The following is a 57,390-nucleotide window of genomic DNA, read 5'->3' as shown; positions in this document are numbered from 1 at the left end:
ATTTCCTGGCGGACCCAGTTGCGCAGCTCCTTGCGCAGCTCGTCCGAGGGCTCCTGGCCAGACATCAGGGTCACGTAGCAATAGATGCCCTGGCCCTTCACGTCATGGGGATAGCCGACCACTGCGGCCTCGGCGACGGAATCGTGGCTGACCAGCGCCGATTCCACCTCGGCCGTGCCCATCCGGTGGCCCGAGACGTTGATCACGTCATCGACCCGGCCGGTGATCCAGTAATCGCCGTCCTCGTCCCGGCGGCAGCCATCGCCCGAGAAGTAATAGCCTTTGTATTGCTGGAAATAGGTGTTCTCGAACCGCTCGTGATCGCCCCAGACGGTGCGCATCTGGCCGGGCCAGCTATCGGCGATGGCCAGCACGCCCTCGGCGGGGTTGCCCTCGATCTCCTTTCCGCTTTCGGCCTCTAGAACGACCGGTTTGATCCCGAAGAACGGCTTCATCGCCGCGCCGGGTTTGGTTGCATGCGCGCCGGGCAGGGGGGTCATCAGGTGCCCGCCGGTTTCCGTCTGCCACCAGGTATCGACGATCGGGCAGCGCCCGCCACCGACCAGATCGTTATACCAGGTCCAGGCCTCGGGGTTGATCGGTTCGCCCACCGTTCCGAGGAGTCGCAGCGAGGATAGATCGCATTTCGTTACGAAATCGTTGCCCTGGCCCATCAATGCGCGAATCGCCGTGGGTGCGGTGTAGAATTGGGTGACCTTGTGCTTCTCGCAGACCTGCCAGAAGCGGCTGGCATCGGGGTAGGTGGGCACGCCCTCGAACATCAGCGTGGTGGCGCCATTGGCGAGCGGGCCATAGATGATGTAGGAGTGCCCGGTGACCCACCCAACATCTGCGGTGCACCAATAGATGTCGCCTTCATGGTAATCGAAGGTGACCTCATGGGTCAGGGCGGCGTAAACCAAATATCCACCACTTGAGTGCACAACCCCCTTGGGCTGGCCGGTCGAGCCGCTCGTATACAGGATGAAAAGGGGATCTTCGGCGTCCATGGGTTCGGGCGCGCATTCAGCGGAAGCCTCCGCCATGGCGGCTGTCACATCCACGTCGCGGGCCGCGTCCCAGGCAACGTCGCCGCCGGTGCGGCGCACGACAAGGCATTTGACGGACGCGTCGCATTGCGCCAGCGCCTTGTCCGCATTGGCCTTGAGCGCGGTCTTGCGCCCGCCGCGCGGGGCCTCGTCGGCGGTGATGACGCATTTGGCGTCCGAGCCGTTCACGCGCTGCGCCAGCGCATCGGGGGAAAAGCCCGCGAAGACGATGGAATGGATTGCGCCGATCCGCGCGCAGGCGAGCATGGCATAGGCCGCCTCGGGGATCATCGGCAGGTAGATCACCACGCGGTCACCTTTGGCCACGCCCTGGTCCTTCAGGATGTTGGCCATCTTGGAGACATTGGTCGCGAGGTCGCGATAGGTGATGTGCTGCGCGCCCTCCTGCGGGTCATCGGGCTCCCAGATGATCGCAGTCTGATCGCCGCGGGTCTCGAGATGGCGGTCGATGCAATTCGCCGCGACGTTGAGCTGGCCATCCTCGTACCACTTGATCGAGACATTGCCGTAGTCGAAGTTCACGTCCTTGATCTTCGTGGGCGCGCGCATCCAGTCGATGCGCTGACCCTGCTCGGCCCAGAACCCCTCCGGATCGGAAATCGAGCGGGCATACATCTCCTCGTAGCGCGCCGCATCCACATGCGCGCGCGATACCGTCTCCGCGCTCGGCGCAAACGTCTCATGCGGGTCGTGATGGCTCATGTTCTCACTCCTCCTGATCTGACCATTTGCAGGTTTCTGTATGTGACGAATCCGGTCAAGTGGTCGTGATATTTGTCACGGAGCATAGCGCAGCATTGAAAACGGATAAATAACCTACAGTTTTCAAGCCGTTTTTTTGTGAAATGATTTTCCAGAATATGCATTATCTGTAAATATGCTTCACCATGCTACTCTAAGCGTCCGTTTTCATGCGGTGTTAGCGCTGCCGTAGCGTAAAGACGCCTCCGCCCCCGCCTGTGGTTAGCCGGCGCATGCCCGACCAAGGGGGCCTCCGGGCCCGGATTGCCGCAAACCGCCCGTCTTTCCCTTGCGTCCGGCTTCGATCGCATTACCCTGCGCGCACAGCGGCGTGCCAAACGCCCGATCAAGGGAGAAGAACCAATGACATCACTCACGGTCAAACTGACCGCATCCGCGCTCGCGCTCAGCTTCGCAACCGAAGCCGCAGCCACCGAATGGAACGTCTCCGTCTGGGGCAAGCGCCGTGCCTTCACCGAGCACATCCACAAGCTGGCCGAGCTCGTGGAGCAGAAGTCCGATGGCGGCTTCACGATGAACATTTCCTATGGCGGTCTGTCCAACAACCGCGAGAACCTCGACGGCATCTCCATCGGCGCCTTCGAGATGGCGCAGTTCTGCGCAGGCTATCACCCCGACAAGAACCGCGCGATCACCGTGCTGGAATTGCCGTTCCTCGGCGTCTCCAACCTCGATGAGGAAGTCGCGGTCAGCCATGCCGTCTACGATCATCCCGCCGTGGCCGAAGAGATGGCGCAGTGGAATGCCAAAATGGTGATGACCTCGCCGATGCCGCAATACAACCTCGTGGGCACGGGCGAGGCGCGCGACGAGCTTGCGGAGTTCGACGGTATGCGCGTGCGCGCAACCGGCGGTCTGGGCGAAGCCTTCGCGGCCGTGGGCGGCGTTCCGACCTCTGTGACCTCGTCCGAGGCATACCAGGCGATGGAATCGGGTGTCGTCGACACCGTGGCCTTCGCCCAGCACGCGCACCTGTCGTTCGGCACGATCAACCAGGCCGATTGGTGGACCGCGAACCTCAACCCGGGCACCGTTAACTGCCCCGTCGTGGTCAATATCGATGCCTATGAGAGCCTGTCGGACGAGGAGCGCGAGATCTTCGACAGCTCCGTGCCCGAGGCCATCGATCATTACCTGGCCAATTACGGCGAACTTCTGGACCGCTGGAATGCCGTTCTGGAAGAGAAGGGCGTGACCGCGGTGCAGATTTCCGAAGACGAGCTTGCCAAGTTCGAGGAAGTCGCCGGTGGTCCGATCCAGCAGGCCTGGATCGAGGAAATGAACGCGCAGGGCATGCCCGGTCAGGAACTCTTCGACCTGGTCATGACCACGCTCGAGGAGCAACGCGCCTCCAACTGAGCGCAATGACCGCATGACGTCCGGCGGCGCCCTCGCGCGCCGCCGGTTTCGTCTTGTCACGACAGGACAGATCACGGGGAGGACAGGCCATGGCCGGAAGTGCCAAGGTTCTCGAAGATGACAGCCTGCTGAGCCGTCTCGACCGCAAACTTGCAAAGCTCGAATGGCTTTTCGCCCTGATCTCGGGGATTTTTGCCTTCGGGTTGATGGTTCTCGCGGTGGTGTCGGTGACCGGGCGGAACGGCTTCAACGAGCCCTTGCCGGGCTATGTCGACTGGATCGAGGCCTTCATGCCGTTGATCGCCATCCTCGGCATCTCCTACGTGCAGCGCGTGGGCGGGCATATCCGCATGGACATCGTGATTGGGCAGTTGCGCGGACGGCTGTTGTGGATCGCCGAGTTCATCACGACCTTCGGCATCCTGCTTTTGATGCTGGCCCTCGTCTGGGGCACCTGGGCGCATTTCGACCGGTCGTTCGATTTCAGCGCGCCGATGTGGAGCCGGGACAGCTCCATCGATATCGGGCTGCCGATCTGGCCTGCGAAACTTGTCGTGCCGGTGGCCTTCTCGGTCATGTCGGTGCGGCTTGTCCTGCAATTATGGGGATACGGCCGCGCGATCCTGTCGGGCACGGCCAATCCCGTCGCCGTGCCGCTGATCCAGTCCGCCGCTGAGATCGCCGCCGAAGAAGCCGAAATGCTGAGCCAGAGGGACTGACGCCATGGATCCTATCGATATCGGTCTCTGGGTCACGGGTGGCCTTCTTGTCATGGTCGTACTCGGCATGCGCGTCGCTTTCGCGGCAGCCTTGGCCGGGGTCATCGGCCTCATCTGGATTTTCTGGGAGAAGAAGGATTTTGCCGCGGACGAGTTCACCTGGGCGCTGACCGTCGCGGTGAAGACCGCAGGGCAGGTGCCGCATGGCAAGGTGGCAAGCCAGGCGCTGAGCCTTATCCCGACCTTCATCCTGATCGGCTATCTGGCCTATTACGCGGGCCTCACGCGCGCGCTCTTCGAGGCGGCCAAGCGCTGGATCGCCTGGGTGCCGGGCGGGCTGGCCGTTTCAACGGTCTTCGCGACGGCGGGCTTTGCGGCGGTGTCGGGCGCATCCGTCGCCACGGCGGCGGTCTTTGCGCGCATCGCCATCCCGGAAATGCTGAAAGTCGGCTATGACAAGCGCTTTGCCGCGGGCGTCGTGGCGGCAGGCGGCACGCTCGCCTCGCTGATCCCGCCCTCGGCGATCCTCGTGATCTACGCGATCATCGTTGAGCAGGATGTGGGCAAGCTGCTGCTCGCGGGCTTCATCCCGGGCATGTTCTCGGCTCTAATCTATGCGCTCCTGATCATCGGGCTTGCGCTGACGCTGAAGAATTTCGGCCCGCCCGTGACCGGGTTCACGTGGCGCCAGCGCTTTTCGGCGCTGCCGCCCGCGCTGCCCATTGTGGCCGTGGTCGTGATCATCATCTGCTTCGTCTACAACCCGTTTGGCGGCGATGCCTGGGGCACGCCCACCGAGGGCGGCGCAATCGGCGCCTTCATCGTCTTCCTGATGGCGGTCTATCGCGGCATGCGCTGGAGGGAGCTGAAGGATGCGCTGGTCGAGACGGCGAAGCTTTCGATCATGATCTTCTCGATCATCTGGGGCGTGCTGATCTACGTGCGCTTCCTGGGCTTTGCGGATCTGCCAAGCGCGTTTTCCGACTGGATCACGGCGCTGGAATATTCGCCAATGCTGATCCTGGTCTGCATCCTCCTGGCCTATGCGGTGCTTGGCATGTTCATGGACGCCATCGGGATGCTGCTGCTGACGCTGCCTGTCGTCTACCCGGCGGTCATGGCGCTGAATGGCGGCGAATTCGTGAGTGCCGCCGACAGCACCTTCGGCATGTCGGGGCCGATGTGCGCGGTCTGGTTCGGCATCCTTGTGGTGAAGATGGCCGAGTTCTGCCTGATCACACCGCCCATCGGGCTCAATTGCTTCGTGGTGGCGGGCGTGCGGCCCGACCTGTCGGTGCAGGACGTATTCCGCGGTGTGACGCCGTTCTTCATCGCCGACGGCATCACCATCGCGCTGCTGGTGGCCTTCCCGGCGATCGTGCTCTGGTTGCCATCGCTGGCAAGCTAGGGACGCGCCGAAGGCTTGAGCCAAAAAAAACGCCGGGGATTTCCCCGGCGTTTGTCGTTCTAACCTGCGGCATGGCGTCAGGCGCGCAGCGTCTCCGTCGAGGAGAAGAACATCGCCTGGCTGATCGCGGAGCGGACCTGCTCCTCGGAATAGGGCTTCGAAATCAGGAAGGCGGGCTCGGGCTTGTCGCCGGTCAGAAGCCGCTCGGGGAAGGCCGTGATGAAGATCACCGGACGTTCGCCCAGATCGCGCAGGAGGTCGTTGACCGCATCCACGCCCGACGAGTTATCCGCAAGCTGGATGTCGGCCAAGATCAGGTCGGGCGTTTCCTTCGCGCCAAGTGCGACCGCGCCATCACGTGTGCGCGCGACGCCGGTGACCCGGTGGCCAAGGTCTGCCACGATGCTTTCGAGATCCATGGCGATGATCGCCTCGTCCTCGATGATCAGCACCCGACCAGACATCGCATCCGCCATTTCCTGACGCGCGGTCTGTACGAGGATCTCGGCCTCTTCCGTCCCGACATTCATCACTTCACCCACTTCGGCGAGGGTGAATTCCTCGATCGTGTGGAGCAGGAGCGCCTCGCGGCTGTTCGTGGTCAGGCGCGACATGTGACGCTGCGCGGCGGCCAGGGGACCGGTATCCTCGTCCGTCACGGGCGCGCCCGTGGTGACCCAGATACCGTGGAATGTCTGGAACAATCCGACCTTGGGCCTGCTTGCGCCCACCGTGATGGAGCGATCGGCAAGAACTGCCTCGAGCGTTGCCGCCGCATATTGATCACCCGTTGACTGCGATCCCGTCAGCGCGCGCGCATATCGGCGAAGATACGGCAGGGCTTGGCCGATCTCGCTGCTCAGGTCGGTTTGGGACATGTCCTCGACATCCTTTTTTTTTCTAGGCTTCGGGAACTAAACCAGTTGGGCGCGGGTTGGTTCCGGAATTAGGGCCAAAAAAGAACATGTGCGCAAGGGAAAGTATGGCTCAGGAACACCAGAAGCGGCGGCAGGACAGCGTGATAGATGACAACCTGAAAAAGGTGTACCAGGACATGCTTGAGCAGGATGTCCCGGATCGATTTCTCGACCTTCTTTCTCAATTGAAAGCACAGGACGACAGTCCGAAGGGGTCTTCGGACGAGGTTGACGAATGAATGCAGATCCCCGTGACGAGATCGTGGAGCATTTGCCCGCGCTCCGGGCGTTTGCCCTCTCGCTGACCCGCAACGGATCGCTGGCCGATGACATGGTGCAAGATGCACTGGTCAAGGCCTGGACCAAGATCCACACGTTTGAGGCGGGCACGAACATGCGGGCTTGGTTGTTTACCATCCTGCGCAACACCTATTATTCCAACAGGCGCAAAGCGGGCCGCGAGGTCGGGGATGCGGACGGTCTTTTAACCGAAACTCTGTCCGAAAAGCCCGCCCATGACGGCCGCCTTCAGATGAAGGACTTCATGCGCGCATTCCAGACACTGAACGACGAACAGCGCGAAGCGCTTGTGCTTGTCGGTGCGTCGGGCTTTTCCTACGAGGAAGCGGCAGACATGTGCGGCGTCGCGGTCGGCACCATCAAGAGCCGGACAAACCGCGCCCGTGCGAGGCTGACGGAATTGCTGCATCTCAGCGACGAGGAAGCCTTCGAACTCACAGACCAGGCAACCCTCGCGGTTGTCTCCGGAAGCTCGTCGTCAACGGCGCGTTAAGTCATGATTGGTGCACCTGGACCCAGGCCCATCCCCAGCGGATTGGGCGCGCGGATTATCGGCTTTTTGTCGATCGCGTTGGTTCCCATCGGTCTGGTCGCCTATTTTCAGACAGCGCAACTTGATGACGAAACGCGCGCGCGCACTCAGCTGAGCCTGACCGACCGGACGGAGGCTGCGGTCGCCGCCGAGCGCTCCGTCATCACTTCGGTGATGGGCGCCGCGAACGCGCTTGGCACCATTTCGCAGGTCTCGGGCGGCTCGCGCGAACAGTGCAGTCAGGCGCTGATCGAATATGTCGCCGGCGAGCCTCAGGTCAGCTTTGCCGCGTTGGTCGGGATAGACGGCACTTATTTATGCGCAACAGCAGAGGTTCCCGAGAAGACGAGCTCGGAGCGCGCCCTTGAGCTGCTGGCCCAGCCTCAGCGAAGCATCTTCCGCATCAAACAACCTCCGATCAGCAACGAGCCGGTCGTCGTTTTGCTGGAGCCGGTGTTCCAGCAGGGCAGGCATATCGGCCATGTCGCCGTCTCGATCCCGGTTGCGACGATGCGGGACCTCCAGAGGAAAGACGAAAGCGCCGCCTCGAACTTCACGGATGTTGCGCTTTTCAACGCCGATGGCGAGCTTCTCAAATCCAACCTCGGAAACGAAGCGATCCGCCCGCTCTTGCCCGACACGATCGCGCTCGCGTCCTTGCCCGGACAGGACAAGTACAGTTTCCTCGCGCGCAGTGCAGATGGTCTGGAACGCATCTTCGTCGTCTCCGCCATCGTGCCCGACATACTTTACGCGATCAGCATCTGGCCCGAGGACAGCCCCGAACTGAACGCGCTGCGGGCGGGCAGTTTCGCCAAGGCGCTGCCGCTCGTGATGTGGGCGGCCAGCGTCATTGTCGCCTATCTCGCCGTGAACCGGCTGGTGATCCGTCACATTCGGACCCTGCGCTACCAGATGCGCAGCTTTGCGCGCGACAGACGGTTGCCCGCGCAGACCTCCGCCGCCGATATGGCGCTTGAATTGCGGGACATGGAGAACGATTTCCTGCTGATGTCCGACTCGATCCTGCAGGACGAGGCCCAGCTTGAAAACGCGCTGCGCGAGAAGACCATCCTGCTCAAGGAGGTGCATCACCGGGTCAAGAATAACCTGCAGCTGATCTCGTCGATCATGAACATGCAGATCCGGCAATCGGACACCGATGAGACGAAGCGCGTTCTGCGGCGCTTGCAGGAACGCATCCGCGGCCTCGCGGCCATCCACCGCCAGCTGTATCGCACGGCCGATCTGGGCCGGGTCGATGTGCGCGAATTGCTCGAAGAACTGACCCAGCATATCACGCTGATGTCCGAACAGGACGACCGCAAGATCGAGATCATCCGCGATCTCGACCATGTCGAGGTCTATCCCGATCAGGCGATGCCGCTGGCGCTTCTGACCGCAGAGGCTGTGGCCAATGCCGAGAAATACATCCAGCGCGACGCCGAGGGGCAGGCCCGGATCACCGTCAGTCTCAAGCGGACATCGGACAAGGATGTGGCCTTCGAGGTGACGAACACCTCCAATCCCGAGCACCTTCCCGTGGTGGACCGTATGGGCGGTCTTGGGCAGCGCTTGATCCAGGCCTTTTCGACGCAGCTCGGCGGCGAGCTGAGCCAGGGCCTTTCCGGTGACATCTACCGTGTGGCCGTCACCTTCCGGATTTCCGATTTCAAACCCGAAGTGGTGGATTACTGATGTCTGCATCTCGGAACACCGCCCCATCCTCGCCCGCGCCGCTGCCGGTTCGGGACAATGCCAATGGCGATCCGCGCCGCGTCGGTGTGGAGATCGAGTTCGGCGCGCTCGCGGAAGAGCAGGTGACGGGCGTCATCACCGAGCGTATGGGCGGCCAGGTCGAGCAGCGGGGCGAACGCGGCTACGTGGTCACCGACACGGAACTCGGCGACATCGAAGTCTACCTCGACACGCAGTACCTCAAGCGCGCGGAAAGCGGATTTCAGCAGCGCATCCATGACATTGCGCGCCAGGTGGTTCCGGTGGAAATCGTCACCGGCCCGATCCTGCCCGCGGAGATCACGAAGCTCGACGCGCTTTGCGCCGATCTGGCGAAGGCCGGGGCGACCGGCACGGCGGCGGGCGTCTTCCTGGGCTTCGGGGTGCATTTCAACCCGGAGGTCACGGGCGAGACATTGCCCGATATCCTGCCGACGCTGCGGGCATTCGCCTTCCTGGAGGATTCCATTCGAGATGCCGCGCGCATTGATCTCGCGCGGCGGGTCATGCCCTATGTGGATGCCTATCCGCGCCCCTTGCTGGACGGTCTGGCCGAGGAAATCGGATCGCTCGACGCGCTGATCGATCTTTATCTCGACCGCGCACCGTCGCGGAACCATGGGCTCGATATGCTGTGCCTCTTTGCGCATCTCGACGAGGCGCGTGTGGCGGGTGCCATGGACATGAACCTGATCTCGCCGCGCCCGACCTATCATTATCGTCTGCCGGATTGCCGTATTGACGAGCCCGACTGGTCGCTGAGCCTCGAATGGCAGCGATGGGTCCGGATCGAGGAGGTCGCGCAGGATGCGGGCCTCATCGGCGATCTATGCGCGGCATGGCGCGATCATCGCGCGCATCTGACCACGACCCGCAGCGATTGGGCCAAGTGCGCGGCCGACATCGTCGGGGGGATCTCATGAGCGATGGGCGTCCCGTCATCGGTGTGACCGTCTCGCGCCGCTCCGGCTGGCGGATCTTTCCGCTGATGGCGCTGAGCGTGTGGCTCGGCGGCGGGCGGGCGATCCGCTGGCAATCGGGCCGGGAGATTGCGCTCGACGCGGTCGACGGCGTGGTGATCGGGGGCGGCGATGATATCGCGCCTACGCTCTACGGGGGCGAGGTGCGCGTGGGTGTCAGGCTCGACCCCGACCGCGATGCGCTCGAGACGGAGGTGCTGCGCGGTGCGTTCGAGCGGGACTTGCCCATCTTGGGGATCTGCCGTGGGTCGCAGATGCTGAACGTCGTGCTGGGCGGCGATCTGCACCAGGACGCCTATGACGTCTACGATTCCAAGTATTACCGCACGATCCTGCCCAAAAAGCGCGTCGACCTTCTGGACGAGACGCTTCTTGCGCGGGTGACGGGTGAGGCCTGCCTGAACGTGAATGCGCTGCATTCGCAGGCGGTTCAAAGGCTGGGGGAGGGGCTTCAGATCGCGGCCCGCGACGATGGCGGCATGATCCAGGCCATCGAACGCAAAAGCGATCCCATGGCCATCGGTGTTCAATGGCACCCCGAACACCTGTTCTATCGACGTGCGCATCGCCGTCTATTCACCGCATTGGTCGAAGCCGCCCTGGCACGTCGCGCAAATCGCGGACAGGTCAAGGCCGCCCACAAGGAGGCGCGCGAGGCCGAAGAACGGCGCAACAAGCTGGCGCTCTGATCCACGAATTTTCGCCTTGTCAACGAAAAAACGCAGAATTTCGACGTAAGTCTCGATTTTCGGGAACCGATGCCTGTTTTGGCCGTTGGTATTGCGACAACAGGATCAAGGAAAGGTAGAACGATGACCGATATCTTCGTGATTGGGCTCGTCGGTCTTTCTTTGGTAACGGCGCTGATCTACGCGCTGACCGGACGAAAGGGCGACGACGACGCTCACTCAGACCGCGACTGACCTCCCTCAAAGGTCGCGGCGAGGCACGATAAATGAGCAAGACAACGCGAAAAGGGTGGTCCATCGGGCCACCCTTTTTGCCGTGGCCGGGTGCTGTTTTCCGCCGGGGTCAGCTTCGAGCGGGCGTGGCCGGATCAGCGGTCAGGTCTTCGCCCGTGTCCCAAGGCCGGTTCGCTGCCTTCGACGGGGCCGCATCTGCCAGATCTTCAAACCCGTCGACGAGCCGCGCGAGGTCGTCCGGACTGGTGATCGGTTTGGCACTGCGTGTCGTGACTGGATTTTTGGGCTGCGCGATCTGCGCACGGACGCGGGACCAGACGGTCTGATGCTCCGACACCACCGCATCGAAACGATGCTTTCCACTTCTGAAAAAAAACATGACTCACCCCCCGGAACTCACGTCGCGACATCGCAACGCGCGGGGAGGCGATAAGGTTCCCAGGTTTTTAATTTAGTTTTCCGTATTCGCCATCGACGGGGGTTTTGTTTCGTCTGCGCCGCGTTTTCCGCAAGGCAGCCTCCCCGTCGACTTATCCCGTGCCGCGCGTATCTGTTCCGTATCGGCAGAGGCCCTATCTGCCTTCGAAATCAGGAGGATATGAGAGAATGACCGCAAACGCGCTGATAGAACTCACCGATTTGGAAATCGACGCCGATATCGGCACATACGGACCGGAGGACGTGGTGCCCGAGGCGCATATCCTCGATCTGACGCTGCACATCGCACAGGAGAAGGTCCTGATCGCCAAGGACGGGATGGCGCATGTCTTCGATTACGATCCGCTTGTCGCGGAGTTGGAGGCTTTGGCCGCTGACGGCCATTACCACACGCAAGAACGTCTAATCAGTCGTATGGCTGCGGCCTGCGCGGCGTTTGAAGCGGTCGAGGCGTTGGAGATCGGCTTGCGCAAGAGGCCGGTGCGGTCGGGCAAGGGCGCGCTTGGCGTGCGCCTGATCCTCGATGCCGGCGATCTGGCTCGGCTGCGCAAGGGCACGGTCTAGAACGCGGACCCGAATACTGCGCCCATGTTTCGAACGTGGACGTAAAGGCAGAGAAAGATCGCCCGCTTTCGGCTTCACAATCCGGCTGCGATCCGGTTCTCTGCAGCGGATCACATGGGGCTTGCGCAAGCCCGACCGAAACTTTGGGAGACCGGCCATGAAATTCGTCCGTTACGGTGCAAAAGGTGCAGAAAAACCGGGGCTTGTGGACAGCAACGGCGTGATCCGCGACCTCTCCGGTCATATCGGCGATCTGGCGGGCGAGACGCTGGGCGCGCTGTCGGAGCTTGAAGCGCTTGACCCGGCAAGCCTGCCTGCGGTCGAGGGTTCGTCGCGGCTTGCGCCCTGTGTCGGCGGGACCGGCAAGTTCATCTGCATCGGGCTGAACTATGCCGATCACGCGGCCGAAGGTGGCTGGGACATCCCGACCGAGCCCGTGATGTTCATGAAGGCCACCTCTGCGATTTCCGGCGCGGAGGATCCGATTGTCATGCCGCGCGGCGCCTCCAAGGTGGATTGGGAGGTCGAGCTTGGCATCGTCATCGGGCGCGAGGCGAAATACGTCAGCGAAGCCGACGCGCCTGCGTATATCGCGGGCTATTGCGTGGCCAATGACGTCAGCGAACGCAGTTTCCAGATCGAACGCGGGGGCCAATGGACCAAGGGCAAGTCTTGCGACAGTTTCGGGCCGCTCGGCCCTTGGCTGGTCACGCCCGATGAGGTGGGCGATGTCCAGAACCTCGACATCTGGCTCGACGTGAACGGCACCCGCATGCAATCGGGCAGCACGTCGAAGATGATCTTCAACACGCATTTCATCGTCAGCTATCTCAGCCAGATTCTGACGCTCCATCCCGGCGACGTGATCGCGACGGGCACACCGCCGGGTGTGGGTCTTGGCATGTCGCCGCAGCACTTCCTGAAAGAAGGCGATCTCGTCGAAGCGGGTATCCAAGGGCTGGGCCTGCAACGCCAGAAAGTCGTGCAGGACGCCTGAGCGGGGCGGGCCCCGTCTCGCAAACATGCCGCGCCGCGCTTTGAAACCAGCGCGGCGCGTTTTTTTGGATCGGGCCTTGAGCTTCCAGTGACTGGAAGCCCTATATGCGTATCAAACGATACCACGAGGCCCTGTAATGTCCGACGCTCACACGCTCACCCTGTCCATCGAGGGCATGTCCTGCGCCTCCTGCGTCGGGCGGGTCGACCGGACCCTCTCCGCGCTTGAGGGCGTGTCGGAGGTATCGGTCAACCTCGCGTCCGAGACGGCCCGCCTGACGGTTGCGGACAGCGCGGCCCTTGAGGAGGCGGTGCAAGCGCTCGACGCGTTGGGCTACCCCGCGCGCCAGTCCCGCGTGGTGCTCAACGTGGCCTCGATGTCTTGCGCCTCCTGCGTGGGCCGGGTGGACAAGGCATTGGCAGCGGTGCCGGGCGTTCTGTCGGTGAATGTGAACCTCGCGGCCGAAAATGCGACGGTCGACTATCTGGACGGGGCCGTCACGCCGGACAAGATGAAAGCCGCAGCCACGGAGGCAGGATATCCGGCGGTGATCGCGGAGGCCGATGCGACCCGGTCGCGCGTTGCCCGGAAGGAAGACGAGGCCCGCGATCTGGCCCGGCGCGTGGTATTGGCCGCGGCGCTGACGCTGCCCGTTTTCATCCTCGAGATGGGCGCGCATGTGATCCCGGGCTTTCATGGCCTGATCGCCAACACTATCGGGATGCAAACCTCCTGGGTGATCCAGTTTCTCCTGACGAGCCTCGTGCTTTTCGGGCCGGGTCGGCACTTCTACGCCAAGGGTCTGCCTGCGCTCGCGCGTGGGGCGCCCGACATGAACAGCCTGGTGGCTGTCGGCACCGGCGCCGCCTGGGGCTATTCCGTTATTGCAACCTTTCTGCCTGCGTTGCTGCCTGAGGCCGTGCGCGCCGTCTATTTCGAGGCGGCGGCGGTCATCGTCGTCCTGATCCTCGTCGGGCGGTGGCTCGAGGCGCGGGCCAAGGGCCGCACAGGGGCCGCGATCGCCGCACTGATGGGGCTGCAGGTGCGCAATGCGCGGGTTCTGCGCGATGGCGAAGCCACGGAGGTGCCGATTGATGCGCTTCAGGTGGGCGATCTCATCCAGGTGCGCCCCGGAGAGCGTCTTCCCGTGGACGGCGAAGTGACTGAGGGCGCCAGCGATGTGGATGAGAGCATGATTACAGGCGAGCCGCTGGCCGTCGCGAAAGGGCCGGGCGACACGGTCACGGGCGGCACGGTCAACGCCACGGGCAGCCTGACCTTCCGCGCCGCGCGCGTGGGGGCGGATACGACGCTGGCGCAGATCATCCGAATGGTCGAAGAGGCGCAAGGCGCCAAGCTTCCGATCCAGGGCCTCGTCGATCGGGTGACGCTGTGGTTCGTGCCTGCTGTCATGGCCGCAGCGCTCTTGACCGTGGCGATCTGGTTGCTGATCGGGCCGGACCCCGCGCTGACCCTTGCACTGGTCGCGGGCGTGTCGGTCCTGATCATCGCCTGTCCCTGCGCGATGGGGCTGGCCACGCCCACCTCGATCATGGTGGGCACGGGCCGGGCCGCCGAGATGGGCGTCCTGTTCCGCAAGGGCGACGCGCTGCAGGCGCTGTCCGAGGTCGGGATCATCGCGCTCGACAAGACCGGCACAGTGACCGAGGGCAAGCCGCGCCTGACCGATCTGGTCGTGGCCGAGGGCTTCGCGCGCGACACGGTTCTGGCCCAGATCGCAGCTGTCGAGGCGCAATCCGAACATCCGGTCGCCGCGGCCATCGTCGCGGGCGCGCGGGCCGACCGGCTGACCCTGCCGGAGGCAACGGGTTTCCGGTCTGTCACGGGCTACGGCGTCGTGGCGCATGTGCAGGGGCGCGAGGTGCGGATCGGCGCGGACCGCTTCATGGCGCGCGAAGGCATCGACACGGGCGCCTTGGCCGAGACGGAGCGGGCGCTGGCCGAGCGTGGCCGCACCGCGCTTTTCGCGGCCATCGACGGCAAGCTGGCGGCCGTGATTGGGGTGGCCGATCCGGTCAAGCCGGGCAGCCAGGCGGCGATTGCAGCACTTCGGGCCCGCGGGCTCAAGGTCGCCATGATCACCGGCGACAAGCGCGAGACGGCGGAGGCCATCGCGCGCGAGACCGGCATCGACACGGTGATCGCAGGCGTGTTGCCCGGCGGAAAGGTGGATGCGCTGAACGAGTTGCGCGGGCAGGGCGGTCGCATTGCCTTTGTCGGGGACGGGATCAACGACGCCCCGGCGCTCGCCCATGCGGATGTGGGCATCGCCATCGGGACGGGCACGGATGTGGCCATCGAATCCGCCGATGTGGTCTTGATGGCAGGCGATCTTGGCGGCGTGGTGAACGCGGTCGCGGTCTCGCGCGCCACGATGTCCAATATCCGGCAGAACCTCGTCTGGGCCTTTGGCTACAACGTGGGGCTCATCCCGGTGGCGGCCGGGGCGCTATTCCCTGCCTTCGGGCTGCTCCTGTCGCCCGTATTCGCGGCAGGCGCCATGGCTCTGTCCTCGGTCTCGGTGCTGAGCAATGCGCTGCGGCTGCGTCGCCTGGACCCTGCCGTGAACGGGTCCGAGACCGCCCGCGCGGCAGCCTCTGCCCCGCGCCCGCAACCGGCCGAATAGAAGGAGACGCGATCATGAATATCGGAGATGTCGCCGACCGCGCGGGCCTGCCGCCCAAGACCATCCGGTACTACGAGGATATCGGTCTTGTCCGGCCGGAGCGCATGGCCAATGGCTATCGCCGCTTTCGCGAGACGGATCTGCACAAGCTGCGATTCCTGGGACGCGCGCGCAATCTGGGCTTTTCGATCGAGGATTGCCGTACGCTCATGAACCTCTACGAGGATGAGAGCCGCGAAAGCGCCCAGGTCAAAGCCCTGGCCGAGGAGCATCTTGCCGCGATCAACGAGAAGATCACCCAGCTACAGGAGATGCGTGCGACGCTGACCGACCTCGTCGAGGCCTGCCATGGGGATGACCGGCCCGACTGCCCGATCCTGCGCAACCTCGCGCGGGATGAGACCGGCGCTTGATTGGCGGGCCCCCGGGTAAGTCTCAATCCGGCGGGTCACCATCAAACTTGCGGAGGCATGCGGTGACATCTTTACATAACCAGAAATTTGGTTATTTTGATGCCATGACACTGACCAGTCCCAACGCACGTGCCCTTGCGGCGCTCGGCCATGATGCCCGCCTGTCGATCTTCCGCCTTCTGGTAAAGGCCGGCGACGATGGCCTCAGGGTCGGCGATATCGGGGAGCATCTTGGGCTCGCGCCCTCGACGCTGGCGCATCATCTGTCGACGCTCGTGGGGTCGGGCCTAGTGCTGCAGGAAAAGCAGGGCCGCGAGGTTTTCAATCGTGTGGATTTCCCGGCCATGCGCAGCGTTCTCGACTTTCTGACCTCGGAATGCTGCACCGGCGTGACCACCTTGCCCGCGGAGGATGCCGCGTGAAGACGACATCCGATTTTTCTTTCGCTGAAACACCCGTAATTCTGGATATTTGGTCATGACCGATACGAGCGTTGCACAGCCCGGCCTGCGCGCCGCCCTTCGCCAGATATGGCAGACGCAGCGGGTCTGGCTCGCCTCCGCGCTGATCCTCGCGGTCCTCGCGGTCATCGACCCACCGCAAGCCATCGATTCCGCGGTGTTCGCGGGCAATGCGCTGTTGCACACCGCCCCTTATCTGCTGCTGTCCATTGGCATTGCCGCCTGGGCTGGTGCGACGGGCGCCGACAACCTGATCGCGAAAGCCTTCACCGGTGCGCCTGTTCTGATGATCGGACTTGGCGCTCTGGCGGGCGGGCTGTCGCCGTTCTGCTCCTGTGGGGTGATCCCGCTGATCGCCGCATTGCTGGCGATGGGCGTGCCGCTTTCGGCGGTCATGGCGTTCTGGCTGGCCTCTCCGATCATGGACCCGTCGATGTTCGTGCTGACCGCAGGAGTGCTGGACGTCGAGTTCGCGGTGGCCAAGACGCTGGCGGCCATCGGTCTCGGGGTCTTCGGCGGCGCGGTCGTGCATCTCATGATGCGGGGCGGGGCATTTTCGGACCCGCTGCGCGACGGCATCGGAAATGGCGGTTGCGGCGGCTCCAAGGTCCGGGCGCCGAAGCCGGTCATCTGGCGCTTCTGGGCAGAGCCCGCGCGTCGCGCAACCTTCGGCAAGACGGCCTTGTCCACGACGGTTTTCCTGGCGAAATGGCTGACGCTGGCTTTCCTGCTCGAAAGCCTGATGCTGGCCTGGATCCCGGCGGAAACGGTGACTGCGACCTTGGGCGGCGAGGGTCTTCTGCCCATCGTCACGGCAACGCTCGTCGGAGTGCCTGCTTATCTCAACGGCTATGCGGCACTGCCCCTTGTGGGTGGCCTGATCGAGCAAGGCATGGCGCCGGGGGCCGGTATGGCGTTTCTCGTCGCCGGTGGCGTGACCTCGATCCCGGCGGCGATGGCCGTCTGGGCCCTGGCACGCCCCCCGGTCTTCGCGCTCTACATTGCGCTGTCGCTGAGCGGAGCTTTCCTCACGGGCGTGCTGTTTCAAATCTGGACACTGGCGTGATGCGCGGATGGCGTGGTGTCGGTGCGGCTGGGAGTGCAGCCAGAGGGTATCAGGCGCGGTGATGACCAATCCCACTGCGCCTGATTGGAGGCGTGTTGGAAACGCGGTAAAGCCCGTCCACGCGCTGCATAACGCGATCGGAATATCTAACGACTGAGAGAATTATGGCGCCGACGGTAGGGGCCGCTCTCATAGCCTCCACCGGACATGCAGTATTCGTCATCGACGGCCCTTTGCGACGTCCCGGCAGCGATATCCCCCTCCTGGGTTCGGAGGAAGCAGGATGCTAGCCGAGAGACCTGCAGGGCCGGGGCCAGAAATGCTATCGAAACCAGACCCATACCTTGGCTTTGCGCGGCGACGGGATCTCCGTCCAAAGTGTCGTCTTGCACTGATGCTGACGCTCTGACCGGACAGCCGGTCCGGATCATATCGATTTTTCACTCATGGCATGATCGCGAGGTGGCTACGCGGTCCGACAACGGCTCCGTGGGAGGTCCGCAAACCGGCGTAGTGTACGATGATTTTGAAATTGGCATGTGTGCGGGCGAACGAACCCAACCAAACCAAGCGCAAAGACGGCTACAGATGAAATGATGGGTATAGCTCGTTTATCGGCTGCCAGACGGTCGCCCTTCCGAGAAACCTGACGGCACCGCAATCTCCGCGGACCAGATCGCGATCATTGGGAAGATCAACCGCACCAACTCGCCTTCAAGGTTTGGTCCGATCAATTCAAACCAATCAGAAAAATCGAGAAATGTGTTGCTGTGCGGGTCTGATTGATCTTATCGTCGGATAACAGACCCGTCGAACGGGCCGTGATGACGACAGTGAGTGAAAGCGTGGATGCTGAGAAGTGCATTGCGCAGAAATCGATAAGCGCTTCGAGAGATCTTATAAAGCTTTGAAAGTATACGATAATATAGCGGGGTGGTTTGGTATCCCTGCCGTATCGAAGGAGTGCTTCGACAGGCGTATTTGATGAAGCTTTATAATCGAAGTGTTCGACAGGTGGGTAAACCAATCGGGCGAAGACAACGCGCATCGGAGGAGATGCGCCGAAAATAGATGTTTCAAATAGGGAGGAGAAACATGTCCATCATCAGAAGAACCGTCCTGACGGCGGGCGGCGCTGCGGTTGCGCTTGCACTGACCGTCACCAACGTCGCCGCACAGGACGACCCGCTTCGGGTCGCGATGGGCGACATCGCCAGCGTCGAAAGCCTGAACCTGCTCATCGCGATGGAGCGTGCGGAGGAGCGGGGCGTCCCGATGCAGCTCGATTTCTTCAATTCCGAGGATGTGGCCGTTCAGGCCGTTCTCTCGGGCGAGGCGGACATCGGCGTAGGCGCGCCCTACGCATTCATGGCCAATTCGCAGGCGCCGATCCGGATGTTCTACCGGATGTCGACCCTGCTCTTCTTCCCGGTTGTCAATTCGGAGGTTTACTCCGGCTGGGCCGACCTCGACGGAGAGGAAGTTACCGTGCACTCGCGCGGGTCCGGGACCGAAGCGCTGATGCGTCTGATGGAATCCGTGCATGACATAGAATATTCCAACATGTCCTACGTGCCGGGTTCCGAGGTACGCGCCGGCGCGATGCTTCAGGGCACCATCAATGCCTCGATCGTCGATTCCGCGAATTTCCGTCTGCTGCAAGAGCGTGGCGGCGACAAGTTCATGCGCTTGCCGCTGGACGGGGTCAACGCCACGGATGAGGCCCTTTATGCACGGGCCGACGTGTTGGAAAATCGTGCGGACGACATGCAGATCTTTGTCGAAGAACTGCTGCGGACGTGGCGCGAGATCGATGAAAACCCCGGCGTGGTGAGCGAACTGCGCGAGCAATATGGCTTGCTTCCTGACCTGCCTGCGGACGTCGCCGCCGAGGCCGAGGCTTATTACAGCCAAGCCGTCGAAGGGGGCGTTTATCCCCTCGACGGTGGTGAGCCGCAGGATGCGACTGACGACATCGCCTTCCTTGCTGCCGCGGGGCAGGTCGACCCGGACGCTGTCGATCCCGCATCGTTTTGGGATTTCACACTTCTCGAGACCGCCAAGGCCGCACAATAAGATGCAAACTCGCCCGTCCCTCCGTGTTGGCGGGGCGGGTGGATACGCCGTCCGAAGGTGAGGAGAGCAAAGGTCAATGACAGCTGCCACAACCGATACGCAGGCCATCGCAGGCCCGACCAGCCGTGCGCTACAGGCGCTTGGCGGCACCCCGCTTCTATGGCGGTTGGCCTCGCTGGCGCTTTTCTGTGCCGCGTGGGAGATCGCGGGGCGCAGCAATTTCAACTGGGCGTTTCCGTCCTTTTTCGAAACCATGGCCGCGCTCTGGCGGCTCACGATCGACGGCTCACTCGGCGCCGCCTATCTGCGCACGCTCGAGCCCTTGGTCATCGGGCTGGTGATTTCCCTGGGCATCGGCGTGTCTGCGGGTGTCTCGATGGGTCTTCGGCGCGATGTCGAATGGATCACGCTGCCGGTTTTCATAACCATGCAGGCAGCGCCGATGGCAGCGCTCATTCCGCTTATCACCTTCGTCTACGGCATCGGGCTCACCTCCAAGGTGCTGGCCGTGTGCATGCTGGCCATGCCGGTGATTGCCATCAACAGCTACAAGGCTGTGCGCAACGTGCCCGGTTCGCTCGTGGATATGAGCCGGTCCTTCCAGGCCACGCGGACGCAGCAGATCCGCCAGATCATCCTGCCCGCGGCCAGTCCGATGATGTTCGCCGGTATCCGGCTTGGGGTCGCTGAAGGCTTCTCCGGTGTCGTGCTGGCAGAACTTCTGATCACGCCCACCGGGATCGGCGACCTGATCACCTTCAACCGATCAATCGCCAAGTTCCCTGAAATGTATGCCGTTATCGTTTCCATCGTCGCGTTCGCGGTGATCACCGTCTCGCTACTCTACCGGCTGGAGACGCGGCTGTTCCGGCCAGAAAAGAGAGGGGTCTGATGCCCATGAACCAAATGAATTCATCGATAGAGCCTGCGCAGCAGAATGAAACGCAGACCGACGCGATCATCGAGGTGCGCGACATCCACAAGATCTACGGAGAAAGCGTCGTTGCGCTCGAGGGCATCAACCTCGATTTCAAACGCGGCGAATTGACGAGCCTTCTCGGCCCTTCGGGCTGCGGCAAGACAACCCTGCTGAAGATTATCTCCGGCCTGCTGAAGGCCTCGTCCGGCGAGGTGCGGGTGAACGGGCAGACCGTCACGGCGCCGGGACCGGAACGGGCTTTCGTGTTCCAGGATTTCGCGTTGATGCCGTGGGCCAGCGTGCTGCGGAACGCCGCCTTCGGTCTTGAGATGCAGGGCATGGGCGTTCGTGAGCGCGAAGAACGCGCCCGTCACTACATCAATGAGGTGGGTCTATCAGGCTTCGAGGAAAAGTATCCTCACGAGCTTTCGGGCGGTATGCGCCAACGTGTCGGGCTGGCCCGCGCGCTGGCCGTCGATGCGGACGTTCTGCTCATGGACGAGCCCTTTTCGGCGGTCGACGAACAGACCCGGCGCAAGTTCCAGGAGGACTTGCTGCGCCTGCGCGAGATCGAGAAGAAGACGTTCATCCTGGTCACCCACTCCATCGAGGAGGCGGTTTACCTGTCGGATCGCATCGTCATGTTGTCACCGCGTCCAGGCCGCCTGAACCGCATCGTCACGCCTGAGATCGACCGTAGCGGCGATCCGGATCTGATCCGGCGCAATCCCGAATATCTGGACCTGATCGACGAAATCTGGGCCAGCCTGCGCGCCTACGTGGAGTAACCGATGGAATTGTATGGATTTCGCATCCCCAAAGCCGCCGCGCTGATCTTCTGGGCCGCGGCATGGGAGGTGATTGGCCAATTCGAACTCTTGTTGCTGTTTCCACCGCTCTCCGAGGTGATCATGGCGCTCGGTGACGTGGTTCTCACGCCCAGCTTCGCCGCCGCGGCACAGATCACTGTGCTGAGCTACCTTGCCGGGCTCGCGCTTGCCATCGTGCTTGGGATCGCGCTCGGCATGTTGATGGGGTTGGTGAAGGCGGCGGATCAGCTTCTGAACATGTGGGTCAACATCTTCCTGTCGGCGCCGCTTTCGGCGCTTGTGCCGGTCATCATGATCCTTTTCGGCATGGGCATGCCCACCGTCGTGGTGACGGTGTTCATGTTCGCCGTCTGGATCATCGCGCTCGACACCCGCGCCGGCGTTCTGCACGTGTCGCCGTCGCTGATGGAGATGTCACACGCCTTCGGTGCATCGCGCTGGCATCGCTTTCGCATCATTCTTCTGTCGGCCATGCCGGAGATCCTGGCCGGTATTCGCCTCGGCGTCATCCGTGGCGTGAAGGGCGTCGTGATCGGGCAGCTCCTGGTGTCGATCATCGGTGTGGGGGCACTCTTCTCGCTCTATTCCCAGAACTTCCTGATGGCGCATTTCTGGGCGCTCATCCTGATCCTGTTCGCCTTCGCGCTGACGCTGGCCGATCTCATCGGTCGACTTGAGGCGCGGATCGACTATTACGCAGGCGCCCGAGGGTGACGAATATGCCCTGCCAGGACCGACGTTCTGGCAGGGCTGAAACGTCGGCGGTCGCCTTCCACGGCGTGCCGAAAGTGTCAGCTTGATCTCAGCTGCATCAGGACGCGTTTCGCCATGGCCTTGAGTAGCGTGTGCAGCGTGCGAATTCGATGGCCCCGAGCGCGTCGCGCAATACCGTACCGAGACCGCCTCCAAAACGCGGGACTGCGGGGCGGGCATGGTCCGTATGATCCAGTCACATTCGACTTCTGGGTCAGACGACATGCCTCCGATATTCGGGTCAGAGCGGTTATCCAGCTAGAAAAACGGACCGAACACGCCTCGCGAAGTGGCGGGAGCAGGTTGTTCATATTTGCGATCGAGGCGAGGGCCTCGGGCGCGGTTGGCAGCGCCGTTTCCGGCCATTGCGCTGACGGCTCGGTCGTCAGCATGGGCGGGCCTTCAGGTGTCATCGCGCCGGAAAGGCGCTGCGTTCTTCACACATAAATCGCTGGGGGCGGGGGATCGCAATGCGCCCGCCGCCCCCAATTCTCTTCGTAGATGTTCGCAGCCGACCTTGGCCGGCAGACAAGCGCATTTCAGGCTGACCTGACCGCGCAAATCAAGGCGATTGCGGATTGCTCCGCCATGGGCATCCGGGCGGGTGCCCGACGCCTCAGACGACCGTGACGCTCAGCGTACCCAGGCCATCGATGCTGAGCTCCATCTTGTCGCCCTTCTGCACCGGTCCGACGCCAGCAGGTGTGCCAGACAGAATAACGTCGCCCGGCGCCAGCTCGAAGTATTCCGACAGATAGGAGATCATCTCGGGCACCTTCCAGATCATCTGGTTCAGGTCGCCCTCCTGTTTGACCTCTCCGTTCACCTTGAGCGTGAGCTGACCTTCGGCGGGGTGGCCGACTTTTTCGACCGTATGCACCGGACCCACGGGGGCGGAGCGCTCGAACGCTTTTCCGATCTCCCACGGGCGGCCCATCTTCTTCATTTCGCCCTGCAGGTCGCGGCGTGTCATGTCCAGCGACAGGCCATAGCCATAGACATGGGTCAACGCATCCTCGATGGCGATATTCGTCCCGCCTAACCCGATATACACAGCCAGTTCCGCCTCGTGATGCACGTCGGAACTGTGGGGCGGATAGGGGAATTCGCCCGACGGATCGAGGTTGTTGGGGTTCTTTTGAAAGAAGAACGGCGGTTCTCGGTCCGGATCGTGGCCCATTTCGACTGCATGCGCGGCATAGTTGCGACCAATGCAGTAAACGCGACGAACCGGGAATGTGCCGGATTCGCCATCAACCGGAACTTCCGGCACCGGCGGCGCCTGGATAACGTGGTTTGCCATGGGACCCTCTCTTTGAACTTTTCTCTTTTTCGTTAGCCAATGGAAATCTAAAGATCAATCTAGATCAATCTCTTTTTCAGTGACTCAGGCGAAATATCTGGTAGAAATGGTTCGAGCGCAAGTTTGCGCAATGTTCAGAAGGGATCATTGTTTTATGCTGACCCGCGTCGACCAGCCGGTTCGAGATGAAGCTGCAGAACGTCTCCGGGCGCTTATCGCCGATGGTGAATATGGCCCCGGTGATCGCCTTCCCCCGGAGCGCCGGTTGATAGACATGCTCGATGTGGGGCGGGCCGCTTTGCGTCGGGCGCTCGATCAGCTTGAGCGGGATGGCGTGATATGGCGACACGTGGGCAAGGGCACCTTCGTCGCGCGAAGCGATCGCGAAGAGGGCGACATTTTTTCAGACATTGCGCACCAGATGACGCCGATGCGGATGATGCGGGCGCGCCTCAGCATCGAGCCTGCGATTGCCCGTGAAGCGGCGATAAATGCCTCTGGCGAGGCGCTGGCCAAGATTGACGGTGCGATCGAGCGGGCCGCCGCTGCGGCAAGCTGGGCCGAATACGAGCGGCAGGACGACAGCTTTCATCGCGCGGTGGCGGAGGCGACCGACAATCTTCTGCTCGTTGCGATCTACGACAATCTCAATCGCGTGCAGCGTGAAGTTGCCTGGGGCGCGGTCGAGCGCAGCACCCAGAAGCCTTCCGCCAATCACACCAGTTTTGCGGAACACGCCGCCATAGCAAGGGCCATCGTCGCGCACGATCCGGAGGCCGCGTATCAGGCCATGCGGACGCATCTTCGATCAGTCTCAACCAGATTGTTCGGGGAAACGTGACCGCCCCCCTTGGTCAGCGCTGTGACTACTCGCGCCTTGGAGCGCAGGACGCATCCATCATGCGTGCGCCGCGGAGCCGGTCAGGTGTCCAGAACCGACGGGTCGAACAGCTCTTCCGGCTCGACAAGCCGCGGTGCGAGATGTTGGTGTACCGAATAGCGGCAGATGGCGGCCAGCTCCTCGCGGTTGGCGGCGAAGCCGTATCGCCAGTAATCTGGCCCGAAGCTTGCCAATGTGCGCTCCATGCTGGCGTTCAGCCAAGGCAGGCTGATGCGATTGGAATTGCCCAACCAGATCGCACGGAGCTCCTTGATCGCAATGTCGCGTGCCGCGACGCTGGCGTCGTAGAGCTTGCGGGGCAGGGTCGGGTCCGCATCGACAAGGGTCTTGCGGACGGCCAGGAGATGCATGATCGGGAAGAAGCCCGTCCGCGCATGATAGTCAATCTCCGCGGCCTCGAAGTCCGGAATGACGCGAACGATGTCAGGATTGCCGTCCAGGAAAGCCTGTAGCGGCTTTGGCGCAAGCACGGCGTCGATTTCGCCCGACAGCAAAAGGTCCTGGAGCGTCTGACCTTTCTCGATGGGCTCGACGATCATCCCTTCGGGAAGCGCGAGCGGCAAGCGCTCGGTCCGGACGCCCGCGTCGAGCGCGCCGGTGCGCCAGTGGATACTCTCGCAGTCGACGCCGAACTCGTCCTTGAGGATGCCTCGCATCCAGACTGCCGCGGTCATCTGGTATTCCGGAACACCCACCCGTCGACCGGCAAAATCGGCACAAGTCTCGATGCCGGAGCCGCGGCGGGCATAGAATCCGGAATGACGGAAGGCGCGGCTGATGAAGGCCGGCACTGCGGTGTAGTCCGAACCACCGCGCGCGATTTGAAGCAGGTAACTCGAAACCGAAAGCTCGGTCACATCGAAATGCGCCTCCTGAACCGCAAGCGGGAACAGCTTCGAGGTGGGGTGGATGTGGCTCTCCAGCGTGACGCCCGGCACCGTCACGCGACCGTCATGGATCGGCATGGTGCGGTCATGATCCCAAGTGGCAAAGGAGATTTTCATCGAAGCTCTCACAATTCGGCTCGGTCGGACAGCGCAGTGAAGGAGTTTCGGGTCAGAGACAACAATCGATGAGGCGCGTCAAGCGCGGGATGGGAGGAAGGTCGCACACTGCCAGCGGCCGCTCGCGAGGGACGCTGTACCGGAAGCCAGGATCACTCAGACAAGGAGGAGTGTGAAGTGAAGGATACGAATCTCGGGTCACCGGCAATCGAACTGAGGGGGGTGCGCAAGACGTTCCGGCTCTCCGAGGATCCGAAGGCCGATACGGTCCTGGCGCTCAACGGCATCGATCTGACAATCCGCAAGGGAGAGTTCCTGACAATCATCGGACCTTCCGGATGCGGAAAAACCACATTGCTCCGGATCATGGCTTCTCTCGAACAGCACGACGAGGGCGAGGTCCTCGTGGAGGGAGAGCCGGTCACCGAACCGGGAATTCGGCGGGCCATGGTTTTCCAGACCTTTGGTCTGTTTCCCTGGAAAACCGTCATCGACAATGTCCTTTTCCCGCTGATGGTTCGAAAGTTTCCCGCCGAAGAGGCGCGGGAAAAGGCGATGCGGCACATTCGCCGCGTCGGCCTCGAGAAATTCGTCGATGCCTATCCCCATCAATTGTCGGGCGGCATGCAACAGCGCGTTGGTCTGGCGCGCGCGCTCTCGACGGGGGCGGACATCCTGTTGATGGACGAGCCGTTCGGCGCGATCGACGCGCAGACACGCGAATTGATGCAGGAGGAATTGCTGCGCATTTGGGAGGAAGAACGGAAAACCGTCGTATTCATCACGCACGATCTCGACGAGGCCGTGTTGCTGGCCGACCGCGTGCTCTTGATGTCGCGCGGTCCGGGTCAGGTGCGCGAACTGATCGATGTGGATCTGCCGCATCCCCGCTTCGAATATGACGTTCGCGGTCACGAGAACTTCGCAAAGGTCCGCAGTCACATCTGGCATCAACTGCGCCACGATCTTGTCCAGCAGCGCGAGGAGGAGGCATCGTGAGGAGACGCAGCAAGAGCGCTGTTCGCCGGGACCAGATAGTAGGTGTTGCCGTCTTTCTGTCGGTCTGGGAAATCTGCGCGCGCATTATCGACAACAAGCTGATGCTTCCGTCGATCAGTCAGATCCTGGCGGCACTTTGGGACCTGATCATCAGCGGTGAGCTGATCACGGCACTCGCCGAAAGCATCTGGCTGCTGATCGTCGGGCTGATCGTATCCACGATCCTCGGGTTCATTCTCGGCGCACTCGTGGCGCGGTCGCGCACTGCCTACTGGATGCTGAACCCCTATTTCAGCGCGTTATTCGCAACCCCGACAATTGCCTTGGTCCCGCTGGTCCTTGTCTGGTTCGGGTTCGGATTTCCGGGACGCGTCATTGTCGTGGTTCTTGCAGCGGTGGTCCCGATCATGTTCTCGGTCGCATCAGGTCTGCGCGATGATCCCAAGGACCTTGTCGACGTGGCGCGCTCCTTCGGTGTGAAGGGGGAATTGCAGCTCCTTTACAGGGTACGGGTGCGCGCGGCCTTGCCGGTTCTGCTGGCCGGTCTTCGATTGGCCGCGGGCCGGGGCGTGGTCGGAATGGCTGTGGCCGAAACCTATCTTCGTCTTGGCGGCATTGGTGGCTTGATCAAGTCCTACGGCTCGATGTTCCAGACCGACTACGTCTTCGCGTCAATCCTGCCGCTATCGCTGCTCGGGATCGCAATCGTGTCGGTGATCGGCCGGATCGAACGTCGACTGCACTGGACCTGAGGGAGGAACGACATGCTTGCAAAGCTCAAGAAACCCAGCCTGTATCTCCCGCTTCTCAGCCTGCTCATCGTCTTCGGTGGCTGGGAACTGGTCGGTCGCAGCATCAATCCTTTGCTGTTCGCGCCGCCAAGCGTCGTCGCCGCGCAATTCGTCGAACTCTATCAATCCGGGGTTCTGATCGATGCTGCCAAGGTGACGATGCGTGCGTTGTTCCTTGGATACGCTCTGGCCGTTGTCGTGGGCGTTCCGTTCGGCATCATCATGGGCGCGTTCGAACGTTTCGGCGACATCCTGCAGCCCTACCTTTACGCCATATTCGCGACGCCGCGTGTGGTGCTCGTGCCATTGATCGTGGTCTGGTTCGGCATCGGCTTCGAAGCGCGGTTGTTTCTCGTGTTCTTCTGGTCGGCCATAGCAATCAGCGCAAACACCGCTCAGGGCGTGCGTCACGCGCGGCCCGATCTTGTCGAGGTTGCCCGGTCGTTCCAGGTCAACCGGTTTCAAATGGCGCGTCATGTGCTCATTCCCGGTGCGATCCCGTTTGTTCTGGCCGGCCTGCGCATCGGCGCCGAGCGCGCGATTGTCGGTGTCATCATCGGTGAGATGTTCCTGCAGATCGTCGGTTTGGGCGGTGTGATCACACAAGGATCGTCTGAATTGCTACCGGCCAAGATGCTCTGCGCTGTGGTGGTGATCGCTCTTGCCGGGACCATCATTGTCACGGCGCTCGATATGCTCGAGCGCCGGTTCCAGAATTGGAAGGGTGCCTGAACCAGGCTCTTTCTCGCCGTATTCAAAAACGTTCCGGGCGACAGCGGCAGTCAAAATCAACCTGGACGCAAAGATGCCCGTCTGCGGTGCATGCGGGTTCAACGCAAAATGTGGAGGAGAATACCATGACCATGAAGGCAAAGTTCAGGACACTCGCCGGAGGCGTCGCGCTGATCGCCATGACCGGGGCAGGGGCCGCGGCTCAGGACTTTGATCTGTCCGGGACCGAGGTGACCATCGGAACCGCTCAGGCGCAGGTTCTCAATATTGGCACGTTGCGGATGATCGAGATGCTCAGCGAATGGGGGGCTGATGTCACGCGCGTCGAACTGCCGACCATTTCGGGGCTTGAGGCCATCATCGCCGACCGGGTCGATGTCGCTTCGCGCAGCTCGGACGAGATCCTGATCGGGCAGGCGCGCGGCGTCGACGTTGTCGCCATCGGCGCACCTATCTCGACCATGCATTACGCCATCGTCTCCACCCCCGGTGTGGACGAAATCGCCGATCTTGACGGTCAGGCCATCGGGACGTCCGGGCCCGGGGGATTCAATGGAATGCTGTTTCGCTACATCCTGAAGGAAAACGGTCTGACGCCCGAGGAAGATGTCGCGATCGTTCCTGTCGGCGGCAGCAGCGAGCGCGCCGCAGCGATCATGGCAGGGCAGGTGCAGGCAACGGTGGTCTACATCGACAACTGGCTGGCGCTCGAGGCTCAAGGGGCCAACGCGCAGCTGCTGGGATACGTCGCGGACATCGTGCCGGGCCTGTCCTCGCGGGCCGTCTTCGCCGAGCGGGAATATATCGAGGCCAACGGCGATTTGGCCACGGCCATTGCCTGCGCCAACCTTGAGGTCAACCACTGGATCAATTCGAGCAAGGACGACTTCGTCGCGTACACCATGGACAACGTGCGTGGCGCAAATGAGGAAGCGGTCTCGAAGTTCTATGACGTGGCCATGGACATCAACATGTTTCCGACAAGTCCGGCCGAACTGCTCGATCCCTCTGGCTATCAGAGACTGGCCGACCTGCTCTATGATGGTGGCGAGCTTGAAACGCAGCTTGACGCCAGCAGCTTCGTCGATGGCAGCTATCTTGAGGAAGCAGCCGGAATGGGCTGCGGTACCGGCCAGATGAGCGGCTGACACAATCGTCTGTAAACAATTTCGCCGGGGCGGGGGGATTTCCGTCCCGGCAAAGCGGCCGAGCGCTGCGCGATCATGACTGGCCATGACTGTCGGGGCGCGGATAGCGGTTGACTTCGTGGTCCAGCCGGACGCTTTGCCGACGACACAAACGAGATCTCTTCAGCACAAAACCTCGCTTTCAATGGTCAGTGAAGACCCTCGAAGTCTGACGGCACTTTGCGGCGCAATGGTTCGTTCTTTGGTGTGCTGAAACGGGATGGAAACGACCGGCATAGCAATGCGGCGTTTCAGTCGATCCGAAAATCGTTAATCAAATGCTCCGCGCTCTACCTATGCCCGCCATGGTCGCAGCGGGTTGGTGTCACAGCAGTTAGCCCCATCAGGTCATCAGACGCGATGGCCATCGGTCTTTCCGTCACTCCGGCAAACGAGATATCGCTCAGAAGGGTGAGTTGCTGCTTTAGGGGCTTCGCTTTGGGGGAGAAATGCATGCAAAGCGAAAAAGCAGTGAGCGCTCAAGTTCGACCGTATTTTGGGAGATATAGCGCGGCAGATGTCGGCGCCGGTGGACGCCCGTCGGGCGGCATTCGAGGTAAGGTTGGGGCTGGAGCGAGGCCCGCATTTCCCCGGCTCCTGAGCCAAACGAAGAAACGGGAATTGTGCGATGCAGGGCAAGATGCGACCCATATCGCAAGTTTACCAATTTTCGCGATCTCTCAGGAAATTTTGGCTCCGGCGGTAGGGGCCGGACTCGTGCCTTTCAACCCACGGATTCAAAAGAAAAAACGGCTCTGACACCGAAGCTGACTCTGGTGTGTATGTGTTGTGTCACGGCTTTGTCCGCCGTGGCAACTCATTTGTGTGCGGCCGGTGTCCTGTCTTTTCATGACCATCTTCACCGATATCCGCCGCGGTGGATCCGGGAACTCGCGCCGCGGTTCAGGCGACGCGAGCCCGTACTCATCCGCGCAGACGGAGGAGTTCGCGATCGACAGCGATTGCTTGCTCCACACGACGTGAAGCTTTCTGAAGCTCCCGCAGAGGACGCATGACACCGGTCAGATGGCGCGCGACATCGCTCAGGACGGTTTCATAACCGCCAATATCGAGACTGTATTCATCGTCGACGTATTGTTGTCGCGTGCCCGCCGCGATGTCCTTTTCGAGAGCCCTGAGGAGCCTTGCGAGGTCCGAGGCTTCACGCTGCGTCATCAGCGAACATGTCTCGAAATCGCTTTGCAGCCGGTGAGCACATTTGCGCATATCCGGACAGTCTTTGACGTGGTCGAGCACCGCCGGGAGAGCGAGGTATGCATTGCCGCGGCAATCGAAGTAGTTCGACAGCGCGGTTTCGAGCGGGTCACTGTGAACGCAGCTCATGACAGCACCGCCTGGTTCGACGGCATGGTCTGCTGTCCACCGCGGAGTGCCGTCTCGAGCGCTTCGTCGAGGGCTTCAGCGAGAAGGCAGATTTCCTCGACATACGGTTCGGAAGGGTCGAGCTCCGCGAAATACGCTGACTCCGGGCGGTCGAGCTCGTGAACATGCTCGAGGTGGAGCAGGTCTCGTAGTTCATGCAGCTCGCGCACCACGCGGCGCGTGACACTCGTCTGCGTGAGCGCAGCGTCGAGGAGACGCTGCACCCGGCGAAGCCAGGGGCGTCCGCCGAGGAGGAGCGCGGCGTTCTGAAGACCCTCGCCGTTTTCGGCGAGGAAGATGTGCAGCCTGGACGGCTGTCTTTGAAAATCGAACATGTTCGATCTCCTTTTCTTTGCTCCGGACGGGATTGCCCGGGCTACAAGACCGCGCGGGCCTCCAGTCAGCGCGTCTGATTTGGGTAATTGAGAGTTGGTGCGGCTGCACGTTACCGAGAAAACGGCGGGGCAGGGGGCTCTATTGAAGCCGTTCTGCCTCTTGCTGCCTATATCCTGATGGGCTTTCCGGTCTGTGCGTCGTCTCACATAGAGGACGATGAACAGACCGGAATGACCCATCGCTTGATCAGATCTTTTCGGCCACCTTCGTCACAGGCCGTTACCGATGGTCTTGCCTAACCTGAGCTACCCCCCGAAATTCGGACACTGACATAAGCTACGATTTGCAGTCTGCTGATCTTCGATGAGAAGGAGATTAGAGATGTCGAAACGGAAGCAGCACGCGCCTGAGTTCAAGGCCAAGGTCGCGCTGGAAGCCCTGAAAGGAGAGGAGACGGCCGCTGAGCTGGCGAGCCGGTTCGGGGTGCATCCGACGATGATCCATCAATGGAAGCGAGCGCTGCTTGAAGGCGCGTCCGGCGTGTTCGAGCGCGGGGGCCGCAAGAAGGCGGAGATTGACGAGGAGCAGGTGAAGGAGCTCCACGCCAAGATCGGGGAGCTGGCGGTGGCCAACTCTTTTTTGGAACGAAAGCTGAAGCCTTGGGGCGGGAAGTGAGGCGCGGGATGATCGAGCCGGGCCACCCAAATCTGTCGATTGGGCAGCAGTGTAAGCTGCTGTCGATCGCGCGCTCGTCTTTCTATTACACGCCCAAGGGCGAGACCGAGCAGAACCTCGGCCTGATGCGGCGGATCGACGAGCAGTTCCTGGAGACGCCGTTCTTCGGTTTCCGCCAGATGACCTGGCACCTTCGCAATGACGGGCACCTCGTCAACGAGAAGCGGATACGCCGGCTAATGCGCCTCATGGGGCTCATGCCGATTTACCAGAAGCCCAATACCAGCAGGCCCGCGAAGGGGCACAAGACCTATCCCTTCCTGCTGAGAGGTCTGCGGGTGGATCGCCCGAACCAGGTCTGGTGCGCGGATATCACCTACCTGCCCATGCGGCGTGGGTTCCTCTATCTGGTGGCCATCATGGACTGGCACACGCGCAAGGTTCTTTCCTGGCGGATCTCGAACACGCTGGAAGCCGAGTTCTGTGTCGAAGCGCTGAACGAGGCCATCCACAAGTTCGGTCCACCCGAGATCATGAATACCGATCAAGGATCCCAGTTCATGTCCTTCGCCTGGACGGATCGGCTCCGCCGGTCCGGCGTGCGGATCTCCCCTCTCGGCAGATTTGCGGTGCAAATCGCCTGCCGGGCAATGGATGGATGGGAAAGGTCGCTTCCTCGACAACATCTTTATCGAGAGGCTGTGGCGCACCCTGAAATACGAGTGCGTCTACCTGCATGCTTGGGAGACAGGATCAGAGACGAAGGCGGCCATCGGGAAATGGATGACCTTCTACAACCATCAGCGCCCACACTCAGCCCTCGACGGCAAGCCCCCGGCGCAGGTCTATTGGCAGAAAAATGATATCAACCAACCTGATCAGCAGGTGCAACGAATAGCTTAAATTACGCCAGATACTGTCCAAGAGATGGGGAGTAGCTCAGTTCCGGATCGACGCGACCTATCCGGAAGTCGACTTCTTCTACACGGGATCCGATGGTGAGAAGCGACGGGTGCAAACCGTTGAAGAACAGGAGTTCCCTCAGTTCTACCACAGGAAGCCAGTCCGGGATCCGAAACAGCAATCTGCCGACAACCGAGACACCGATGGGGATGTGATCGAAATCGATGCGGATGCACAGGTGCCTTTATCTGCAAGCGAAGCGACACCGCCCAAGCTCGAGGAAGGCCATTTCACCTATTCTGAAAACCGGAAGGGCGTCAGCTTCGAGAAGCTCTTCGGCCCGTACACGGACGGAGCAGCCCGGACCGTCTTGACCGACCCCTACATACGCAAGCCTTACCAGATCCGAACCATGATGGAATTTGTGGAAATGATCATCCAGCGCAAGCCGCCTGAGGATCAGATCTCTATTCATCTCGTGACCGGCCCAAATGACGGTGACATCCAGAAACAACGTGAGCTACTCGACAGCATCACTGAGGCCTGCACCGGCTCAGGTGTCGATTTCACATGGGCCTTTGACACAACCGGAACGGCGCACGCACGGGATATCGTCACAGATACCGGCTGGAAGATCGTGCTGGATCGCGGTTTGGATATTTTCCAAGCTCCGATGCGTCGCGAAGGCTTCAGTCTCGGCGATCGACTACAGGAACACCGAATGGTGAAAGGGTTCTACGTAACCTACGTGCGGCAGAAGCGCGTGGCCTCCTGACAAGCGCTCAGTTGGCTGTTGTTCAGCGCAGCAAGCTGACCATTGCTCCAACCTGCTGGTTACGCCAGAAGGGCGGGAAGCGGACTTTCGCCGCGAGTGCGCGGCCAACCACATTTGAGGATTTGCGCCGACTTTGATTGCAAACTTTGGATCGTCTACGTAATTCGATAGGACTTTCACGATGACACCCTTGGACGGGTCCCAAGATTACTTTTGTTCGCCATGAGGATTGGGAAAAGCCAGAAGTATTGCGGGGCTCTGATCCGTTGGACTTTAAGCTATCAGAGACGATTTGCTTGATGCCCTTCAACAAGTTTGCGCTGGTCTGCTTGAGGCCCCCCAATCACGCACCTACCTTAGTCTTGTTTTTTTGTTTGTCATTTTAGGCACTCTTGGCTCCGGGAGGAGTAAGAGTATTGGGCAGAATTCAATCGAGCTGTATGTTGTTGGCCACCGCTGTCAACTTTTCGCTGGCTAATGAGGCGAGCGCACAAGTCGTGGTCGACATCCAGTATCTGCGTCAGGAGGTGCCGCCGCCGCCCGTCCTGTCGAATCTCGACCGGATCCCGGAGGATCTGGGTATCGCTGGCGCCGAGGTTGGTCTCGCGGACAACGCCACGACCGGCCGCTTCATGGGCCAGGACTGGACGTTGACCGTCACATCCGTTCCTGAAGGTGGGGACTGGGCGGGAGCGGTCGAGACAGCGCTGGCCGAGAGCCCGCTTCTGCTGATCGACTCCCCGCGCGAGAACCTGCTCGCCGCTTCCGATATAGCGGGCGAGGCGGGCGCGCTCCTCTTCAACGTCGCGGTCGCGGACAGCGACCTGCGCGCGGGTGCCTGCCGGGCGAACGTCTTTCACACGATCCCCTCCTATGCCATGCGCACCGATGCGCTCGTCCAGATGCTGCGATTCAAGCGCTGGGAGGATGTGGCGCTCGTGGAAGGCCAGGCGCCTGAGGATCTGGTCTATGCCGAGGCGTTGCGCGCCTCGCTTACGAAGTTCGGAATGGAGCTTGGCAGCGAGACCGACTGGACGTTCGATGCAGACATGCGCCGCTCGGCCAGCGCCGAGGTGCCGCTCCTGACGCAGGAACTCGGCGAATACGATGTTCTGCTCGTCGCGGACGAACGGCATGATTTCGGCCGCTATATCCTCTATAACACATGGCTGCCCCGGCCCGTCGCAGGCTCTGAGGGGCTAACCGCCTTGGCCTGGTCCCCTTCGGTCGAGCAATGGGGCGCGGCTCAGCTGCAGTCTCGCTTTACCGAGCATGCGGGCCGCGACATGGCTCCCCGCGATTATGCCGCATGGGCCGCCTTACGCAGCCTCGGCGAGGCTGTGACCCGAACGGGCAGTGCCACTGCCCCGGATCTGCGAGCCTATTTTCTCGGCGAGGAATTCGAGCTCGCGGGCTTTCTCGGCCGCCCGCTGACCTTCCGTCCGTGGAACGGGCAGCTGCGCCAGCCCATCCCCATCGTCCATCCCCGCGCCCTGATCGCGCAGGCCCCGCTCGAGGGGTTCCTGCATCAGGTGAACGAGCTCGATACGCTCGGACAGGATCGCGCCGAGGCAGAATGCACTGCCTTCGAGTGACCCTCCTTTCGGGTTGGCCGAAATATCCCGGGGGCCGCGAGGGCTGGCCCCTCGAACCTCTCCTGTCAAAAGGACAAAACATGAAGCTGACCGCCACGCTTGCCACCCTCACGCTCATCGCCGCCCCGGCGCTGGCTGACGAGATCTGGGTCTCGAACGAAAAGGATAACACGATCAGCGTGATCGATCTCGATACGCTCGAGGTGACCCGCACGATCGAAACCGGGGAACGTCCGCGCGGCATCACCTTCTCGCAGGATCACTCGGTCCTCTATATCTGCGCCTCCGATTCGGACGCGGTGCAGGTGATGGATCCCGAAACGGGCGAGATCCTGCACGATCTGCCCTCGGGCGAGGACCCGGAACAATTCGTGCTGCATCCCGACAACCGCCGCCTCTACATCGCCAACGAGGACGACGCGATCACAACGGTCGTGGACACCGAAACCCGCACCGTGATCGCCCAGATCGATGTGGGGATCGAGCCCGAGGGCATGGCCGTATCGCCCGACGGGCGCATCGTCATCACCACTTCCGAGACGACCAACATGGCGCATTGGATCGACACCGAAACCCAGACCCTGATGGCGAATACGCTGGTCGATTCGCGCCCGCGCCACGCGGAATTCATCAAAGACGGGACCGAGCTTTGGGTCTCGGCCGAGATCGGCGGCACGATTTCGGTCTTCGACGTTGCCTCCCAGACGGAGACGGCCAAGATTGAATTCGAGATCCCCTCCATCAACCCCGACCGCGTTCAGCCCGTGGGCTTCGAGTTCACCAATGGTGACAGCCATGCCTTCGTGGCGCTCGGCCCCTCGAACCATGTCGCCGTCGTCAATGCCGAGACCTACGAGGTCGAGGATTACATCCTCGTGGGCCGCCGCGTCTGGCACATGGCATTCAACGCGGATCGCTCCAAGCTTTTCACCACTAACGGCGTCTCGGGCGATGTGACCATGATCGACGTGGCCTCGCGCAAGGCGGAAAAGACGATCAAGGTGGGCCGCTTTCCCTGGGGCGCGGCCTTCCGCCCGACAAAATGATCTAAAGGAGAAGAAAATGATCAAAAAAACCTTGATTACTTCAGTAGTAGCAATCTGCTTACCGTTCGTAGCAATCGCGCAAGATGACGATGATGACGCGCGACCGTTTGGGTTGGCTGGCTTGTTGTCTAACGGGAACAAGCAGGATCTTGAACCAATTCAGCTATCTGCGGGTATGCCCCTGACAAACGAGCCATGGACCTTGCAGTCCGGCACATACTACGAGTTTGAGATCCAAGGAGATGGAAGCCAAGAACTCGCGCTCATCGGATCTGATTTTTTTCGCGCGATTTGGATTGATGAAATCGTTGTAGAGGGGCTCGAAATTCGGCCTCTCGGACTTGATAGTATCGAGTTTGATGAAGCGGGAGAGATGGAGATTGGCTTTATTGCCATTAAACCGGGTAGCTATCATCTCATGATCCCTGGCTCGACTGGAGACACACAAAGATTGGAAATTACTATTCAGTAGTTTTTGATTGGCAATGATTCGGAGTGTAGGCAGATCTTCAGGTCTGCTGCACTCCTAACTGAAAACAAGCATTGATAAGAGCAGCAATAAGGTAATTTGTCTCCAGCTGGCTTTGAAGGCTTGATACGATGCGCCTTTGTAGAGAGCCGCTGTCCAATTAAGAGAAAAATAATCACCAAAACCGTTTTCTCACCAAGAAGCGTGCGGCCTTGGGGCCTCCTCAACGTAAGCACGAAGGTCCGATTTGGGCCGAAATTCGCTGGAAAGCATTTATCAATTTCCGCCAGATGAATAGGAAGTCGTCCTGGGCCATGCTTGGGTTTGAGTGGACAATGGATCCTGTCTGCTTCGCACTAATATCAGATATCATAGACAATAAAGAACTATCGGTTGTTTTGCCTCCCGATATCCGTTTCGATCCATATGAATTGTTCACGACGGTCTATTGTCACGTGGGCCCAAAAATGCACGATGGCGATACAGCGGGGTGAAGGGAGCTCAGTGCACGCTTAAAAACGCTCACGCTCATGCACTCTCCCTGATCACCATTTTGCCCAGAAAGGTTCGATCGAGATTGCTGGACTCCGCGCGTTCCAGTACGTCGACGAGGTAGTCGGCCATCTCTGTCAGGGGCTGACGATAAGTCGTGAGCCGGTAATTCGGGCTCGCCGCTTGCGGGACATCGTCGAAACCGATCACGGCGATATCGCCGGGCACCTGCAATTTCAGCCGGTGGCGGATCGTGTCTATCGCCCCCATGGCCAGGGCATCGTTTTCGCAAACGATGATATCGGGCAAGTCCGCGGCCGGGCGATCTCGCAGCGTGTCGTAAACGATTTCCGAGCTGAGATGCGGATCATATGCACTGACTGCAACGCTAAGCGGCTCTGTGCCGGTGCCATCCTTCCAAGCCCGTGAAAACGTCTCTTTGCGCAAGAGATGCGCCGACGTGGTTCTGGGGCCAGCCAGATACAACGGGCGCTTATACCCACGCTCAAGAACATAGCGCGCGATATCGCGGGTTGCGGCCTCATCATCGACACAGATCGAAATCGTATTCGGGTCCTCGGAGCTGCGCGCAAAGATGATCAGCTTCTTGAATCGACGGGCCATATGCGCGGCATTTAGCACCTCATCGTCGAATTGCAGGCCGATGAGGATTGTCGCGTCCACGCGCCGTTGGCTGGCATTGAGGAGCGCAGGCGCAGCATCATCAGGGTCCAGGGTGTTGACCAGCAGCGTATCCCATCCATGACTGCGCAGCGCCCGGGTAAGCCGTTCCAGCATGACGAGCTTATGAGGATTGGCAAAATCATCGATCAAGAGCGCCACAAGATGTGATCGTGCGGATGCCAAGGCTGCGGCGTGAAGGTCGGGCACGTATCCCAGGGTTTCCGCAGCAGCCATGACCTTGGCGCGCGTTTTGGGCGAGATAGAGGCGTCTTTCTTGAAAGCACGATTGACCGTCCAGCGCGAGACTCCCGCAGCCAGCGCGACATCATCTGCCGTTACATTCTGCGTTTGATTCCCGTCTGCCACGAGACCCGCTCCTCCGATTCGTCTTCGTCGTACTTCCGAAAGCGTCGTACTCCACCGCGCGTTCGCATCTAAACCCTTTATTAGCATGATTATTGCACCCGCGTGCAAAAATAAGTTTGCACGCGGGTGCAAAATGGTTATCGTTCAGAAAACGCTGCGTCATCTCGTGGCAAGTCTGGGAGGACTACATGCTTAAAGTTGGTTTGCTCGGCGCTGGCCGGATCGGTCAGGTGCATGCCGTCAACATCGCGAACAACCCGCGGTCGAAACTCGTCGCAGTCTCCGATGTGCATTCGCCGTCGGCGGAAAAGCTTGCCGCCGCCTACGGTGCCGAAGTGCGCACATCGGAGGAGATCCTTGCAGATCCTGCGATCAACGCGGTGCTTGTCGCGACCTCAACCGATACGCATTCCGATCTCATCGAGGCTGCTACGGCATCTGGCAAAGCGGTCCTTTGCGAAAAGCCTGTCGACCTGTCCCTGACCCGCGCCGAGGCGTGTCTTGAAAAGGTCCGCAAGACCGGCCAGCCCGTCATGATCGGCTTCAATCGGCGCTTCGATCCGAACTTCGCGGCCCTCAAGGCCGCGAGCCTTGGTGGGGAAATTGGCAAGTCGGAGATGCTTTCGGTCACCTCTTTCGACCCGGCGCCGCCGCCTGTCAGCTATATCAAGGTCTCCGGCGGGCTTTATCGCGACATGATGATCCATGACTTCGACATGGCGAACTTCCTGATGGGCGAGCGTCCGGTCACGGTGCGTGCCGTAGGCAGCGCCATCGTCGATCCCGAAATCGGCGCAGCGGGCGATGTCGACACGGCCGTGGTCACTTTGACTTATGGCGATGGTCGTATCGCAGTCATCAAGAACAGCCGCCGTGCGGTATACGGCTACGACCAGCGTGTTGAGCTTTTGGGGTCCACGGGGCTCTTGCAGGCTAACAACATGCTCGAGAACACGGTGGTGAAATCTACGACCGAAGGCGTCGTTTCCGCAAAGCCCACTTTCTTTTTCTTAGAACGGTACATGCCCGCTTATGCCGCCGAGTGGGAAGCCTTCGTGGCCGCCATCCTCGATGGAACCGAGCTGCCTGTGACGCTTGAGGACGGGATCTCGGCGCTGGTCCTGGCCGAGGCGGCCACCCAGGCGTCTCAAACCGGCAAAGCTGTCGAACTGCCCGGCTAACGGGCCGGAATTCCCCCGTGTCGCACCTGAGGAGGAGGTGGCGCGGAGGGCAGAAATCCAGCGCATGGTGCGCAGGATGATACCAGCGGGGGCCTGGGGCGTCCGCGTTTATCGAAGAGGGAGGAAACCCAGATGAAGAAACTACTCGCTTCTGTGGCGACCGTCGCGACGATTGCGACTGCCGCACCTGTGCTGGCCGCCGATATCATCGTCGTGGCGCATGGCCAAGCGAACGACCCGTTCTGGTCCGTAGTCAAGAACGGCGTGCAGAAGGCCGGTGAAGATACGGGTGCAAATGTCGAATTCCGCTCGCCCGAGACCTTCGACATGGTCCAGATGAGCCAGCTGATCGACGCTGCCGTTAACCAAGAGCCTGATGGCCTCGTGGTCTCGATCCCCGATGGCGACGCTCTTGGGCCTTCGATCCGTCGTGCGGTCGAGGCGGGTATTCCGGTCATCTCGATGAATTCCGGCTCCGACGTGGCCGGGGAGTTGGGTGCGTTGCTGCATGTTGGCCAGTCGGAATACGACGCGGGCGAGGCCGCAGGCGCCAAGCTGGCCGAGATGGGCGGCACCAAGGCGATTTGCGTCAACCAGGAAGTCGGCAACGTTGCGCTCGATCAGCGCTGTGAGGGCTTTACCGCGGGCTTCGGCCAGGAAGTCACCGTAATCCCGACGATGAACGATCCGACCGAGGTCGAATCCAAGGTCCGCGCGGCGCTCGAGTCCGATCCGGACGTGGACACTGTTTTGGGCCTTGGCGCGTCGCTCGTGGGTGAGCCCGCGGTCGCTGCGGTTCAGGCCATCGGTCGTGACGATGTGCTTGTCGCCTCTTTCGATCTCTCTGCCGGGTTCCTTCAGTCGGTGGCAGACGGCGATGCCGCCTTCGCGATCGACCAGCAGCAATTCCTGCAGGGCTACCTGCCGGTCGTCTTCCTGGCGCTGAATGCCGACTACGGCCTTATGCCGGGTGGCGATGTACCGTCGGGTCCGAACCTCGTGACCCAAGATGCCGCCGGTCAGGTCATCGACCTGTCAGCGCAAGGCATCCGCTGATCAAAGCACGCTCGGGCCGCGCACATAGCGCGGCCCGTCTTGAAACAAGGGAGGGGAAGATGGCTTCTGACATGCACGCACACGCGGATGAGCGCATCCGTGCGGAGTCTCTCGGAACGAGGCTCATGAAACGACCGGAACTCGGGGCCATCGGAGGCGTGATCCTCGTCACCCTGTTCTTCCTCGCCACCGCAGATGGCGCGATGTTCACACTATCTGGAATCATGAACTTCATGACGCCCGCGGCGCAATTGGGCATTCTCGGCATCGCAGCCGCTATGCTGATGATCGGCGGTGAATTCGATCTCTCCATCGGGTCCATGGTTGCCTTCGCGGGCATGGTCTTCGGGATCTTCACGGTCAATCTTGGGCTGCCACTTCTGTTCGCCATCCCGCTGACGATGGCCTTCGCGGCTTCAATCGGCGCAGCCAACGGCGCGATCGTCCTGCGCACCGGCCTGCCGTCCTTTATCGTCACGCTGGCCGGATTGTTCATCCTGCGTGGTGCATCTCTGGTCGGTCTGAAGATCTTCACCGGCGGCTCGACGCAGCTGCGCGGCGTGCGCGATGCGGTCGAAGGCGACTGGCTGGCTCCGATCTTCTCGGGTGAGGCCTTTCAGGGGCTCTTCGCATGGCTCGCCTCCATCGGCCTCATCGAGACCTTCAAGAACGGCGCACCGAAAGTGCCCGGTGTTCCCGTCGAGATCCTGTGGTTCATCGCCTTTGCGCTTGTTGCCACATACGTCCTTCTCAGAACGCCTGCAGGCAACTGGATATTCGCAACCGGCGGCGACACTAACGCGGCCAAAAATTCCGGCGTTCCCGTGCGCAAGGTGAAGCTGTCGCTCTTCATGCTCACCGCATGTGCCGCAGCGTTGGTCGCGATCATCACCGTGATCGATGCAGGCTCCACCGATGCGCGCCGCGGTTTCATGAAGGAGTTCGAGGCGATCATCACAGCCGTGATCGGCGGCTGCCTTCTCACCGGCGGCTATGGCTCGGCGATCGGCGCATTCTTCGGCGCGATCATCTTCGGCATGGTCACGATCGGTCTGACCTACACGGACTTCGATCAGGACTGGTTCCAGATCTTCCTCGGAGGGATGCTGCTTCTGGCCGTCGTCTTCAACAACGTGATCCGCAAACGCGTGACAGGGGAGCGCTGAGATGACCCAGGACAGCAAATTCCACCACGGCGATCCCGATCGCGGCGCAGACCCGATCATCCACATGGAAGACATCAAGAAGCACTTCGGAAATGTCATTGCCCTCAATGGGGTGACCTTCGATGTGCGTCCCGGCGAATGCCATTGCCTTCTGGGCGATAACGGGGCGGGGAAGTCGACCTTCATCAAAACCATGTCAGGCGTGCACAAACCGACAGCAGGGCAGATCTTCTTCGAGGGCAAGCCGTTGTCCTTCGACAGCCCGCGAGAGGCTATGGAGGCCGGGATCGCCACGGTGTTCCAGGACCTCGCGATGATCCCGCTGATGTCGGTGACGCGTAACTTTTTCATGGGGCGCGAGCCCACCAAGGGCCGGGGCCTGATGAAGCGCTTCGACATGGACGCCGCGAACGAGATCACCATGGATGAGATGCGCAAGATGGGCATCAACCTCCGGGCCCCCGATCAGGCCGTTGGCACCTTGTCCGGCGGCGAACGTCAAACCGTCGCCATCGCCCGAGCCGTCTTTTTCGGGGCCAAGGTCCTGATCCTGGACGAGCCGACATCGGCGCTGGGGGTGCGGCAGACGTCGAACGTCCTTTCGACCATCGACCGCGTGCGCCAGCAGGGGGTGGGAGTCGTCTTCATCAGCCACAATGTCCGGCATGCCATGGCCGTGGGGGACCGCTTTACCGTGCTGAACCGGGGGCAGACCCTCGGCACTGCCGTCAAAGGCGAAATCAACGCGGCCGAATTGCAGGACCTCATGGCCGGTGGCCAGGAACTGGCCGAGCTTGAAGGCTCGCTCGGCGGTACAATCTGACCGCGCCCTTGGCGGGCGACCCGATCCCGGCTGGCCCGCCACCTCAAACACCACCGACTGGAAGCCCTGCGATGTCTAACCCGTCGACATATTCCCCCGGCGTGGCCCTGATCGGCACCGGCTTTATGGGAAAGTGCCACGCGATGGCCTGGAACAACGTCGCGACAGCATATGGCGTTGCCCGTCCGCGGCTTGAAATCCTATGCGATGTCAGCGCGGCGGAGGCCGAGACGAACGCCGCTGCATTCGGGTTCGCACGCCCCGCCAGGGATTGGCGCGCGGTCATCGAGGATCCGGCGGTGGATGTCGTCTCGATCACGACGCCGAACGGGTTGCACCGTCCCATGGCCGAAGCGGCCCTCGAGGCAGGCAAGCACGTCTGGCTCGAGAAACCCATGGCACTGACGCTGGAGGATGCAGAAGCGATGGCCGATCTGGCCCGGTCGCGCCCGGACCAAGTGACCATGCTGGGCTATAATTACCTGCGAAGCCCCGCTTTCCGCGCCGCGCAGGCGATGATCGCAAGCGGCGAGATCGGCACGCCGCACACGTTCCGGGGCGTCTACGACGAAGATTACAACGCCGATCCCGGATTGCCCTGGAGCTGGCGGATGACCCATCAGCAAGGTGGGCTTGGAGCGCTGGGCGATCTCGGGTGCCATCTTGTCAGCCATCTGCTGGCGCTGATGGGTCCGGTTCAGGAGGTTACGGCCATGACCGCGGTCGCGATCCCGGAGCGTCTTTCGGATGACGGGCCGCGCGCGGTCGAGAACGAGGATTCGGCGCTTGCGCTGCTGCGGTTCGCATCAGGCGCGCAGGGCTCCTTCGCGACCTCGCGGGTCGCGCGCGGACGCAAATGCCGTCTCCAATGGGAGGTGCACGGCTCCGACGGCAGCATCGTCTTCGATCAGGAAAATATGAACGAGCTGTGGGTGCATCGTACAGGCGATGCGGGCTTCACGCGGCATCTCACCGGACCGGAGCAGCCGGAATTCGCGGCCTTCTGTCCTGCGCCCGGACATAATTTCGGGTTCAACGAACAAAAAGTCGTGGAGGCGCGCGATCTGCTCGCGGCCATCGCAGGCGGGCCGAATGTCGGGCCTGACTTCGAAGCGGGCCTTCAGATCGAGCGGATCATCCACGCGATGGCAGCCTCAAATGGCCGCCCTGTCACACTGGGAGTGAACATATGAAAGATCTCGATGTCATCACGATCGGACGCGCCGGGGTGGATCTCTACGGGGCGCAGATCGGCGGCCGCCTGGAGGATATGGGCAGCTTCGAAAAATATATCGGTGGCTCGCCCACCAATATCGCCTGCGGGACCGCGCGACTTGGCCTGAAGACCGCGCTGATCAGCCGCGTGGGCGATGAGCATATGGGGCGCTTCATTCTCGAACAATTGGCGCGCGAAGGTGTCTGCACCGACGGTGTCACGACTGATCCGGAGCGTCTGACGGCCCTGGTCTTGCTGGGCATCCGCGACCAGGAGCAATTCCCGCTGATCTTCTACCGCGAGAATTGTGCCGACATGGCGCTGTGCGAAGACGATATCGACGAGGCGTTCATTCAGCGCGCCCGCGCCGTGGTCGCAACCGGGACGCATCTGTCGCATCCGCGGACCGAAGCGGCTGTTCTGAAAGCGCTGGACCTGGCACGCAAGCATGGTTTGCGGGTCGCGCTCGACATCGATTATCGGCCGAATCTCTGGGGTGTTGCGGGGCATGGCGACGGTGAAAGCCGCTTCGTCGAAAGCCGGGCCGTGACTGAAAAGCTGCTGGCCAGCCTGCATCATTTCGACCTGATCGTCGGCACGGAGGAAGAGTTCCACATCGCGGGCGGCTCCACCGATACGATCACGGCGCTTCGCCGTGTGCGCGAGAACTCGAAGGCGACGCTGGTGTGCAAGCGCGGCGCGCTTGGGGCGGTCGCGTTCGAGGGGGATGTGCCGGACAGCCTGGATGACGGTCAGACCGGCGAAGGCTTCCCGATCGAGGTCTTCAACGTGCTGGGTGCGGGGGACGGGTTCTTCTCGGGCCTGCTGAAAGGCTGGATGGACGATGCAGATTGGCCGACGGCACTGAAATACGCCAATGCCTGCGGTGCATTCGCGGTCTCGCGCCATGGCTGCACGCCGGCCTATCCGTCCCTTGAGGAGTTGGAGTTTTTCCTCAAACGCGGTGTCGTGCGCAAGGATCTGCGCAATGACGGCGCGCTGGAGCAGGTGCATTGGGCGACCACGCGGCACACGCGGAACAGCCACGATTGGTCGACCATGCGTGTCTTCGCCTTCGACCATCGTCTGCAGCTTGAGGAAATGCCCGGATACACGCCCGAAAAGGGCGCGGCGTTCAAGGAACTGTGCCTCGATGCGACCCTTGCGGTGAAGGGCGACAAGCCCGGCTACGGGATCCTGTGCGACAACCGCATCGGCCGATCCGCGCTGCATCGCGCCTCTGGCACCGGACTTTGGATCGGACGACCGACGGAATGGCCGGGATCGCGTCCTCTGACGCTCGAACCCGAGCTGGGACCCGATTGCGGGGCACTGCAGGCCTGGGCCCGCGAGAATGTCATCAAGGTGCTGTGCTTCTGCCACCCGCAGGACAACGCAGAGACTCGCGCCGCGCAGGAAGCCACGGTCAAGCGCCTGTTCGAGGCGGGACGCCGCAGCAACCTCGAATTCCTGCTGGAGATCATTCCCTCGAAGGTTGGCCCGGTCGATGACGACACCACGGCCATTCTGATCCGGCAATTCTACGCCGCGGGCATCTATCCCGATTGGTGGAAGCTGGAGCCGCTGAAGACGGATGCGGCCTGGTCTCGCGCGGTCTCGGCAATCGAGGAGCATGACCGCCATACGCGCGGTATCGTGGTGCTTGGACTGGACGCGCCCGAAGCCGAATTGGCGGAAAGCTTCGAGGTCGCCGCGCGCCACGATCTGGTCAAGGGGTTCGCCGTCGGGCGGACGATCTTCGCGGATGCCGCCCGGGCCTGGATGTCCGACAAGATCACCGATGCCGACGCCGTGGCCCAGATGACCGACCGCTTCACCCGCCTTTGCGCGGTCTGGGACACCGCCCGCACGAATGCCACGGTGCACCGCCTGGGAGAGGACGCATGACCAACACGATCCGACTGACTGCCGCGCAGGCCATGGTGAAATGGCTCAGCGCACAAATGAACGAGGACGGCGCCCGCTTCGTCGAGGGCATCTGGGGCATCTTCGGCCATGGAAACGTGGCGGGCCTTGGCGAAGCGCTGGAGAAGGCGCGTCAGGACTTCCCGACCTGGCGGGGTCAGAACGAACAGACGATGGCGCATACCGCGATTGCCTATTCCAAGGCCAAGAAACGGCGCCAGGCCATGGCCGTGACCTCGTCCATCGGGCCGGGGGCCACCAACCTCGTCACCGCGGCGGCGCTGGCGCATGTGAACCGCCTGCCGATCCTGCTGATCCCCGGCGATGTCTTCGCCAACCGGCGTCCCGATCCGGTCCTGCAACAGGTGGAGGATTTCGAGGACGGCACTGTGTCAGCCAATGATTGTCTGCGTCCCGTCTCTCGGTATTTCGACCGGATCAGCCGTCCGGAACATCTGCTGACGGCCCTGCCGCGGGCGATGGCCACCATGACGGATCCGGCAACCTGCGGGCCTGTCACGCTGGCCTTCTGTCAGGACACGCAGGCGGAGGCCTACGATTACCCGGCCGAGTTCTTCGAGCCGCGTGTCTGGCGCATCCGCCGCCCGCAGCCCGACCAGCGCGAGATCGACGACGTGGCGGCCCTTATCCTGAGCGCCAGGAAACCCGTCATCGTTGCAGGCGGGGGCGTGATCTATTCCGAGGCCGAGCAGACGCTTGCGGATTTCGCCGCGCGCCACGGTATTCCGGTCGTGGAAACGCAGGCGGGCAAATCCGCGCTCGCACAAAGTCATCCGATGAATTACGGCGCAAGCGGTGTCGACGGCTCAGCGGCGGCCAATGCCCTGTCGACCGAGGCCGATCTGGTGATCGGGGTCGGCACACGCTTTCAGGATTTCACCACCGGCTCCTGGGTGCTGTTCAAGAATCCGGGGCGACGGCTGGTTTCGATCAATGTCGCAGCGTACGATGCCGTCAAACATGGTGCCCTCCCTGTCATGGGTGACGCGAAAATTGCGCTGGAAGCCATCTCGTCTGCCCTGGATACATATCAAGCCGATGGGGCCGATCCCGCAGCGCGGGCTGCGTGGCTTGATGCGGTGACGCATCACTGCCGGGATCGCGCCCGCGCGCCCGGCGAACTGCCGACCGATGCCGAAGTCATCGGAGCTGTCCAGCGCGCCACGGGCGAGGACGCGATTGCCATGTGCGCAGCCGGGACCATGCCCGGCGCGCTGAAACTGCTCTGGCAACCAAGCCAAGGCGGCTACCACATGGAATACGGCTTTTCCTGCATGGGGTACGAGATTGCAGGCGCCATGGGCCTCAAACTGGCCCGGCCCGAGCGCGAGGTCATCTGTTTTGTCGGCGACGGATCCTACATGATGGCTAATTCGGAGCTCGCCACCGCCGTGATGCGCCGTGTGCCCTTCACCGTCATTCTGACGGACAATCGCGGCTATGGCTGCATCAACCGCTTGCAGCAGGGCTGCGGGGGCGCGCCGTTCAACAATCTCTACCGAGACAGCAATGTCGAACATCAACCCGATATCGACTTCGTTGCGCATGCGGCCTCGATGGGGGCCGTGGCGGTCAAGGCCGCCGACATCTCAGCCCTTGAGGCCGAGATCGCAGCAGCACGCGGGCGCGACACGCCCACGGTCATCGTGATCGACACCGACCCGGATATCGGCCCGGGCTTCGGCGATGCCGGGCATTGGTGGGACGTCGCTGTTCCGGAAGTCGGCAGCACCGATGCGCTCAAGCGCGCCTATACCGCCTATCTCGACAACAAGCAGCGCCAGCGGCTTGTGAACTGAACGCCTGCGCCAAGGAGACGATAATGATCCGTTTCGGAACCAACCCCATTGCCTGGGCCAATGACGACGACCATTCGCTTGGCGCGCATATCCCGACCGACCGCATTCTGGACGAAGCCGGGCGTCAAATCGGCTTTGACGGGATCGAGAACGGGCATCGCTGGCCCGCCGATCCCGAAGAGCTTCGGTTGATGATGGAGAAAGCGGGCCTTGCCTTCATCTCGGGCTGGCATTCACTGAACCTGCTGGCGCGTTCGGTGGAAGACGAGAAAAAGGCGATCCAGCCGCATCTCGACCGACTGAAGCACAACGGCTGCAAAGTCTGCATCGCCTGCGAGACGTCGAATTCCGTCCAGGGCCTCGACAAGCCCCTGTCGGCGCGGGTCGTTCTCAGCGAGGCCGAGATGCGGGATTTCGCCGCCAAGGTCGAAGCCATTGCCTCCTATTGCGCAGAGCAGGGCATCGAGCTGGTCTATCACCACCACATGGGCACCGTCGTGCAATCGCCCGAAGACATCGATGCGTTCATGGCCGAGACCGGTCCCGCGACGAAGCTTCTGTTCGATGCGGGGCATTGCGCCTTCGGCGGTGGCGATCCCGCCGCTGTATTGCGTCGCCATGTGGACCGCGTGCGGCATTTCCACGCCAAGAACGTCCGTCCCGCCATCCGCGCGCGCGTCGAGAGCGAGGGGATGTCCTTCATGGATGGTATCCGCGCGGGTGTGTTCACCGTCCCCGGCGATCAGGAGGGAGAGGTCGATTTTGCACCGCTTCTCAAGATCCTGGCAGAGAACAATTATGACGGCTGGATCGTGATCGAGGCCGAACAGGACCCCGATCAGCGCAATCCGCTTCTGTACCAGACACTCGGTCTTGCCACGCTGAAGCGGCAGGCGGCCGAGGTCGGTCTTATCTGAGGGAGGACAGGATGGCGGATCTTCTCAAACGCCCCTTCGGCACCCATGGCAAGGTGCACCAGATCACGCCGGCAAATGCAGGCTGGCGCTATGTGGGCTTTGACCTCTGGCGTCTGCGCGCCGGTGACCGGATCTCCGAGGCGACAGGCGAGACCGAGGTGATCCTCGTCATGGTCGAGGGGCGCGCGCGGATCTCCGGGGCCGGGCAGGATTGGGGCGAACTCGGTGATCGGATGTCGGTGTTCGAGAAGACGGCGCCGCATTGCCTCTATCTGCCCAATGGCACCGAATGGGAGGCGACGGCCACGACGGAGTGCACCATTGCGGTCTGCAAAGCACCGGGAACGGGCGGGCACGAGGCGCGCCGTATCGGACCGGACGGGATCACGCTGACCCAGCGTGGGGAGGGCTGCAATACGCGCTACATCAACAACATCGCCATGGAGAACGAGGATTACTGCGACAGTCTGCTCGTGACCGAGGTGTTCACCCCGGCGGGCAATTGGTCGTCCTATCCCAGTCATCGCCATGACGAAGACGACTTCCCGCGGATCACCTATCTCGAAGAGACCTATTACCACCGGCTCAATCCCGCAGACGGTTTCGGCATCCAACGCGTCTATACCGACGATCTGCAGCTGAACGAGACGATGGCCGTCCATGACGGGGATGTCGTCTGCGTGCCGCGCGGCCACCATCCCTGCGGCGCACCGCACGGCTTTGAGATGTACTACCTCAACGTGATGGCCGGCCCGCTGCGAAAATGGCGTTTCGTCGCCGCACCGCCTGTCGAACATCTGATGTAAAATAAGGGGCTGCTGGCCCCAATGGAGTGACAATCATGTCCCGACCTTTTCAACTTGCTGTCTGCGCAGAGATGCTCTGGCCAGAGAAACCCATTGCATGGCGTGCCGCGCGTTTGACCGAACGGGGACTCGGTGTTGGGCTTTGGAACTGGCCCGATCACGACCTCGACCAGCTGGAAAAGACGGGCGCGCATTTCACCATCATGAACGGCTACCTGCAGGGCCGTCTTAGCGATGCCGAGGGCGCGGAGATGCTTTTGGCCTCGGCGCGGGAAACCGCAGAGGTGGGCCTGCGCCTTGGCGTGGACCGGCTGAACCTGCACGGCACGGGGCTGGGCGATGGGGGGATCCCGATCCCGCAGCACGGTGCATTTTCCCCGGGCATGGCGTTGCGTGCACGCGATACGCTCCACCGGATCTGCGATTTGGGGGAAGAATTGGGCGTGACCTTCACGCTTGAGAACCTCAATCCGCTCGACCATCCCGGCTGTCCGTTCGGATCGACCGCCGACGTGCTGTCCCTGGTGGCAGCGGTCAATCGCCCGGAGCTTCGGATCAATCTCGATCTCTATCACACGCAGATCGGCGAAGGGGATCTGCTGCGCTGGTGCGAGGCCTGTCTGCCCTGGATTGGCGAGATCCAAGTCGCGGACAATCCCGGCCGCTGCGAGCCAGGGACCGGAGAGATCAACTATCCTGGGATCGCGCGCGGTCTTCTCGATCTGGGATATAGTGGGCCGATTGGAATGGAGGCTTTCGCGAAAGAAGCCAGCGACGTGGCCATCGATGCCTTCGTCGAAGCGTTCACCCTCTGAGGCGCCTCGGCTATGTCGGAGGCCTATCGCTCTTTCCAGAGCTGCGTAGAAATTGGCTCCAGCCTCTGGTGGCGGAATGTTTCCGACGGGTTGCAGCAGTCGACGGTTGTTGAACCGGCCCACTCACCACAGCGTGGCGTATTCAATGGCCTCTAAATTGCGCCATCGGTTAGGCCGGTGGATGACCTCGGCCTTGAACAGACCACTGATCGTCTCGGCCAACGCATTATCATAATTGTCACCCACACTGCCGACGGGCGGCTCGATCCCGGCTTCGGCCAGGCGCTCGGTGTCGTGAATGGAGAGATGTCGGGCGTTTTCAATCGGTCGTTGCAACACCTGCGATCATATCCTGTTTGAGCAAGCGGTCGAGAGCCTGTGCAGGTGTTTGCCGGGCATTTAGGTCCGCAAGAGTTTTGGGTGACGATTGGTCCGGCGGTTCGTTTGCACCCTTAGATCGGGAAGTAAGGATTATTGCCAAGCGCACTGCAATAAACACAAACTCCACTATCAGCAAAAGTTGGAGCACAACATCGTAATTTGTAAGACTGTCACCCAATACGCCATCAGTTCCAATGAATAGTGCGATGACACGATAGCCGAAGAGCCGAAGAGCAGAAAAGCCAAGCCGAACGCACTGACGCATTCTGCGTTGTAGGGCACAGAACAGAAGGCTCGCTGTATCTCATCTGGCGAGCTTCGAATATCTAAATATCTTAATGGACGCGGCACCGCCTGGTAAGTTGAGTTACTCGCGTAGCTTCTTTCTACGCAGCACAGAATCTTACTTCTTTTGGGAGAAGAGCGATCCTAACCGCTTCGGCTTTGAATTTAAGGCCAAAATTGTCGTGCTGCGAGTACTCTGGTCAAATTCTCATCTTGCCTGAGGAAAAGCCGGGTGACTCTTTATGTCGGCGTTCAACGATTTTAGAAGCGAGCCAAATTGTGAAGCCCGACTACAAGAGGCCATGCAGGCCATCGTCGTATGCCGCTACATCGCAGGCCAACATCTTGCAATGGATGCATTGGTCCGAGACGACCGGCCAACAGCCAGGCGGAAGTAGCGGAGGTCTCTCTGCGCGAAACGTAGTCGCACGTTGGGCTCGCGAATTTCGAAGATAGCGGTGCAGCGAATGTCCGCTACGGGCCGCTCGCGACAGACGCGCCCAGGCTGAAACGGCGAAGCATTCTACGGCCAGCGGAGAAAGTTTGGGCTCTTTCCAGACCTCCTCTGCGAACGCACCTTTCGATGATATGCTCTGGTGCCAACGTCGGGTTGGTGTTGTGGCAGGGCGTGGTGGATCGGAGGAACCGCCATGACAATCGCGAACTTACCTGCCATTCGAGCCTGCCGCCCCGCCTGGAACAAAGGCCGTATCGTAGGCCAGAAGCGACCTTTGATGCCCAAGCATGTGTGGGCCATCCGCGTTCGTCTTGAGATCGCAAAGAATTACAGGGACCTGGCTCTCTTCAACCTCGCCATCGACAGCAAACTGCGGGGGTGTGATCTGGTCAAGCTCAGGGTGGCCGATGTCTACGCCTCCGGCCAGGTCAAGGAGCGGGCCTCGATCATCCAGAGCAAGACCCGGCACCCTGTTCGCTTTGAGATTACCGAGGGGAGCCGCAAGTCCATCACGGCATGGCTGGACGACCCGGCGATGATCGGGTCGGAACACCTCTGGCCCGGACGCTTCCACGAACGGCTGCATATTTCAACACGCCAGTACGCCCGGCTTGTGCGCAACTGGGTTACATCCATCGGCCTCGATCCAAGTTCCTACGGAACCCACTCGATGCGCCGGACCAAGGTCGCGCAAATCTACCGGAAGACCGGCAACCTACGCGCGGTCCAACTTCTGCTGGGCCATACCAAGATGGACAGCACCGTCCGCTACCTCGGTGTCGAGCTTGAGGATGCCCTGGCGATTTCGGAGGCGGTAGAGATCTGACCGGCGGGGCCGTCCCGCGAGGACGGCCCTTTGCGGTCACTCGTCAGCAACTTCGGTTGCTGCGGTGCAGCCTGCGACAACTGCCATTCGCTGCAAGTGCGAAATCGAGCCGACTGCGAACTGGTAGTGTGCGTCCACTCCGCCTTGCCAGCTCACCAACCGCATGCTTCCCCATGGAATGCACGACTCAAGCGCTGGGTATGCTGATTTGTATCGCTGTGCCGCGCGGCAGCTCCAGAAGGTGAACTTCACCGTCATGCCTATGCGCCACGTTGTCCACGATGGCGAGACCGAGGCCACTTCCGCCTCCCGCTTCGAGTTGACCGAAACGTCGAAAGGCAAGAGCGGCCTTGTCCATTGGCAAGCCCCGACCGTCATCTTCGATGGTGACGCAGGCGTTTTTATCTTCCTTGGAAGTGCGTACGGTGATTGCAGTCAGCTCCGGCCCGCCATGTTGAAGAGCATTCTCGATTAAATTGGTAATGGCTTCGCCCAATAGAACGGCGTCACCCTGAACGCGTAGAGGCTCGGGTGTTTGAACCAATTCGAAGCTGAGATCTCGGGACAGGATCGCAGGACCGAGATCGGAACAGGCCTGGGCTGCCACATCGTTCAGATCGAGCGTGGCGAAGTCTCGCGGTCCGTCGAAACGCAGCCGCTCGAGCGACAGGAGCTGCTCGGCCAAGCGCGCGGATTTGCGCGCCGCCTTGATCAGATCGCGCTGGTGTCTTTCGCGGGCCTTCGGATCCTGGATATCGGGCAGCGTTTCGGCCAGGGAAAGCAAGGCCGAGGCCGGATTGCGCAGCTGGTGAGCGGCGTCGGAAATGAAGGATTGATGCGTCTCGATATTGCGCGCGACCTGCCCGAAGAGGCGGTTCAGCGTGCCGACAATACCCGCCACCTCAACCGGGACCGGGCGCTTTATGCGCCGCAGATCGTCGGGCGAACGCTGTTCGATGGCATTTTGCAGATCCCGCAACGGGCGCAGGCCCACCTGCACGCCGAACCAGACCACAAATGCGAGAGCCAGCATCAGCACGGCCATCAAACCCGCGGCGCGCTGGGCAAGGGTGGCTGCAAAGGCGGCGCGGTCACTGAGACGCTGCCAGACGGTTACCACGGCCTGACCCGTCATGGTGCCGATGCTCACCGTTTCGGACATGCGCAACACGCGCACGCGCTCATCGCGGTAATCGGCAAGAAAATAGGCGGGCTCGTCGCTGTCCGAGCTGCCGGGCGCATTGGGCGGATAGGCGTAACCGGTGACATAGATGCCGCCCGGACCGGTCACATGATAGAAAATCTCGCCGCCCCCCGCATCGGACACGATCTCGCGGGTGCTGGGGGACAGCGCATCGCCCTCCGAGATCGTGACATCCCGCGAAATGGCGAGCGCCGCGGATAACAGGCTGCGGTCGAAGAGATCCTCCGCCGTGCGCTTGGCCACCTCGTAGCGCCAGATGCCAAGCAGCACCGAGACGACGAGGAGCGGCGCAAGGATCAGCAGGAACAATCGCGCGCGAAGCGACAATGCCGTCATGGGCCGGACAGGTCCAACATGTAGCCCAACCCGCGCGCCGTCTTGATGCGCACGCCGTGCTGTTCGAGCCTGCGCCTGAGCCGCGAGACATGCGGCTCGATCGCGCTGTCGTCGACATCGGCCCCGGTGCCGTAGACATGGGTCAGGAGCTGGGCCTTCGAGACGATCCGGCCGCGTCGTTCGAGCAGGCATTCGAGGGTGGCGATCTCCTTGCGCGGCACATCGAGCGACGTGTCGCCGTCCATCAACTGCCGACTGGTCCGGTCGAAGGTCAGCGTGCCCAGCTGGTCGCGCGCCGAAAACACGAGGTTCTTGCGCCGCGCCATCGCGCGCAGCCGCGCCTCGAGCTCGTCCATCTCGAAAGGTTTGGTCAGGTAGTCGTCCGCCCCGGCATCGAGCCCCGCCACCCGCTCCTCCGTCTCGCTGCGCGCAGTCAGAAGGATCACCGGCGTGCCATCGCCGCGGCCGCGGAGCGCCCGCAGGACCGACAGGCCGTCCAGCCCCGGAAGATTGATATCGAGAACGATCAGGTCGGCCCCGTCCACCTTGAGGAAATCATCCGCCGCCTGCCCATCGTGCAGAAGGTCCACGGCGTGGCCGCGATCCCGCAATCGGGACGCAATCCCGGTGGCGAGCGCTTCGTTATCCTCGATGATTGCAATGCGCATACCCGAAACTTTGTCACGATGCGCAAGTTTCGCGCAAGGTTGAGACCGCAAGTTCCCCGCATTGGAGGAGGGGATTCGCCCCTTTGGACAGTCAAACCTATCGCCGGGCCTCGTGTCCGGGATACACAGGTCTGTGGGAGGACATCATGACCATCAAGACATTCGCGGGTACCGTTGCCGCCGCTGCACTTCTCGCGTCTTCGGCCGCCGCCGAAGTCGACTTTTCCGGCAAGACGATCGAATGGGTGATCCCGTTCTCGGAAACCGGCGGGTCGGCCAAATGGGCCAACTTCTTCGCTCCGCTCCTGGCGGAAGAACTGCCGGGCAACCCGACCGTCGTGGTCAAGTTCATGCCGGGTGCCGGTTCGACCAAGGGCGCAAACTGGTTCCAGGAGCAGGAGCATGAAGACGGCACGCTGCTGTTCGGCACATCCGGCTCCACGCAGTTCCCGTTCCTTCTCGGCGATCCCCGCGTGCGCTATGAGTATAGCGACTGGACCCCCGTCATGGCCTCGGGCACGGGCGGTGTCGCCTACCTGAACGCCGAGGATGGCGCCAATTTCGACGGCTCGGCCAATGCGCTTCAGGAGACCGATTTCATCTATGGCAGCCAGGGCGCCACGCGCCTCGACCTCGTGCCGCTGCTGGCTTGGGAAATGCTCGGCATGAATGTTGAGCCCGTCTTCGGGATCAAGGGCCGCGGCGACGGCCGCCTGATGTTCGAGCGCGGCGAAGCCACGATCGACTACCAGACGTCCTCGGGCTATCTCGGTGCGTCTGCCGATCTGGTCGCGCAGGGCAAGGCCGTGCCGATGATGACCTGGGGCGCGCTGGATGCCGATGGCAACATTGTCCGCGACCCGACCTTCCCCGACATCCCGACCTTCAAGGAAGTCTGCGAAGCCACTGATGGCTGCGCGACCTCCGGCGAGGCCTGGGACGCGTGGAAAGCCTTCTTCGTCGCGGGCTTCCCGGTGCAGAAGATCGCCTTCCTGCCTGCAGGCACGCCCGATGACGTGGCGCAGGCCTATTCTGACGCCTTCGATGCCGTCCGCAATCGCGACGACTTCGCCACCATCGCCGAAAAGCGCGTCGGCAAATACGACGTCTTCGTCGGCGAAGGCGCGCAGAAGGCCACCACGGCCGGCACGACGGTGTCGGACGAAGCGAAGACCTTCGTGCAGAATTGGCTGCAAGAAGCCTACGGCGTGTCGCTGAACTAAGCGCATCGCCCGCGCGGTCCCCTCTCTCCCGGGACCGCGCCTCTTTCCTGACACTTCCGACAACCGGAGGCCGGTGCGATGGACATCTTCGCAACCGCCCTGCCTGCGCTTGGCCAGGCATGGGCCCTCATCCTGCAACCCGTCGTTCTGGGGTATCTCGTTCTGGGCGTGGTCATGGGACTTGCCGTTGGCGTGTTTCCGGGCCTCGGCGGCATCGCGGGCCTGTCGCTGCTGCTGCCCTTCATGTTCGGCATGGATCCCGTCCTCGGCCTCGCGCTCATGGTCGGCATGGTCGCGGTCGTGCCCACCTCGGACACGTTCGCATCGGTCCTGATGGGCATCCCCGGCTCGTCCGCGTCGCAGGCGACGGTGCTCGACGGCTTCCCGCTGGCCAAGAAGGGCCAGGCGGCGCGGGCCTTGTCGGCGGCGTTCACCTCGTCGCTTTTCGGCGGCCTCGTGGGTGCGACTTTCCTGACGCTGTTCATCGTCGTGGCGCGGCCTCTGGTCTTGGCCTTCGGTCTGCCGGAGATGCTGATGATCTCGATCCTCGGGCTCAGCATGGTCGCGGTTCTTGCGGGCCGTGTGGCGCTGAAGGGCCTGGCCGCGGCGGGGCTCGGCATGCTGATCGGCACGATCGGCGAGGCGGATGCGGGCGGCAGCCTGCGCATGGCGAGCTATGACATTCCCTATCTCACGGACGGGCTGAAGCTGGTGATCGTGGGCCTCGGTATCTTCGCGGTGCCAGAAATCGTGAGCCTCCTGCGCCAAGACCGGTCCATCGCCAAGGATGCCAAGCTCGGCGCGGGCTGGGGCGAGGGCGTCCGCGACTGGGTCGCGAACAAGTGGCTGTCGGTGCGCTGCTCGCTCATCGGGGTGGTCGTGGGCGTGATCCCCGGCCTCGGCGGATCGGTGGTCGACTGGATCGCCTACGGCCACGCGGTGCAGACCACGAAAGACAAATCGAACTTCGGCAAGGGCGAGATCCGCGGCGTTGTGGGCCCCGAAAGCTCCAACAACGCCAAGGAAGGCGGCGGCCTGGTGCCGACGCTTCTCTTCGGCATTCCGGGCTCCGGCTCCATGGCGATCTTCATCGGGGCGATCGCGCTCCTTGGGTCCGGCGATATCGAGGTCGGCCCGAACATGCTGCGCGACAATCTCGACATCACCTATTCCATCGTCTGGCTGCTGGCACTGGCCAATGTCGTGGGCACGCTTCTGTGCATCGCCGCCTCCGGGGGGATCGCGAAGCTCACCACGATCCGCTTCACCTACCTCGCGCCGTTCCTCTTCATGCTGATCAGCTTCGCGGCCTTCCAGTCCGGGCAGAATTTCGAGGATATCCTCGCGCTCTTCGTGATCGGCCTCATTGGCATCTTCCTGCGTCGCTTCGACTGGTCGCGTCCGGCCTTCCTGATCGGCTTCGTTCTCTCGAACCCGGTTGAGAAATTCTCGAACCAGGCCTTCCAGATCGCCTCTTTCCGCTTCCGCAAGAGCTTCGAAGAGGGGATGGATTACCTGTTCTCGCCCATCGTGATCGTCCTTCTGATCGTCACCGTGGTCTCTGTCGTGCTCGGCATCCGGCAGGCCAAGTCGATCATGGCCGAGGGCGATGTGAAGTCGGGCTCGAAGCGCGCACCGCTCGTCTTCCTGCTGGTGATCTCGGCCTACGTCGTGGCCGCGCTGATCAATGCCAACATGATCCCCGACTACAACATGACCGACAAGATCGTGCCGCTCGTCGTCGGAGGCATCACGCTTGCGGCCTGCCTTATCCTGCTCGTGCAGATGATCCTCCGGCCCGAGACCGACGCGGTCTTCGCCGACAAGGAGGTTGCGGGCGAGGATGCGGATGCGCCCTACGGGCTTTGGGGAACGCTCGCGTGGTTTGCCGGGCTGATCGCAGCGACCTATGTGCTGGGCTTCATCCTCGCACTCACGGGCTTCCTGATCGCGTTCCTGCGGGTCCGGGCGGAGGCCTCCTGGCAGAAGACCCTGATCCTGACGGCCGCGGGCATTGCGCTCATGTGCGTCATGGCCGGTGCGCTCAATCGCGACTTCCCGCCGGGGCTTCTGCAGGACGTGGTCGATCTGCCATGGCCGCTGGGTTGAGGGAGGCGGTGATGACACAGACAGCCATCCCCTTCCTGTTCCTGCGCGGAGGCACGTCGCGGGGCCCGTATTTCAACCGCGCCGATCTGCCCGAGGATCGCGAGACGCTGGCCGAGGTGCTGATGGCTGCCCTCGGTGCGGGCCATCCACTGAATATCGACGGCATCGGCGGCGGGGCGGCAGTGACGACAAAGGTCGCGATGCTCTCGGTGTCGGACGACGACTGGGCCGATATCGACTACTTCTTCGCGCAGGTTTCGGTCACCGAAAGGCTTGTCGACTTCAAGCCGACCTGCGGAAACGTCCTGTCGGGCGTCGGGCCCGCCGCGATCGAGATGGGTTTGATCACGCCGTCGGGTGATGAGACCGAGATCAGGATCCGCGCGGTCAATACCGGCGCGCGGGTCCTCGCGCGGGTGCAGACGCCGCAGGGCGCGCTGACCTATGAGGGCGATACCGCCATTGCGAGCGTGCCCGGCACGGCTGCGCCCATCGGTCTAAGTTTCATGGGCGTGGTCGGCTCCTCGACCGGAGCGTTCCTGCCCACGGGAAACCTGCGGGACGAGATCGACGGCATCGAGGTGACCTGTATGGATGTCGCCATGCCCATCGTCATCGCGCGCGCTGCGGATTTCGGCCTCACCGGCTACGAAAGCGCGGCGG

General features: G+C 61.9%; 51 protein-coding genes and 2 pseudogenes (2 of these 53 running past the window's edge). 42 read left to right on the top strand and 11 right to left on the bottom strand.

Annotation, left to right across the window (positions count from 1 at the left end):
- On the bottom strand, positions 1 to 1,772 hold the 5' portion of the coding sequence (acs, locus tag FIV09_RS09555; RefSeq protein ID WP_152449725.1) for an acetate--CoA ligase. Its footprint begins 190 nt before the window's first position; only the first 1,772 of its 1,962 coding nucleotides appear in the window; the start codon lies at positions 1,770 to 1,772; its stop codon lies beyond the left edge, outside the window.
- A 402-nt stretch (positions 1,773 to 2,174) separates the two neighbouring features.
- On the opposite strand from acs, the gene FIV09_RS09550 reads away from it, so the two are divergent.
- The 3 genes from FIV09_RS09550 to FIV09_RS09540 all read left to right on the top strand — a co-directional run bounded on the left by FIV09_RS09550 (position 2,175) and on the right by FIV09_RS09540 (position 5,318).
- Entirely contained in the window at positions 2,175 to 3,191 is a 1,017-nt protein-coding gene (locus FIV09_RS09550) for a C4-dicarboxylate TRAP transporter substrate-binding protein (RefSeq protein WP_152449724.1), read from the top strand.
- An 89-nt stretch (positions 3,192 to 3,280) separates the two neighbouring features.
- Positions 3,281 to 3,910 carry a TRAP transporter small permease subunit gene (locus FIV09_RS09545; RefSeq protein ID WP_152449723.1) on the top strand — a complete coding sequence of 210 codons (630 nt, stop codon included), beginning with the start codon at positions 3,281 to 3,283 and terminating at the stop codon, positions 3,908 to 3,910.
- Between the two features lie 4 nt (positions 3,911 to 3,914).
- Entirely contained in the window at positions 3,915 to 5,318 is a 1,404-nt protein-coding gene (locus FIV09_RS09540) for a TRAP transporter large permease (RefSeq protein WP_152449722.1), read from the top strand.
- 77 nt (positions 5,319 to 5,395) lie between these two features.
- On the opposite strand, the gene FIV09_RS09535 is transcribed toward FIV09_RS09540, so the two are convergent.
- The gene (locus FIV09_RS09535) at positions 5,396 to 6,196 is read right to left on the bottom strand and encodes a response regulator (RefSeq protein ID WP_152449721.1); all 801 of its coding nucleotides are present in this window, start codon (positions 6,194 to 6,196) and stop codon (positions 5,396 to 5,398) included.
- Positions 6,197 to 6,300: 104 nt separating this feature from the next.
- On the opposite strand from FIV09_RS09535, the gene FIV09_RS20370 reads away from it, so the two are divergent.
- The 5 genes from FIV09_RS20370 (at position 6,301) to FIV09_RS09515 (ending at position 10,473) form a co-directional block, all read left to right on the top strand.
- Positions 6,301 to 6,474: a NepR family anti-sigma factor gene (locus FIV09_RS20370; RefSeq protein WP_172975677.1), complete on the top strand. Its 174-nt coding sequence runs from the start codon at positions 6,301 to 6,303 to the stop codon at positions 6,472 to 6,474.
- Complete coding sequence (locus FIV09_RS09530) at positions 6,471 to 7,028, top strand: RNA polymerase sigma factor (protein ID WP_152449720.1); 558 nt, start codon at positions 6,471 to 6,473, stop codon at positions 7,026 to 7,028. Before FIV09_RS20370 ends, FIV09_RS09530 begins: the two co-directional genes overlap by 4 nt.
- A 66-nt stretch (positions 7,029 to 7,094) precedes the next feature.
- Complete coding sequence (locus FIV09_RS09525; protein ID WP_254702427.1) at positions 7,095 to 8,765, top strand: sensor histidine kinase; 1,671 nt, start codon at positions 7,095 to 7,097, stop codon at positions 8,763 to 8,765.
- Positions 8,765 to 9,727, top strand: a complete 963-nt coding sequence (locus tag FIV09_RS09520) for an amidoligase family protein (protein ID WP_152449718.1) — start codon at positions 8,765 to 8,767, stop codon at positions 9,725 to 9,727. Before FIV09_RS09525 ends, FIV09_RS09520 begins: the two co-directional genes overlap by 1 nt.
- On the top strand, positions 9,724 to 10,473 hold the full coding sequence (locus FIV09_RS09515) for a gamma-glutamyl-gamma-aminobutyrate hydrolase family protein (protein ID WP_152449717.1): 750 nt from the start codon (positions 9,724 to 9,726) through the stop codon (positions 10,471 to 10,473). Before FIV09_RS09520 ends, FIV09_RS09515 begins: the two co-directional genes overlap by 4 nt.
- Before the next feature lie 343 nt (positions 10,474 to 10,816).
- Here the strand turns inward: FIV09_RS09515 and FIV09_RS09510 are convergent, their stop codons facing one another.
- Positions 10,817 to 11,086 (bottom strand): hypothetical protein, encoded by a 270-nt coding sequence (locus tag FIV09_RS09510; protein ID WP_152449716.1) that lies wholly within the window; start codon positions 11,084 to 11,086, stop codon positions 10,817 to 10,819.
- A gap of 227 nt (positions 11,087 to 11,313) precedes the next feature.
- On the opposite strand from FIV09_RS09510, the gene FIV09_RS09505 reads away from it, so the two are divergent.
- From FIV09_RS09505 to FIV09_RS09460, 10 genes are all read left to right on the top strand, one after another.
- The gene (locus tag FIV09_RS09505; RefSeq protein WP_152449715.1) at positions 11,314 to 11,709 is read left to right on the top strand and encodes a dihydroneopterin aldolase; all 396 of its coding nucleotides are present in this window, start codon (positions 11,314 to 11,316) and stop codon (positions 11,707 to 11,709) included.
- A gap of 157 nt (positions 11,710 to 11,866) precedes the next feature.
- Positions 11,867 to 12,706, top strand: a complete 840-nt coding sequence (locus tag FIV09_RS09500; RefSeq protein WP_152449714.1) for a fumarylacetoacetate hydrolase family protein — start codon at positions 11,867 to 11,869, stop codon at positions 12,704 to 12,706.
- 136 nt (positions 12,707 to 12,842) lie between these two features.
- On the top strand, positions 12,843 to 15,353 hold the full coding sequence (locus FIV09_RS09495) for a heavy metal translocating P-type ATPase (protein WP_152449713.1): 2,511 nt from the start codon (positions 12,843 to 12,845) through the stop codon (positions 15,351 to 15,353).
- A gap of 14 nt (positions 15,354 to 15,367) precedes the next feature.
- Positions 15,368 to 15,766 carry a Cu(I)-responsive transcriptional regulator gene (gene cueR, locus FIV09_RS09490; RefSeq protein ID WP_152449712.1) on the top strand — a complete coding sequence of 133 codons (399 nt, stop codon included), beginning with the start codon at positions 15,368 to 15,370 and terminating at the stop codon, positions 15,764 to 15,766.
- Positions 15,767 to 15,870: 104 nt separating this feature from the next.
- Positions 15,871 to 16,188, top strand: coding sequence for a helix-turn-helix transcriptional regulator (locus tag FIV09_RS09485; protein WP_152449711.1), 318 nt, complete (start codon positions 15,871 to 15,873; stop codon positions 16,186 to 16,188).
- Positions 16,189 to 16,243: 55 nt separating this feature from the next.
- Positions 16,244 to 17,293, top strand: a complete 1,050-nt coding sequence (locus tag FIV09_RS09480; RefSeq protein WP_172975676.1) for a permease — start codon at positions 16,244 to 16,246, stop codon at positions 17,291 to 17,293.
- A 1,095-nt stretch (positions 17,294 to 18,388) separates the two neighbouring features.
- Positions 18,389 to 19,369, top strand: a complete 981-nt coding sequence (locus FIV09_RS09475) for an ABC transporter substrate-binding protein (RefSeq protein ID WP_152449709.1) — start codon at positions 18,389 to 18,391, stop codon at positions 19,367 to 19,369.
- A gap of 76 nt (positions 19,370 to 19,445) precedes the next feature.
- Positions 19,446 to 20,261 carry an ABC transporter permease gene (locus FIV09_RS09470; RefSeq protein WP_152449708.1) on the top strand — a complete coding sequence of 272 codons (816 nt, stop codon included), beginning with the start codon at positions 19,446 to 19,448 and terminating at the stop codon, positions 20,259 to 20,261.
- A complete protein-coding gene (locus tag FIV09_RS09465) occupies positions 20,261 to 21,076 on the top strand; it encodes an ABC transporter ATP-binding protein (protein ID WP_216646458.1) in 816 nt (271 codons plus the stop codon). The genes FIV09_RS09470 and FIV09_RS09465 overlap by 1 nt, the downstream gene beginning before the upstream one ends.
- A gap of 3 nt (positions 21,077 to 21,079) precedes the next feature.
- Complete coding sequence (locus FIV09_RS09460) at positions 21,080 to 21,832, top strand: ABC transporter permease (RefSeq protein ID WP_152449707.1); 753 nt, start codon at positions 21,080 to 21,082, stop codon at positions 21,830 to 21,832.
- Between the two features lie 655 nt (positions 21,833 to 22,487).
- Here the strand turns inward: FIV09_RS09460 and FIV09_RS09455 are convergent.
- Entirely contained in the window at positions 22,488 to 23,174 is a 687-nt protein-coding gene (locus FIV09_RS09455; protein ID WP_152449706.1) for a fumarylacetoacetate hydrolase family protein, read from the bottom strand.
- Positions 23,175 to 23,328: 154 nt separating this feature from the next.
- Between FIV09_RS09455 and FIV09_RS09450 the strand changes: the two genes are divergently transcribed.
- Positions 23,329 to 24,015 (top strand): FadR/GntR family transcriptional regulator, encoded by a 687-nt coding sequence (locus tag FIV09_RS09450; protein WP_152449705.1) that lies wholly within the window; start codon positions 23,329 to 23,331, stop codon positions 24,013 to 24,015.
- Positions 24,016 to 24,095: 80 nt separating this feature from the next.
- Here FIV09_RS09450 and FIV09_RS09445 read toward each other — a convergent pair whose 3' ends face one another.
- Complete coding sequence (locus FIV09_RS09445) at positions 24,096 to 25,079, bottom strand: 4,5-dihydroxyphthalate decarboxylase (protein ID WP_152449704.1); 984 nt, start codon at positions 25,077 to 25,079, stop codon at positions 24,096 to 24,098.
- 177 nt (positions 25,080 to 25,256) lie between these two features.
- On the opposite strand from FIV09_RS09445, the gene FIV09_RS09440 reads away from it, so the two are divergent.
- The 4 genes from FIV09_RS09440 (at position 25,257) to FIV09_RS09425 (ending at position 28,749) form a co-directional block, all read left to right on the top strand.
- The gene (locus FIV09_RS09440; protein ID WP_152449703.1) at positions 25,257 to 26,078 is read left to right on the top strand and encodes an ABC transporter ATP-binding protein; all 822 of its coding nucleotides are present in this window, start codon (positions 25,257 to 25,259) and stop codon (positions 26,076 to 26,078) included.
- A complete protein-coding gene (locus FIV09_RS09435; RefSeq protein WP_152449702.1) occupies positions 26,075 to 26,830 on the top strand; it encodes an ABC transporter permease in 756 nt (251 codons plus the stop codon). Before FIV09_RS09440 ends, FIV09_RS09435 begins: the two co-directional genes overlap by 4 nt.
- A 12-nt stretch (positions 26,831 to 26,842) precedes the next feature.
- On the top strand, positions 26,843 to 27,601 hold the full coding sequence (locus FIV09_RS09430; RefSeq protein ID WP_152449701.1) for an ABC transporter permease: 759 nt from the start codon (positions 26,843 to 26,845) through the stop codon (positions 27,599 to 27,601).
- 125 nt (positions 27,602 to 27,726) lie between these two features.
- Positions 27,727 to 28,749, top strand: coding sequence for an ABC transporter substrate-binding protein (locus FIV09_RS09425; RefSeq protein WP_152449700.1), 1,023 nt, complete (start codon positions 27,727 to 27,729; stop codon positions 28,747 to 28,749).
- Positions 28,750 to 29,712: 963 nt separating this feature from the next.
- Here FIV09_RS09425 and FIV09_RS09420 read toward each other — a convergent pair.
- Positions 29,713 to 30,132, bottom strand: a complete 420-nt coding sequence (locus tag FIV09_RS09420; protein WP_152449699.1) for a hypothetical protein — start codon at positions 30,130 to 30,132, stop codon at positions 29,713 to 29,715.
- Positions 30,129 to 30,506 (bottom strand): hypothetical protein, encoded by a 378-nt coding sequence (locus FIV09_RS09415; RefSeq protein WP_152449698.1) that lies wholly within the window; start codon positions 30,504 to 30,506, stop codon positions 30,129 to 30,131. The genes FIV09_RS09420 and FIV09_RS09415 overlap by 4 nt, the downstream gene beginning before the upstream one ends.
- A 382-nt stretch (positions 30,507 to 30,888) precedes the next feature.
- On the opposite strand from FIV09_RS09415, the pseudogene FIV09_RS09410 reads away from it, so the two are divergent.
- From FIV09_RS09410 to FIV09_RS09390, 5 genes and pseudogenes are all read left to right on the top strand, one after another.
- Positions 30,889 to 32,085 (top strand): annotated as a pseudogene (locus FIV09_RS09410) (IS3 family transposase).
- A gap of 109 nt (positions 32,086 to 32,194) precedes the next feature.
- A complete protein-coding gene (locus FIV09_RS09405) occupies positions 32,195 to 32,860 on the top strand; it encodes an MIT C-terminal domain-containing protein (protein ID WP_254702462.1) in 666 nt (221 codons plus the stop codon).
- 440 nt (positions 32,861 to 33,300) lie between these two features.
- Complete coding sequence (locus tag FIV09_RS09400; RefSeq protein ID WP_152449696.1) at positions 33,301 to 34,455, top strand: ABC transporter substrate-binding protein; 1,155 nt, start codon at positions 33,301 to 33,303, stop codon at positions 34,453 to 34,455.
- Positions 34,456 to 34,535: 80 nt separating this feature from the next.
- Positions 34,536 to 35,501, top strand: a complete 966-nt coding sequence (locus FIV09_RS09395) for a YVTN family beta-propeller repeat protein (protein ID WP_152449695.1) — start codon at positions 34,536 to 34,538, stop codon at positions 35,499 to 35,501.
- Between the two features lie 16 nt (positions 35,502 to 35,517).
- Complete coding sequence (locus FIV09_RS09390; RefSeq protein WP_152449694.1) at positions 35,518 to 35,973, top strand: hypothetical protein; 456 nt, start codon at positions 35,518 to 35,520, stop codon at positions 35,971 to 35,973.
- Positions 35,974 to 36,498: 525 nt separating this feature from the next.
- On the opposite strand, the gene FIV09_RS09385 is transcribed toward FIV09_RS09390, so the two are convergent.
- Positions 36,499 to 37,512, bottom strand: coding sequence for a LacI family DNA-binding transcriptional regulator (locus FIV09_RS09385; RefSeq protein WP_254702461.1), 1,014 nt, complete (start codon positions 37,510 to 37,512; stop codon positions 36,499 to 36,501).
- Positions 37,513 to 37,628: 116 nt separating this feature from the next.
- On the opposite strand from FIV09_RS09385, the gene iolG reads away from it, so the two are divergent.
- From iolG to FIV09_RS09335, 10 genes are all read left to right on the top strand, one after another.
- Entirely contained in the window at positions 37,629 to 38,693 is a 1,065-nt protein-coding gene (iolG, locus tag FIV09_RS09380) for an inositol 2-dehydrogenase (RefSeq protein WP_371417760.1), read from the top strand.
- Between the two features lie 132 nt (positions 38,694 to 38,825).
- Positions 38,826 to 39,749, top strand: coding sequence for a sugar ABC transporter substrate-binding protein (locus FIV09_RS09375; protein ID WP_152449692.1), 924 nt, complete (start codon positions 38,826 to 38,828; stop codon positions 39,747 to 39,749).
- A gap of 125 nt (positions 39,750 to 39,874) precedes the next feature.
- On the top strand, positions 39,875 to 40,915 hold the full coding sequence (locus FIV09_RS09370) for an ABC transporter permease (protein WP_371417759.1): 1,041 nt from the start codon (positions 39,875 to 39,877) through the stop codon (positions 40,913 to 40,915).
- Position 40,916: 1 nt separating this feature from the next.
- Entirely contained in the window at positions 40,917 to 41,738 is an 822-nt protein-coding gene (locus tag FIV09_RS09365) for an ATP-binding cassette domain-containing protein (protein WP_152449690.1), read from the top strand.
- 71 nt (positions 41,739 to 41,809) lie between these two features.
- Complete coding sequence (locus tag FIV09_RS09360) at positions 41,810 to 42,931, top strand: Gfo/Idh/MocA family protein (RefSeq protein WP_152449689.1); 1,122 nt, start codon at positions 41,810 to 41,812, stop codon at positions 42,929 to 42,931.
- On the top strand, positions 42,928 to 44,862 hold the full coding sequence (gene iolC, locus FIV09_RS09355; protein ID WP_152449688.1) for a 5-dehydro-2-deoxygluconokinase: 1,935 nt from the start codon (positions 42,928 to 42,930) through the stop codon (positions 44,860 to 44,862). Before FIV09_RS09360 ends, iolC begins: the two co-directional genes overlap by 4 nt.
- Positions 44,859 to 46,700, top strand: a complete 1,842-nt coding sequence (iolD, locus tag FIV09_RS09350; protein ID WP_152449687.1) for a 3D-(3,5/4)-trihydroxycyclohexane-1,2-dione acylhydrolase (decyclizing) — start codon at positions 44,859 to 44,861, stop codon at positions 46,698 to 46,700. The genes iolC and iolD overlap by 4 nt, the downstream gene beginning before the upstream one ends.
- A 23-nt stretch (positions 46,701 to 46,723) precedes the next feature.
- Positions 46,724 to 47,617 carry a myo-inosose-2 dehydratase gene (gene iolE / locus FIV09_RS09345; RefSeq protein ID WP_152449686.1) on the top strand — a complete coding sequence of 298 codons (894 nt, stop codon included), beginning with the start codon at positions 46,724 to 46,726 and terminating at the stop codon, positions 47,615 to 47,617.
- Positions 47,618 to 47,628: 11 nt separating this feature from the next.
- Positions 47,629 to 48,423 (top strand): 5-deoxy-glucuronate isomerase, encoded by a 795-nt coding sequence (gene iolB, locus FIV09_RS09340; RefSeq protein ID WP_152449685.1) that lies wholly within the window; start codon positions 47,629 to 47,631, stop codon positions 48,421 to 48,423.
- Positions 48,424 to 48,458: 35 nt separating this feature from the next.
- Positions 48,459 to 49,238 (top strand): TIM barrel protein, encoded by a 780-nt coding sequence (locus FIV09_RS09335; protein WP_152449684.1) that lies wholly within the window; start codon positions 48,459 to 48,461, stop codon positions 49,236 to 49,238.
- A 33-nt stretch (positions 49,239 to 49,271) separates the two neighbouring features.
- On the opposite strand, the pseudogene FIV09_RS09330 reads toward FIV09_RS09335, so the two are convergent.
- Positions 49,272 to 49,541, bottom strand: a pseudogene (locus tag FIV09_RS09330) (IS3 family transposase); the annotation flags it as partial.
- A gap of 1,013 nt (positions 49,542 to 50,554) precedes the next feature.
- Between FIV09_RS09330 and FIV09_RS09325 the strand changes: the two are divergent.
- A complete protein-coding gene (locus FIV09_RS09325) occupies positions 50,555 to 51,187 on the top strand; it encodes a tyrosine-type recombinase/integrase (RefSeq protein WP_152449682.1) in 633 nt (210 codons plus the stop codon).
- A 187-nt stretch (positions 51,188 to 51,374) separates the two neighbouring features.
- Here the strand turns inward: FIV09_RS09325 and FIV09_RS09320 are convergent, their stop codons facing one another.
- Both FIV09_RS09320 and FIV09_RS09315 read right to left on the bottom strand, forming a co-directional pair.
- Positions 51,375 to 52,727, bottom strand: a complete 1,353-nt coding sequence (locus FIV09_RS09320) for a sensor histidine kinase (protein ID WP_152449681.1) — start codon at positions 52,725 to 52,727, stop codon at positions 51,375 to 51,377.
- Positions 52,724 to 53,395 (bottom strand): response regulator transcription factor, encoded by a 672-nt coding sequence (locus FIV09_RS09315; protein ID WP_152449680.1) that lies wholly within the window; start codon positions 53,393 to 53,395, stop codon positions 52,724 to 52,726. Before FIV09_RS09315 ends, FIV09_RS09320 begins: the two co-directional genes overlap by 4 nt.
- Before the next feature lie 146 nt (positions 53,396 to 53,541).
- Between FIV09_RS09315 and FIV09_RS09310 the strand changes: the two genes are divergently transcribed.
- The 3 genes from FIV09_RS09310 to FIV09_RS09300 all read left to right on the top strand — a co-directional run.
- Positions 53,542 to 54,618: a tricarboxylate transporter gene (locus FIV09_RS09310; RefSeq protein ID WP_152449679.1), complete on the top strand. Its 1,077-nt coding sequence runs from the start codon at positions 53,542 to 53,544 to the stop codon at positions 54,616 to 54,618.
- A 78-nt stretch (positions 54,619 to 54,696) separates the two neighbouring features.
- Positions 54,697 to 56,727, top strand: coding sequence for a tripartite tricarboxylate transporter permease (locus tag FIV09_RS09305; RefSeq protein WP_152449678.1), 2,031 nt, complete (start codon positions 54,697 to 54,699; stop codon positions 56,725 to 56,727).
- 11 nt (positions 56,728 to 56,738) lie between these two features.
- A protein-coding gene (locus tag FIV09_RS09300) for a 4-oxalomesaconate tautomerase (protein WP_152449677.1) crosses the window boundary here: on the top strand, positions 56,739 to 57,390 show its 5' portion. The gene runs 434 nt beyond the window's last position; only the first 652 of its 1,086 coding nucleotides appear in the window; its start codon is at positions 56,739 to 56,741; the stop codon falls past the right edge of the window.

The organism is Roseivivax sp. THAF197b (assembly GCF_009363255.1).
Taxonomy (GTDB): domain Bacteria; phylum Pseudomonadota; class Alphaproteobacteria; order Rhodobacterales; family Rhodobacteraceae; genus Roseivivax.
The sequence above is the reverse complement of the archived record's forward strand: the minus strand, read 5'-3'. Positions and strand labels throughout refer to the sequence as shown.

Bases quoted from the DNA above. Each gene is read 5' to 3' on its own strand.
- FIV09_RS09550 (WP_152449724.1), top strand. From the start codon at position 2,175: ATGACATCACTCACGGTCAAACTGACCGCATCCGCGCTCGCGCTCAGC.
- FIV09_RS09545 (WP_152449723.1), top strand. From the start codon at position 3,281: ATGGCCGGAAGTGCCAAGGTTCTCGAAGATGACAGCCTGCTGAGCCGT.
- FIV09_RS09540 (WP_152449722.1), top strand. From the start codon at position 3,915: ATGGATCCTATCGATATCGGTCTCTGGGTCACGGGTGGCCTTCTTGTC.
- FIV09_RS09535 (WP_152449721.1), bottom strand. From the start codon at position 6,196: ATGTCCCAAACCGACCTGAGCAGCGAGATCGGCCAAGCCCTGCCGTAT.
- FIV09_RS20370 (WP_172975677.1), top strand. From the start codon at position 6,301: ATGGCTCAGGAACACCAGAAGCGGCGGCAGGACAGCGTGATAGATGAC.
- FIV09_RS09530 (WP_152449720.1), top strand. From the start codon at position 6,471: ATGAATGCAGATCCCCGTGACGAGATCGTGGAGCATTTGCCCGCGCTC.
- FIV09_RS09520 (WP_152449718.1), top strand. From the start codon at position 8,765: ATGTCTGCATCTCGGAACACCGCCCCATCCTCGCCCGCGCCGCTGCCG.
- FIV09_RS09515 (WP_152449717.1), top strand. From the start codon at position 9,724: ATGAGCGATGGGCGTCCCGTCATCGGTGTGACCGTCTCGCGCCGCTCC.
- FIV09_RS09510 (WP_152449716.1), bottom strand. From the start codon at position 11,086: ATGTTTTTTTTCAGAAGTGGAAAGCATCGTTTCGATGCGGTGGTGTCG.
- FIV09_RS09505 (WP_152449715.1), top strand. From the start codon at position 11,314: ATGACCGCAAACGCGCTGATAGAACTCACCGATTTGGAAATCGACGCC.
- FIV09_RS09500 (WP_152449714.1), top strand. From the start codon at position 11,867: ATGAAATTCGTCCGTTACGGTGCAAAAGGTGCAGAAAAACCGGGGCTT.
- FIV09_RS09495 (WP_152449713.1), top strand. From the start codon at position 12,843: ATGTCCGACGCTCACACGCTCACCCTGTCCATCGAGGGCATGTCCTGC.
- cueR (WP_152449712.1), top strand. From the start codon at position 15,368: ATGAATATCGGAGATGTCGCCGACCGCGCGGGCCTGCCGCCCAAGACC.
- FIV09_RS09485 (WP_152449711.1), top strand. From the start codon at position 15,871: ATGACACTGACCAGTCCCAACGCACGTGCCCTTGCGGCGCTCGGCCAT.
- FIV09_RS09480 (WP_172975676.1), top strand. From the start codon at position 16,244: ATGACCGATACGAGCGTTGCACAGCCCGGCCTGCGCGCCGCCCTTCGC.
- FIV09_RS09475 (WP_152449709.1), top strand. From the start codon at position 18,389: ATGTCCATCATCAGAAGAACCGTCCTGACGGCGGGCGGCGCTGCGGTT.
- FIV09_RS09470 (WP_152449708.1), top strand. From the start codon at position 19,446: ATGACAGCTGCCACAACCGATACGCAGGCCATCGCAGGCCCGACCAGC.
- FIV09_RS09465 (WP_216646458.1), top strand. From the start codon at position 20,261: ATGCCCATGAACCAAATGAATTCATCGATAGAGCCTGCGCAGCAGAAT.
- FIV09_RS09460 (WP_152449707.1), top strand. From the start codon at position 21,080: ATGGAATTGTATGGATTTCGCATCCCCAAAGCCGCCGCGCTGATCTTC.
- FIV09_RS09455 (WP_152449706.1), bottom strand. From the start codon at position 23,174: ATGGCAAACCACGTTATCCAGGCGCCGCCGGTGCCGGAAGTTCCGGTT.
- FIV09_RS09450 (WP_152449705.1), top strand. From the start codon at position 23,329: ATGCTGACCCGCGTCGACCAGCCGGTTCGAGATGAAGCTGCAGAACGT.
- FIV09_RS09445 (WP_152449704.1), bottom strand. From the start codon at position 25,079: ATGAAAATCTCCTTTGCCACTTGGGATCATGACCGCACCATGCCGATC.
- FIV09_RS09430 (WP_152449701.1), top strand. From the start codon at position 26,843: ATGCTTGCAAAGCTCAAGAAACCCAGCCTGTATCTCCCGCTTCTCAGC.
- FIV09_RS09425 (WP_152449700.1), top strand. From the start codon at position 27,727: ATGACCATGAAGGCAAAGTTCAGGACACTCGCCGGAGGCGTCGCGCTG.
- FIV09_RS09420 (WP_152449699.1), bottom strand. From the start codon at position 30,132: ATGAGCTGCGTTCACAGTGACCCGCTCGAAACCGCGCTGTCGAACTAC.
- FIV09_RS09415 (WP_152449698.1), bottom strand. From the start codon at position 30,506: ATGTTCGATTTTCAAAGACAGCCGTCCAGGCTGCACATCTTCCTCGCC.
- FIV09_RS09400 (WP_152449696.1), top strand. From the start codon at position 33,301: ATGTTGTTGGCCACCGCTGTCAACTTTTCGCTGGCTAATGAGGCGAGC.
- FIV09_RS09395 (WP_152449695.1), top strand. From the start codon at position 34,536: ATGAAGCTGACCGCCACGCTTGCCACCCTCACGCTCATCGCCGCCCCG.
- FIV09_RS09390 (WP_152449694.1), top strand. From the start codon at position 35,518: ATGATCAAAAAAACCTTGATTACTTCAGTAGTAGCAATCTGCTTACCG.
- FIV09_RS09375 (WP_152449692.1), top strand. From the start codon at position 38,826: ATGAAGAAACTACTCGCTTCTGTGGCGACCGTCGCGACGATTGCGACT.
- FIV09_RS09370 (WP_371417759.1), top strand. From the start codon at position 39,875: ATGAAACGACCGGAACTCGGGGCCATCGGAGGCGTGATCCTCGTCACC.
- FIV09_RS09365 (WP_152449690.1), top strand. From the start codon at position 40,917: ATGACCCAGGACAGCAAATTCCACCACGGCGATCCCGATCGCGGCGCA.
- FIV09_RS09360 (WP_152449689.1), top strand. From the start codon at position 41,810: ATGTCTAACCCGTCGACATATTCCCCCGGCGTGGCCCTGATCGGCACC.
- iolC (WP_152449688.1), top strand. From the start codon at position 42,928: ATGAAAGATCTCGATGTCATCACGATCGGACGCGCCGGGGTGGATCTC.
- iolD (WP_152449687.1), top strand. From the start codon at position 44,859: ATGACCAACACGATCCGACTGACTGCCGCGCAGGCCATGGTGAAATGG.
- iolE (WP_152449686.1), top strand. From the start codon at position 46,724: ATGATCCGTTTCGGAACCAACCCCATTGCCTGGGCCAATGACGACGAC.
- iolB (WP_152449685.1), top strand. From the start codon at position 47,629: ATGGCGGATCTTCTCAAACGCCCCTTCGGCACCCATGGCAAGGTGCAC.
- FIV09_RS09335 (WP_152449684.1), top strand. From the start codon at position 48,459: ATGTCCCGACCTTTTCAACTTGCTGTCTGCGCAGAGATGCTCTGGCCA.
- FIV09_RS09325 (WP_152449682.1), top strand. From the start codon at position 50,555: ATGACAATCGCGAACTTACCTGCCATTCGAGCCTGCCGCCCCGCCTGG.
- FIV09_RS09320 (WP_152449681.1), bottom strand. From the start codon at position 52,727: ATGACGGCATTGTCGCTTCGCGCGCGATTGTTCCTGCTGATCCTTGCG.
- FIV09_RS09315 (WP_152449680.1), bottom strand. From the start codon at position 53,395: ATGCGCATTGCAATCATCGAGGATAACGAAGCGCTCGCCACCGGGATT.
- FIV09_RS09310 (WP_152449679.1), top strand. From the start codon at position 53,542: ATGACCATCAAGACATTCGCGGGTACCGTTGCCGCCGCTGCACTTCTC.
- FIV09_RS09305 (WP_152449678.1), top strand. From the start codon at position 54,697: ATGGACATCTTCGCAACCGCCCTGCCTGCGCTTGGCCAGGCATGGGCC.